This is a genomic window from Kocuria atrinae (assembly GCF_039531425.1).
Classification (GTDB): Bacteria; Actinomycetota; Actinomycetes; order Actinomycetales; family Micrococcaceae; genus Kocuria; species Kocuria atrinae.
In genome coordinates, this window is record NZ_BAAAQA010000015.1 from 343885 (window position 1) to 401285 (window position 57401).

At 65.0% G+C, this 57401-nt stretch carries 51 protein-coding genes, 4 tRNA genes, 3 pseudogenes and 2 riboswitches; of the genes and pseudogenes, 10 read left to right on the forward strand and 48 right to left on the reverse strand.

Features of this window, described 5'->3' with window-relative positions:
• Positions 1–41 precede the first annotated feature (41 nt).
• The 25 genes and pseudogenes from pyk to ABD283_RS08185 form a co-directional block, all read right to left on the reverse strand.
• On the reverse strand, positions 42–1547 hold the full coding sequence (gene pyk, locus ABD283_RS08065; protein ID WP_344224461.1) for a pyruvate kinase: 1506 nt from the start codon (positions 1545–1547) through the stop codon (positions 42–44).
• Between the two features lie 167 nt (positions 1548–1714).
• On the reverse strand, positions 1715–3181 hold the full coding sequence (locus ABD283_RS08070) for a glutamate synthase subunit beta (RefSeq protein WP_344224462.1): 1467 nt from the start codon (positions 3179–3181) through the stop codon (positions 1715–1717).
• A complete protein-coding gene (gene gltB, locus ABD283_RS08075) occupies positions 3174–7889 on the reverse strand; it encodes a glutamate synthase large subunit (RefSeq protein ID WP_344224463.1) in 4716 nt (1571 codons plus the stop codon). Before gltB ends, ABD283_RS08070 begins: the two co-directional genes overlap by 8 nt.
• A gap of 298 nt (positions 7890–8187) precedes the next feature.
• Positions 8188–9054, reverse strand: coding sequence for a prolipoprotein diacylglyceryl transferase (gene lgt / locus ABD283_RS08080; protein WP_344224464.1), 867 nt, complete (start codon positions 9052–9054; stop codon positions 8188–8190).
• The gene (gene trpA, locus ABD283_RS08085; RefSeq protein ID WP_425552821.1) at positions 9054–9860 is read right to left on the reverse strand and encodes a tryptophan synthase subunit alpha; all 807 of its coding nucleotides are present in this window, start codon (positions 9858–9860) and stop codon (positions 9054–9056) included. The genes lgt and trpA overlap by 1 nt, the downstream gene beginning before the upstream one ends.
• Positions 9861–9907: 47 nt before the next feature.
• The gene (trpB, locus tag ABD283_RS08090; RefSeq protein ID WP_425552822.1) at positions 9908–11257 is read right to left on the reverse strand and encodes a tryptophan synthase subunit beta; all 1350 of its coding nucleotides are present in this window, start codon (positions 11255–11257) and stop codon (positions 9908–9910) included.
• 21 nt (positions 11258–11278) lie between these two features.
• Positions 11279–12082 (reverse strand): annotated as a pseudogene (gene trpC, locus ABD283_RS08095) (indole-3-glycerol phosphate synthase TrpC); the annotation flags it as partial.
• Positions 12083–12227: 145 nt separating this feature from the next.
• Complete coding sequence (locus tag ABD283_RS08100; protein WP_344224466.1) at positions 12228–12470, reverse strand: HGxxPAAW family protein; 243 nt, start codon at positions 12468–12470, stop codon at positions 12228–12230.
• A 146-nt stretch (positions 12471–12616) separates the two neighbouring features.
• Positions 12617–13216, reverse strand: a complete 600-nt coding sequence (locus tag ABD283_RS08105) for a Trp biosynthesis-associated membrane protein (protein WP_344224468.1) — start codon at positions 13214–13216, stop codon at positions 12617–12619.
• Positions 13217–13250: 34 nt separating this feature from the next.
• Positions 13251–14810: an anthranilate synthase component I gene (locus ABD283_RS08110; protein ID WP_344224469.1), complete on the reverse strand. Its 1560-nt coding sequence runs from the start codon at positions 14808–14810 to the stop codon at positions 13251–13253.
• Entirely contained in the window at positions 14811–15215 is a 405-nt protein-coding gene (hisI, locus tag ABD283_RS08115; RefSeq protein ID WP_344224471.1) for a phosphoribosyl-AMP cyclohydrolase, read from the reverse strand.
• A complete protein-coding gene (hisF, locus tag ABD283_RS08120) occupies positions 15215–15979 on the reverse strand; it encodes an imidazole glycerol phosphate synthase subunit HisF (protein WP_344224472.1) in 765 nt (254 codons plus the stop codon). The genes hisI and hisF overlap by 1 nt, the downstream gene beginning before the upstream one ends.
• Before the next feature lie 44 nt (positions 15980–16023).
• Positions 16024–16869, reverse strand: coding sequence for an ATP phosphoribosyltransferase (gene hisG / locus ABD283_RS08125; protein ID WP_344224473.1), 846 nt, complete (start codon positions 16867–16869; stop codon positions 16024–16026).
• Positions 16870–16924: 55 nt separating this feature from the next.
• Positions 16925–17188, reverse strand: coding sequence for a phosphoribosyl-ATP diphosphatase (locus tag ABD283_RS08130; RefSeq protein ID WP_344224474.1), 264 nt, complete (start codon positions 17186–17188; stop codon positions 16925–16927).
• A 56-nt stretch (positions 17189–17244) separates the two neighbouring features.
• Positions 17245–17724: a 6,7-dimethyl-8-ribityllumazine synthase gene (gene ribH, locus ABD283_RS08135; protein WP_344224475.1), complete on the reverse strand. Its 480-nt coding sequence runs from the start codon at positions 17722–17724 to the stop codon at positions 17245–17247.
• Positions 17721–18434, reverse strand: coding sequence for a GTP cyclohydrolase II (gene ribA, locus ABD283_RS08140; RefSeq protein ID WP_344224476.1), 714 nt, complete (start codon positions 18432–18434; stop codon positions 17721–17723). Before ribA (ABD283_RS08140) ends, ribH begins: the two co-directional genes overlap by 4 nt.
• The gene (gene ribB, locus ABD283_RS08145) at positions 18431–19738 is read right to left on the reverse strand and encodes a 3,4-dihydroxy-2-butanone-4-phosphate synthase (protein WP_344224477.1); all 1308 of its coding nucleotides are present in this window, start codon (positions 19736–19738) and stop codon (positions 18431–18433) included. The genes ribA (ABD283_RS08140) and ribB overlap by 4 nt, the downstream gene beginning before the upstream one ends.
• A gap of 21 nt (positions 19739–19759) precedes the next feature.
• Positions 19760–20875, reverse strand: coding sequence for a bifunctional diaminohydroxyphosphoribosylaminopyrimidine deaminase/5-amino-6-(5-phosphoribosylamino)uracil reductase RibD (gene ribD, locus ABD283_RS08150; protein ID WP_344224478.1), 1116 nt, complete (start codon positions 20873–20875; stop codon positions 19760–19762).
• Complete coding sequence (gene pnuC, locus ABD283_RS08155; RefSeq protein ID WP_344224479.1) at positions 20872–21579, reverse strand: nicotinamide riboside transporter PnuC; 708 nt, start codon at positions 21577–21579, stop codon at positions 20872–20874. The genes ribD and pnuC overlap by 4 nt, the downstream gene beginning before the upstream one ends.
• A gap of 113 nt (positions 21580–21692) precedes the next feature.
• A riboswitch (FMN riboswitch) is annotated at positions 21693–21844 on the reverse strand.
• 107 nt (positions 21845–21951) lie between these two features.
• Complete coding sequence (gene rpe, locus ABD283_RS08160) at positions 21952–22620, reverse strand: ribulose-phosphate 3-epimerase (RefSeq protein ID WP_344224480.1); 669 nt, start codon at positions 22618–22620, stop codon at positions 21952–21954.
• Between the two features lie 22 nt (positions 22621–22642).
• Positions 22643–24145, reverse strand: a complete 1503-nt coding sequence (locus ABD283_RS08165) for an RsmB/NOP family class I SAM-dependent RNA methyltransferase (protein ID WP_344224481.1) — start codon at positions 24143–24145, stop codon at positions 22643–22645.
• A complete protein-coding gene (gene fmt / locus ABD283_RS08170; protein ID WP_344224531.1) occupies positions 24142–25065 on the reverse strand; it encodes a methionyl-tRNA formyltransferase in 924 nt (307 codons plus the stop codon). Before fmt ends, ABD283_RS08165 begins: the two co-directional genes overlap by 4 nt.
• Positions 25066–25079: 14 nt before the next feature.
• Positions 25080–25709 (reverse strand): peptide deformylase, encoded by a 630-nt coding sequence (gene def / locus ABD283_RS08175; RefSeq protein ID WP_344224482.1) that lies wholly within the window; start codon positions 25707–25709, stop codon positions 25080–25082.
• Entirely contained in the window at positions 25706–26638 is a 933-nt protein-coding gene (locus ABD283_RS08180) for a cytochrome (RefSeq protein WP_344224483.1), read from the reverse strand. The genes def and ABD283_RS08180 overlap by 4 nt, the downstream gene beginning before the upstream one ends.
• 106 nt (positions 26639–26744) lie before the next feature.
• A tRNA-Val gene (locus tag ABD283_RS08185) sits at positions 26745–26816 on the reverse strand.
• 288 nt (positions 26817–27104) lie between these two features.
• On the opposite strand from ABD283_RS08185, the gene ABD283_RS08190 reads away from it, so the two are divergent.
• From ABD283_RS08190 to ABD283_RS08200, 3 genes are all read left to right on the forward strand, one after another.
• Positions 27105–27177 (forward strand) — tRNA-Gly (locus tag ABD283_RS08190).
• A 58-nt stretch (positions 27178–27235) separates the two neighbouring features.
• Positions 27236–27306 (forward strand) — tRNA-Cys (locus tag ABD283_RS08195).
• A 36-nt stretch (positions 27307–27342) separates the two neighbouring features.
• Positions 27343–27417 (forward strand) — tRNA-Val (locus tag ABD283_RS08200).
• Between the two features lie 257 nt (positions 27418–27674).
• Here ABD283_RS08200 and ABD283_RS08205 read toward each other — a convergent pair.
• The 14 genes and pseudogenes from ABD283_RS08205 to mtnC all read right to left on the reverse strand — a co-directional run bounded on the left by ABD283_RS08205 (position 27675) and on the right by mtnC (position 43100).
• Positions 27675–28643 (reverse strand): ornithine cyclodeaminase family protein, encoded by a 969-nt coding sequence (locus ABD283_RS08205; RefSeq protein WP_344224484.1) that lies wholly within the window; start codon positions 28641–28643, stop codon positions 27675–27677.
• The gene (locus ABD283_RS08210; protein WP_344224485.1) at positions 28640–29263 is read right to left on the reverse strand and encodes an MFS transporter; all 624 of its coding nucleotides are present in this window, start codon (positions 29261–29263) and stop codon (positions 28640–28642) included. The genes ABD283_RS08205 and ABD283_RS08210 overlap by 4 nt, the downstream gene beginning before the upstream one ends.
• 121 nt (positions 29264–29384) lie before the next feature.
• Positions 29385–29993 (reverse strand): annotated as a pseudogene (locus ABD283_RS08215) (MFS transporter); the annotation flags it as partial.
• Between the two features lie 116 nt (positions 29994–30109).
• Positions 30110–30823: a GntR family transcriptional regulator gene (locus tag ABD283_RS08220; protein WP_344224486.1), complete on the reverse strand. Its 714-nt coding sequence runs from the start codon at positions 30821–30823 to the stop codon at positions 30110–30112.
• A 177-nt stretch (positions 30824–31000) separates the two neighbouring features.
• On the reverse strand, positions 31001–33160 hold the full coding sequence (gene nrdE / locus ABD283_RS08225; protein ID WP_344224532.1) for a class 1b ribonucleoside-diphosphate reductase subunit alpha: 2160 nt from the start codon (positions 33158–33160) through the stop codon (positions 31001–31003).
• Positions 33157–33651, reverse strand: coding sequence for a class Ib ribonucleoside-diphosphate reductase assembly flavoprotein NrdI (nrdI, locus tag ABD283_RS08230; protein ID WP_344224487.1), 495 nt, complete (start codon positions 33649–33651; stop codon positions 33157–33159). The genes nrdE and nrdI overlap by 4 nt, the downstream gene beginning before the upstream one ends.
• A 121-nt stretch (positions 33652–33772) precedes the next feature.
• Positions 33773–34009: a glutaredoxin-like protein NrdH gene (gene nrdH / locus ABD283_RS08235; RefSeq protein ID WP_344224488.1), complete on the reverse strand. Its 237-nt coding sequence runs from the start codon at positions 34007–34009 to the stop codon at positions 33773–33775.
• Between the two features lie 347 nt (positions 34010–34356).
• Positions 34357–35427, reverse strand: coding sequence for an App1 family protein phosphatidate phosphatase (locus tag ABD283_RS08240; RefSeq protein ID WP_344224489.1), 1071 nt, complete (start codon positions 35425–35427; stop codon positions 34357–34359).
• Between the two features lie 130 nt (positions 35428–35557).
• Positions 35558–36775 (reverse strand): metallophosphoesterase family protein, encoded by a 1218-nt coding sequence (locus ABD283_RS08245; protein WP_344224490.1) that lies wholly within the window; start codon positions 36773–36775, stop codon positions 35558–35560.
• Positions 36776–36846: 71 nt separating this feature from the next.
• Positions 36847–40389, reverse strand: coding sequence for a DNA polymerase III subunit alpha (gene dnaE / locus ABD283_RS08250; RefSeq protein ID WP_344224491.1), 3543 nt, complete (start codon positions 40387–40389; stop codon positions 36847–36849).
• A gap of 31 nt (positions 40390–40420) precedes the next feature.
• Positions 40421–40786 carry a hypothetical protein gene (locus ABD283_RS08255; protein ID WP_344224492.1) on the reverse strand — a complete coding sequence of 122 codons (366 nt, stop codon included), beginning with the start codon at positions 40784–40786 and terminating at the stop codon, positions 40421–40423.
• 232 nt (positions 40787–41018) lie between these two features.
• Complete coding sequence (locus tag ABD283_RS08260) at positions 41019–41603, reverse strand: MFS transporter (protein ID WP_344224533.1); 585 nt, start codon at positions 41601–41603, stop codon at positions 41019–41021.
• A gap of 91 nt (positions 41604–41694) precedes the next feature.
• Positions 41695–42282: pseudogene (locus ABD283_RS08265) on the reverse strand (MFS transporter); the annotation flags it as partial.
• A gap of 53 nt (positions 42283–42335) precedes the next feature.
• Positions 42336–43100: an acireductone synthase gene (mtnC, locus tag ABD283_RS08270; RefSeq protein ID WP_344224494.1), complete on the reverse strand. Its 765-nt coding sequence runs from the start codon at positions 43098–43100 to the stop codon at positions 42336–42338.
• 201 nt (positions 43101–43301) lie between these two features.
• Positions 43302–43420: riboswitch (SAM riboswitch) on the forward strand.
• A 47-nt stretch (positions 43421–43467) separates the two neighbouring features.
• Here mtnC and ABD283_RS08275 point away from each other — a divergent pair.
• Together ABD283_RS08275 and ABD283_RS08280 are read left to right on the forward strand one after the other, a co-directional pair.
• Positions 43468–44847 carry an MFS transporter gene (locus ABD283_RS08275; RefSeq protein WP_344224495.1) on the forward strand — a complete coding sequence of 460 codons (1380 nt, stop codon included), beginning with the start codon at positions 43468–43470 and terminating at the stop codon, positions 44845–44847.
• A gap of 50 nt (positions 44848–44897) precedes the next feature.
• Entirely contained in the window at positions 44898–46271 is a 1374-nt protein-coding gene (locus ABD283_RS08280; protein ID WP_344224496.1) for an NtaA/DmoA family FMN-dependent monooxygenase, read from the forward strand.
• A gap of 72 nt (positions 46272–46343) precedes the next feature.
• Here the strand turns inward: ABD283_RS08280 and ABD283_RS08285 are convergent, their stop codons facing one another.
• From ABD283_RS08285 to ABD283_RS08305, 5 genes are all read right to left on the reverse strand, one after another.
• A complete protein-coding gene (locus ABD283_RS08285) occupies positions 46344–46694 on the reverse strand; it encodes a GNAT family N-acetyltransferase (RefSeq protein WP_344224497.1) in 351 nt (116 codons plus the stop codon).
• The gene (locus ABD283_RS08290) at positions 46669–46848 is read right to left on the reverse strand and encodes a hypothetical protein (protein WP_344224498.1); all 180 of its coding nucleotides are present in this window, start codon (positions 46846–46848) and stop codon (positions 46669–46671) included. Before ABD283_RS08290 ends, ABD283_RS08285 begins: the two co-directional genes overlap by 26 nt.
• A 29-nt stretch (positions 46849–46877) precedes the next feature.
• The gene (locus ABD283_RS08295) at positions 46878–47657 is read right to left on the reverse strand and encodes an SDR family NAD(P)-dependent oxidoreductase (protein ID WP_344224499.1); all 780 of its coding nucleotides are present in this window, start codon (positions 47655–47657) and stop codon (positions 46878–46880) included.
• A 62-nt stretch (positions 47658–47719) separates the two neighbouring features.
• The gene (locus tag ABD283_RS08300) at positions 47720–48697 is read right to left on the reverse strand and encodes an arsenic resistance protein (RefSeq protein ID WP_344224500.1); all 978 of its coding nucleotides are present in this window, start codon (positions 48695–48697) and stop codon (positions 47720–47722) included.
• Positions 48698–48801: 104 nt separating this feature from the next.
• Positions 48802–49350: a YceI family protein gene (locus tag ABD283_RS08305; protein ID WP_344224501.1), complete on the reverse strand. Its 549-nt coding sequence runs from the start codon at positions 49348–49350 to the stop codon at positions 48802–48804.
• 350 nt (positions 49351–49700) lie between these two features.
• Here ABD283_RS08305 and ABD283_RS08310 point away from each other — a divergent pair, with 350 nt between their 5' ends.
• From ABD283_RS08310 to ABD283_RS08330, 5 genes are read left to right on the forward strand one after another with little or no spacing between them, the layout of a single operon-like run.
• Entirely contained in the window at positions 49701–50678 is a 978-nt protein-coding gene (locus tag ABD283_RS08310) for a zinc-dependent alcohol dehydrogenase (RefSeq protein WP_344224502.1), read from the forward strand.
• A 58-nt stretch (positions 50679–50736) separates the two neighbouring features.
• A complete protein-coding gene (locus ABD283_RS08315; protein ID WP_344224503.1) occupies positions 50737–51120 on the forward strand; it encodes a 6-pyruvoyl trahydropterin synthase family protein in 384 nt (127 codons plus the stop codon).
• Entirely contained in the window at positions 51117–52136 is a 1020-nt protein-coding gene (locus ABD283_RS08320; protein WP_344224504.1) for a glycosyltransferase family 4 protein, read from the forward strand. The genes ABD283_RS08315 and ABD283_RS08320 overlap by 4 nt, the downstream gene beginning before the upstream one ends.
• On the forward strand, positions 52133–52975 hold the full coding sequence (locus ABD283_RS08325; protein ID WP_344224505.1) for a class I SAM-dependent methyltransferase: 843 nt from the start codon (positions 52133–52135) through the stop codon (positions 52973–52975). The genes ABD283_RS08320 and ABD283_RS08325 overlap by 4 nt, the downstream gene beginning before the upstream one ends.
• A complete protein-coding gene (locus tag ABD283_RS08330) occupies positions 52956–53900 on the forward strand; it encodes a lysylphosphatidylglycerol synthase transmembrane domain-containing protein (protein ID WP_344224506.1) in 945 nt (314 codons plus the stop codon). Before ABD283_RS08325 ends, ABD283_RS08330 begins: the two co-directional genes overlap by 20 nt.
• Positions 53901–53905: 5 nt before the next feature.
• Here the strand turns inward: ABD283_RS08330 and ribA (ABD283_RS08335) are convergent, their stop codons facing one another.
• The 4 genes from ribA (ABD283_RS08335) to ABD283_RS08350 form a co-directional block, all read right to left on the reverse strand.
• Complete coding sequence (gene ribA / locus ABD283_RS08335) at positions 53906–55339, reverse strand: GTP cyclohydrolase II (RefSeq protein ID WP_344224507.1); 1434 nt, start codon at positions 55337–55339, stop codon at positions 53906–53908.
• A gap of 77 nt (positions 55340–55416) precedes the next feature.
• Complete coding sequence (locus ABD283_RS08340; RefSeq protein ID WP_344224508.1) at positions 55417–56136, reverse strand: CDP-alcohol phosphatidyltransferase family protein; 720 nt, start codon at positions 56134–56136, stop codon at positions 55417–55419.
• 245 nt (positions 56137–56381) lie between these two features.
• Positions 56382–56744 (reverse strand): DsrE family protein, encoded by a 363-nt coding sequence (locus ABD283_RS08345; protein WP_193554284.1) that lies wholly within the window; start codon positions 56742–56744, stop codon positions 56382–56384.
• A gap of 72 nt (positions 56745–56816) precedes the next feature.
• Positions 56817–57365, reverse strand: a complete 549-nt coding sequence (locus tag ABD283_RS08350) for a CDP-alcohol phosphatidyltransferase family protein (protein ID WP_344224509.1) — start codon at positions 57363–57365, stop codon at positions 56817–56819.
• Positions 57366–57401: the final 36 nt, after the last annotated feature.

Consider the following 57401-nt stretch of genomic DNA (forward strand, 5'->3'; position numbering starts at 1 on the left):
GCGCGGGTCGCCGTCGTATCTCAACGCGAGGAACTAACCGATCACGGCTCGCGCCAAGCGGCGGAACCGGGAAGGCTCTCGCGCCACGGGCCCACACGCTCGTGCTGTTCGCGGGCAGGAGCCTCGCCGGCGTCGTCGAGGTCGCCCACGCGGTGGACCTTGACCAAGTTGGTGGAACCGGCCACGCCCGGGGGCGAACCGGCGCAGATGATCACCAGATCATCGGGACCGGCCAGGCCCTTCTCGAGCATGTAGTGGTCCACCTGCTTAGTCATCTCATCCGTGTGGTGCACCTGCTTGACCATGATGGGATGCACGCCCCACAGCAGCGACAACAGTGCCATCACGTTCTGCACGGGGGTGAACGCCAGGATGGGGCGGCTAGGGCGCAAGCGGGACAAACGTCGTGCCGAATCGCCGGACTGAGTGAACGTACAGATGTAGTTCACGTCCAGCTGACGGGACATGGTCACGGCCGCCCGCGTCACGGCGCCGCCGCGGGTGCGGGGTTCGGTGCCCAGCGGGGGCATACGATCCATGCCCTGGGTCTCGGTGGCCTCGATGATCTTGGCCATCGTCTCGATGGTCTGGACCGGGTACTTACCCACGGAGGTCTCACCGGACAACATGACGGCATCCGCACCATCGAGCACGGCGTTGGCGCAGTCGGAGGCCTCGGCGCGAGTGGGGCGCGGGTTGTCGATCATGGACTCGAGCACCTGGGTGGCCACGATCACGGGCTTGGCCCAGCGGCGGGCCAGCTCGATAGCGCGCTTCTGCACGATCGGCACGGCCTCGAGCGGAAGCTCCACGCCCAGGTCACCACGGGCCACCATGATGCCGTCGAAGGCGTCGATGATTTCGTGGAGGCTGTCCACGGCCTGCGGCTTCTCGATCTTGGCGATGACCGGGATCTTCCGGCCTTCTTCCTTCATGATTTCGTGCACGCGGGTGATGTCCTTGGCGTCACGCACGAAGGACAGGGCGATGATGTCCACGCCGCGCTGCAATGCCCAGCGCAGGTCCGCCTCGTCCTTATCGCTGAGCGCGGGAACGTTGACGGCCACGCCGGGGAGGTTGATGCCCTTGTGGTTGGACACGGGTCCGCCCACCACGACCTCGGTCTCCACGGTGGTGTCGGTGACCTTGGTGGCCTTGAGCGCCACCTTGCCGTCGTCGATCAGCAGCGGGTCGCCCACGTTGACATCGCCGGGCAGACCCTTGTGCGTGGTGGAGCAGAGCTCCTGGGAACCTTCAACGTCCTCGGTGGTGATGGAGAACGTGTCCCCCACCTCCAGGTTGTACGGACCGTTCGCGAAATTGCCCAGACGGATCTTGGGGCCCTGCAGATCGGCGAGGATGGCCACCGTGGTGTCGAGTTCTTCGCTGGCCCGTCGCAGGTTCTCGTAGGAGGCGTTGTGAACGTTGTGATCACCGTGGCTCATGTTCAGGCGAGCCACATTCATCCCGGCCTTGATGGCCTGGGCGAGGTGCTCGTACGAGGAAATAGCCGGGCCAATGGTGGCCACGATCTTCGCTCGACGCATGGGTGAATCCCTTTCGGTCGGAGACTACAGGGGGAAAACAGCAAAATGGCCGCGTTGAAACAGCATGTAGCTGCTCCAGCACGGCCACTTTGCCGGAATTCAATTTCCAGCTTAGCAACGGGGACTAAGGATTGATACGGCCTGGTAGCCGGTTTCCTCGGCTTTAGCTAAAGGCTCAAATCAATCGCACGTTCCGACGGCGCCACGGGTTGCGGCAGACGTGTCTGGCCGGTCAGGTGACGCTCCACCTCGGCCGCGCACGCACGGCCTTCGGCAATCGCCCAGACGACCAGGGACTGGCCGCGGCCGGCGTCGCCGCACGAGAACACGCCGTCCACGGCGGTCATGTACTGCTCGTCGCGCGCCACGTTGGTGCGGCGGTCGAGTTCCACGGACAACTGTGAGGTCAATTCATCCGACTCATTGCCGGTGAAACCGAGCGCCAAGAACACGAGGTCCGCGGGAATGATCTTCTCGGTGCCCTTCTTGGGAGCCCGGCCACCATCGTCGAGGTACTCGGTTTCGGCAACCTTGAGGCCGGTCAGCTGGCCGTTCTCATCTCCCACGAACTCCACGGTGGACGCGAGGTAGGTGCGCTCACCACCTTCTTCGTGGGACGAAGAAACCTCGAAGACCTTGGGCATCATGGGCCACGGTTCCTCGTCCGCCCGGTCCACGGGTGGCTTGCGCCCAATGGCCAGCGACGTCACAGACGCTGCTCCCTGCCGGTGGGCGGTTCCAATGCAGTCGGATCCCGTGTCGCCACCGCCGAGCACGATCACGTTCTTGCCCTTCGCGTCGATCAGATCGGGCACCTCGTCACCCGCCACCAGGCGGTTGGAGCGCACGAGATAGTCCATCGCGTGATGGATGCCCTTCAGATCGCGGCCGGGGATGTCCAGCTCGCGGGCGCGAGTGGCGCCGGTGGCCACGATCACGGCGTCGTAGCGGCGCCGCAGGACGTCCCACGTGATGTCCTTGCCGATTTCGACGCCGGTGCGGAAGCGCGTGCCCTCCGCCGCCATCACGTCCAGGCGGCGGTCCACCACGGATTTCTCGAGCTTGAAATCGGGGATGCCGTAGCGCAGCAAACCGCCGATGCGGTCATCGCGCTCGTAGACGGCCACCGTGAAACCGGCCTGGGTCAGTTGTTGGGCGGCAGCGAGACCCGCGGGGCCCGAACCGACCACGGCAACCGTCTTACCCACCAGGCGAGCGGGGAGGAACGGCTTGACGTAGCCCTCGTCGAAGGCCATTTCACCGATCTCGTACTCGATCTGCTTGATGGTCACGGCCGGCTGGTTGATGCTCAGCACGCAGGAGGACTCACACGGCGCCGGGCACACACGACCCGTGAACTCCGGGAAGTTGTTGGTCGCGTGCATCCGCTCCGCAGCGTCACGCGTCTGATCGCGCCACACCAGGTCATTCCATTCGGGAATCAAGTTCCCCAGCGGGCAGCCCTGGTGGCAGAACGGCACACCGCAGTCCATGCAGCGACCGGCCTGCTCGTGCAGTGTCTGCGAATTCTGCCGTTCCTGGACCTCTTTCCAGTCCATGATGCGGACGGGAACCGGCCGCTTGGGTCGGTCTTCGCGGTGTCGAACTTTCAGAAAACCACGGGGATCAGCCACGCGTGGTCACCTCCAAAATCTTGAGCCAGGTGCCGTCGCCGTCCGGATCGTCTCCGGCGGCCTCGGCCTGATGGCGCAGGGCCAGAACCGCGGAGTAGTCCCGCGGCAACAGTTTGGTCATGCGCGCAATGGTGTCATCGGCGTTCTCGAGCAACGTGGCTGCCCATTCCGATTCGGTTTCTTCGCCGTGGCGTTTGATCAGACCCAGGACCAGTTCACGGTCTTGATCGTCCAACGTGGCCACGAGCAATTCACCGGATTCGCGGGCCTGCTTGTTGATATCCGACTCGTCCAGGTCCAGCACGTAGGCCACGCCTCCGGACATGCCCGCGCCGAAGTTCCGGCCCGTCTCCCCCAGGATCAGGGCGACGCCGCCGGTCATGTACTCGCAACCGTGGTCACCAATGCCCTCGACCACCGCGGTGGCGCCCGAGTTACGCACCAAGAACCGCTCGCCCACCGTGCCGCTGAAGAACATCTCGCCACTCGTGGCGCCGTAGCCGATCACGTTGCCGGCAATGACGTTCTCGTGGGTCGGGAAACTCACGTCGCGCGGGGGTCGGACCACGATGCGGCCACCGGACAATCCCTTGCCCGTGTAGTCGTTGGCGTCGCCTTCGAGTCGCAGCGTGATTCCGCGCGGGATGAAGGCACCCATGGACTGGCCCGCTTCACCCGTCAACGTGACGTCGATGGTGTCATCGGCGAGCTCTTCCAGGCCCAGTGCACTCGTGACCGTGTACCCCAGCATGGTGCCCACGGCGCGATCGGTGTTGATCACCTTTTCCATCACGCGCACGGGCTCGCCCTTCTCGATTGCGGGAGCGGCCAGCGGAATCAGCTTGTTGTCGAAGTGATCCTCCAGCTCGTGGTCCTGGGTGCGCGTGTTCCGCAGTCCGTCCTTGAGACCCGGGGACTGGAACGAGTCCAGGATGGGGCTCAGGTCCAAGCCCTTGGCCTTCCAGTGGTCGATCGCCTCGCGGGTGCGCAGCACTTCGGCGTGGCCCACGGCCTCCTCGATACTGCGGAAACCCAGCTGGGCCAGGTATTCGCGGACCTCTTCCGCAATGAACTCGAAGAAGTTCACCACGTGTTCGGCCTTGCCCGTGAAGCGGTTGCGCAGCTCCGGATTCTGAGTGGCCACGCCCACGGGGCAGGTGTCCAGGTGGCACTTGCGCATCATGATGCAGCCCTCGACCACGAGCGGTGCCGTGGCGAAACCGAATTCCTCGGCTCCCAACAGTGCCGCAATCACCACGTCACGGCCGGTCTTCAACTGACCGTCCGCCTGCACGACCACCCGTTCGCGCAGTCCGTTCAATCGAAGGGTCTGCTGCGCCTCAGCCAAGCCCAGCTCCCAGGGCATACCCGCGTGCTTGAGCGAGTTCAGCGGGGCCGCTCCGGTACCGCCGTCGTGTCCGGAAATCAGGACGACGTCCGCCTTGGCCTTGGTCACACCCGCTGCCACGGTGCCGATCCCCCGCTCGGAGACCAGCTTCACGTGCACGCGGGACCTGGGGTTGGAGCGCTTGAGATCATAGATCAGCTGCGCAAGGTCCTCGATCGAGTAGATGTCGTGGTGCGGCGGGGGCGAAATCAGGGACACGCCGGGGGTCGAATGACGCGTGCGCGCAACCCACGGGTAAACCTTCTGTGCCATCAACTGGCCACCCTCGCCGGGCTTGGCACCCTGGGCCATCTTGATCTGCAGGTCGTCCGCGGTGGCCAGGTACAGGCTGGTCACACCGAAGCGACCGGATGCAATTTGTTTGACCGCCGACCGGCGCTCCGGATCCATCAGGCGCTCCGGATCTTCACCGCCCTCACCCGTGTTGGACTTACCGCCCAGCCGGTTCATGGCGATCGCGAGCGTCTCGTGGGCTTCCATGGAAATGGAGCCGTAACTCATGGCACCGGTCGAGAACCGCTTGACGATCTCGCTCACGGGCTCCACCTCATCGATGGAGATGGGTTCCCGATCGGATGTGAAGCTCATCAACCCGCGCAGCGTGGCGATCTCCCTGGCCTGATCGTCCACGCGAGCGGTGTAGGACTTGAAGATGTCGTAGCGGCCGGTCTGAGTGGCGTGCTGCAACCGGAACACCGTGTGCGGATCGAATAAGTGGCGCGGGCCTTCGCGACGCCAGTCGTACTCGCCGCCGATCGCCAGATCCCGGTGGGGCTCAGTGACGCCGTCCTCCGGGTAGGCCAAGCGGTGGCGGGAGGCGGTTTCCTCCGCAATGACATCCAGCCCCACGCCCTGGATCTGAGTGCGTGTGCCGTAGAAGTACGCGTTGATGAGTTCGCTCGACAGGCCCAGCGCCTCGAAGGTCTGGGCACCGCAGTAGGACTGCACGGTGGAGATGCCCATTTTGGACATGATCTTCTGGACGCCCTTACCGAGCGCCTTGATCAGGTTGTAGACGGCTTCTTCTTCGGTCACACCGGTGATCTCACCGCGGCGCACCAGCTCTTCCGCCGATTCCATGGCCAGGTACGGGTTCACGGCGGAGGCACCGTAGCCCAGCAGCAGTGCCACGTGGTGGACCTCGCGCACGTCGCCGGATTCCACGATCAACGCGATCTTGGTGCGGGTGGCCGAGCGCAACAGGTGGTGGTGCACGGCCGAGGTCAACAGCAGCGAAGGAATGGGTGCCCAGCCACCGTTGGAGTCACGGTCCGAAATGATCACGAACTGAACGCCACGGTTGACCGCGGTGGAGACCTTCTCGCAGATTTCCGCGATCCGGGTCCGAAGGGATTCCTCACCGCCGTCGGGTCGGTACAGGCCACGCACCTTCAACGTGAGTGCCGCGCCGTCCTCGTCATCCAGGTGCAGGAACTGATCCAGCTGATCATTGTTGATCACCGGGAAGTCAACCTTGATCAGGCGCGTTTTGGCCTGCTGTGTGGCCAACAGGTTGGCCATGGGTCCTACAGCGCCCGTCAACGACGTCACCAGCTCTTCGCGGATCGCGTCCAGCGGCGGGTTGGTCACTTGTGCGAACGACTGCACGAAGTAGTCGTAGAGCAACCGGGAGCGGTCCGAGAGTACGGCCACGGGGGTGTCGGTACCCATCGCATAAATGGGCTCCGCTCCGGCCACGGCCATGGGCCCGATGATCTTCTTGAGCTCTTCTTCGGTGTAGCCGAAGGTCTTCTGGCGCAATCGCACCGAGGACGCCGGGTGGGTCATGTGCTCGCGTTCGGGCAGTTCACCGATCGGGACAATCGAGTCCTGGACCCAGTCGCGCCACGGCTTGGCAGCTGCGAGTTCGGCCTTGATCTCGTCATTCTCGACAATGCGGCCTTCCTCGGTGTCCACCAGGAACATGGTTCCCGGGGACACGCGGCCCTTGCGGACCACCTTGCGATCACCAATGTCGATCACGCCTACCTCGGAGGCGAAGATGACCAGGCCGTCCTCGGTCTCCCAGAAACGGCCCGGCCGCAACCCGTTGCGGTCCAGCACGGACCCCACGCGCTTACCGTCCGTGAAGGAGACACATGCGGGACCGTCCCACGGCTCCATGAGCGTCGAGTGGTACTGGTAGAAAGCCCGCAGGTCCGGGTCCATGGACTCATGATTCTCCCACGCCTCCGGGATGAGCATGAGCATGGTCTCGGTCACCGGCCGGCCCGCTAACTGCAGCAGCTCGGCTACCTCGTCCAGGGACTGCGAATCGGAGGCGCCCTCCGAGCAGATCGGGAACAGCTCCTCGGGGTTACGCCCCAGCACCGCACCCGACATCGAGGACTGGCGGGCCCGCATCCAGTTGCGGTTACCCATCACGGTGTTGATCTCGCCATTGTGAGCCAGCGTGCGCATGGGCTGGGCCAGCGGCCACGAGGGGAACGTATTGGTCGAGAAGCGTGAGTGCACCACCGCCAGCTTGGTCATGAACCGCTCGTCGGACAGATCCGGGTAGAACGGCTGCAATTGCGCGGTGGTCAGCATGCCCTTGTAGACCAGCGTGCGCGAGGAGAAGCTCGGGAAGTACACGCCAAACTTGTTCTGCGCGCGCTTGCGCACGCGGAAAGTCTTCTGGTCCAGTTCCAGCTGCAAATGCGTCGGGTCGAACGACGACGCCGCGCCGGGTTCAAAGAGGCTCGCGCCCCGTGCGTTGTGGCGTTCGTCCGCGACGAAGAACTGCACGAACGTGGGCATGACGGCCCGCGCAGAGGCGCCCACGGCGTCGTCGACGATCGGAACGTCACGCCAACCGAGCACGCGCAGGCCCTCCATAGCCGCGAGTTCTTCGAGGGCGGTCTTGAGTGGTTCCAAGTGCTGGCCACCCGTGGGCATGAACGCGGTACCGACCGCGTAGGCACCCGCCGGTGGCAACTGGAACTTGACGGTGTCCCGGAAGAAGGCGTCGGGAATCTGCGTGAGGATGCCGGCGCCGTCCCCGGTGCCCTCATCGCCGCCCACCGCACCGCGGTGCTCGAGGTTGCGCAGGGCGGTGAGTGCTGCCTCCACGATGTCGTGGGTCGAGTTGCCGTCAAGAGTGGCCACGACGGCCAGACCGCACGCGTCCTTCTCATCCTCACCGCGATACAAACCCTGATCCTCGGGCTGAGCGGAGAAGGTCCGGAACGGGGATTCCGCGGGAGGCAGCTCCGAACGTGAGTCAGGGTGGCCCGTGTCGCGGTTGACCGCGTCGGTGACGATTTCGGTCACGGGGGCTACTTGATTGACTTGGCTCATAGGGAGCTCCTCACCGGGTTGGTGGGCAGGTCTGAAGTGTCAACGATGCCCGAGCAACAGGGGTGAAGTGCGTACGGACATCATCCGATCCAGATGACAAAAGTGTCCGCGGCGCTGCGAACCAATGAGTCGAGCCTCGAGAGACCGACGGATCAAAACCGAACGGGGAACTCGCATGATGACGAATCCCCGGTGCGGCGCACGGGTAATTTACCACGATCCGAAATCGCGTTGTGATGGGCGACACCCCACCGAAAAACCCCCGGCGGTAGCCGGGGGTTCACCGTGTTCGCCGCACTCAGCGAAGCGCTGAGTGTGCGGAGCCATTCGTAAGTAATTCAGGATTTCTGCGGACTCTGGTAGTTATTGCGGCAAATAGTGCAATGCCGAACAAGATGAGCGCCAATGACGTCCACACATGGACTCTTTGGCCGGCGATCATCATGGCAGGATCGATGCGCAGGAACAGCTCGATCATGAGCCGCCCCAGGCCGTAATAGACCAAATACAGTGCGAACACACGACCGTGTGTGAGCTGCAATCGCTTTCCGAGTGTGATCAGAATCACCACGCCGGTCAGATTCCAGAGGCTCTCGTACAGGAAGGTCGGGTGGAACAGCGTGTCCGCGGGAAGACCATCCGGGAAGTTCGCGGACGTCGGATCGATCTGTAGTCCCCACGGGAGATCGGTGGGTTTACCGAACAGTTCCTGGTTGAACCAGTTACCCCAGCGACCAATGCCCTGCGCCAAGAGGAGCGACGGTGCAACGGAGTCCGCGAAGTACCACAGGGGTACACCGTTCTTCCGGGACACGAGCCACGCCGCGCCGGCTCCAAAGAGCACGCCGCCCATGATGCCCAGGCCGCCCTCCCAGATCTTGAACGCGTCGATCGGATCCGCGCCGGGTCCGAAGTACCCGGCCGGGTCCGTGATGAGCACGTGGTAGGCACGGGATCCGACGATCCCCGCGAGCACGGCCCAGAACACGATGTCCCACAGCACGTCCGGGTCCTGGCCCCGGTCCTTCCATCGGCGCATGGTGAGCCACACGGCCGCTGCCATTCCCAGCAGGATGCACAGAGCGTAGAAGTGAATGGTCAGAGGTCCCAGAGGGATGCCACTGATGCCAGGGGACGGAATGGCTGCGGCAATCACCGGAGGCATCAGCCGCGACCGGAGAGTTCGGCGGCCAACTGACCCACGGCCTCGGGACCGCCCTCGCCCAACGCGCGCACGAGTGCGGTTCCCACGATCACGCCGTCCGCGTAGGCGCCGATCTCCTCGACGTGACTGCGATTGGACACGCCCAGACCCACGCACACGTTGTCGGCGCCGGCTTCTCGGGCGCGTGCGACGACGTCCTCGGCGGCCGAGGACACCTGGTCGCGGGCGCCGGTGACGCCCATAATGGACACCGCGTACACGAAGCCGGAGGAGGCCTTGACGGTCATGTCCATGCGCTCCCGCGTGCTGGACGGTGCGACCAGGAAGATCCGATCCAGCCCGTATTTCTGCGAGGCCTCGAACCAGTCGCCGGCCTCATCGGGGATGAGGTCCGGGGTGATGATGCCCGCTCCCCCGGCCTCGCACAGCCGACGGGAGAATTCGTCCACGCCGGTCTGCAGCACCGGGTTCCAATAGGTCATCACCACGGGCACGGCGTCAGTGCGCTCGGCCACCGCTTGAACGACCGTGAACGCATCGGCCACGCGCACACCGTTGGCCAGGGCCTGCGTGGTCGCGTTCTGGATCACTGTGCCGTCCATGACGGGATCCGAATACGGGATACCGATCTCAATGATGTCCGCGCCGTTCTGGCCCAGGGCCACGGCGGCTTCCACTGACTCGTCCACGGTGGGGTATCCGGCCGGCAAGTAGCCAACGAGTGCGGGGCGGCCTTCCGCCTTGCATTCGGCGATGCGTGCGGAGAGCTTCGAGTCTGGATTACGGGTGAGATCCTTGGGGAGGATGCGTTCTGCCAAGCCGCCTACTCCGGGACTGACGGTTTCGGGAGCGCTCACAGTTGTTCACCTTTCTGACCGACCTGCTCTTCGTGGCTGTCCTCGGGGAGCATGTCGAACCATTCCGCGGCCGTGGCCACATCCTTGTCGCCGCGTCCGGACAGGGACACCACGATGATCTTCTCCGCCGCGGCCTCCGGGCCGAGGTCCTTGACCCAGCGAGCCGCGAGCTCGCGGGCGCCGGCCAGAGCGTGGGAGGACTCAATCGCGGGGATGATGCCCTCGGTGCGGGACAACAATTTGAAGGCCTCCATGGCCTGACTGTCCGTAATGGCCTCGTATTTCACACGACCGATCGCGTGCAAGTGAGAATGCTCAGGGCCCACGGCCGGGTAGTCCAGACCCGCAGAAATCGAGTGCGACTCAATGGTTTGCCCGTCCGTGTCCTGCATGAGGAACGTCTTGGCACCGTGCAGCACTCCGGGGCGGCCCAGAGTGATGGTTGCCGCGTGACGGCCGGTGTCCACGCCGTCGCCGCCGGCTTCGTTTCCGTACAGCTCAACCTCGGTGTCGTCCAGGAAGCCGTGGAAAATACCGATGGCATTGGAGCCACCGCCCACGCACGCCGTGACGGCGTCCGGCAGACGCCCGGCCTGCTCCAGGATCTGCTCGCGAGCTTCTTCACCGATCTGCTCGTGGAAGTAGCGCACCATCGAGGGGAACGGGTGAGGACCGGCGGCGGTACCCAGCAAGTAGTGGGTGGTTTCCACGGAAGCCACCCAGTCGCGCAGGGCTTCGTTGATGGCGTCCTTCAGTGTGGCGGAACCGTGGGATACCGGTACCACCTCGGCGCCGAGCAGTCGCATGCGCGCCACGTTCAGGGCCTGGCGTCGGGTGTCTTCCTCGCCCATGTAAACGCAGCACTCCATGCCGAACAGCGCGGCCGCGGTGGCGGTTGCCACGCCGTGCTGACCGGCGCCGGTCTCCGCGATCAAGCGGTTCTTACCCATGCGCTTGGCGAGGAGTGCCTGGCCCAACACGTTGTTGATCTTGTGCGAACCGGTGTGGTTGAGGTCCTCGCGCTTGAGGAACACTCGCGCCCCGATTTCCTTACCGAAGCGCTCGGCCTCGGTCAGCAGGGAGGGTCGTCCGGAGTAGTCGCGGGACAGCCGCTTGAACTCTTGCTGGAACTCGTCGTCGACTCGTGCCTTGTCGAAGACCTCGGTCAGCTCGTCCAAGGCGGCCACCAGCGATTCCGGCATCCAGCGGCCACCGAAGTCACCGAAATACGGACCGGGAGCGTGTTTGAGGGACTCGTCACCGGCGCCGGGCGAAGCGGCGCCGTCGGCGGCAAGCTGCTGGGCGGCGAACTCGGCCTGGGCTGCGGGGGGCTTCTTGCCCGCCAGGAAATCCGCGCGGGCGGCGGCGCCCACGTCGCGGAATCGGGAAATCGTTTGGGCGGGGTCGTCAGACTTGACCAATACTTCGCCGGTCAGCACCGCATTGGCACCGTGGCCCGCGTAGAGCTTGATCTGGTCCTCGCCGGCCACGCCGGACTCGGCAATGATCACGGCATCCGTGGGGATCTGGTCCGCAAGACGGCCGAACGTGTTGACGTCCACCTCGAGCGTCTTCAGGTTTCGAGTGTTCACCCCGATGATTCGTGAACCGACCGCAACGGCCCGCTCGATTTCCTCGGGGGTGTGGGTTTCGACCAGTGCGTGCATACCGAGCTCGTGAGTCAGCTTCAGGAACGCGCGGAGGGTCTCATCGTCCAGGGCAGCCACGATAAGGAGCACCATGTCAGCACCGTGGGCGCGGGCTTCCCAGATCTGGTACTCGTCCACGGTGAAGTCCTTGCGCAGGACCGGAATGTTCACGGCCTGGCGCACGGCGTCCAGGTCAGTGAGAGACCCGCCAAAGCGGCGCTTCTCGGTCAGCACGGAAATCGCGGAGGCGCCGCCTCGTTCGTAGGACGCCGCCAGTGACGCTGGATCGGTGATCTCCGCCAGCGCCCCCTTGGACGGGCTGGAGCGCTTGACTTCTGAAAGCACCTGGACCGACCCGGAGTCGCTGCCGCGCAGGGCACTTTCCGCATCCAACGCGGGAGCCTGAGTCCTGGCGGTGCGCTGCAATTGCTGCAGACTCACCACCGCGCGGCGCGCTTCAAGATCTTCGCGCACTCCCTCGATGATCTGGTCCAGCACCGTATCGGTGCGTTGCTGACTCATGAAAATCCTCACTTATGTCTGTCCCGTCATTGGCCCGACAACATGCGGCCCGTATGACGATGACCAGTTCCACAGGTCTTGGAACTGGTCATGGTCTTGAACCGGTGGCGCGTGGGAACGGCCACCGGCGCTGAGATCACGCGGCTCAGTGGTTGAGTTTCTCGCTGCCCTTGCCGTGGCCCATGGCCTTGAGGACTGCACCCACGATGAGGCCCACCACGATCAAGCCGATGCCCACCACGGTGACGGGGGTCGAGGCGATGGTGAAGCCCACGCAACCCACGATCACGCCAACCGCCATGATGGCGATGCAAGCCCAGGCGGCAACGGTGTTGCCGTGGCCGACAGCGGCCGTGTGGTCCAGGATGACTTGGTTGGTGTTCGACATGTGTGTCCACTCTCCCGTGCCGGTTGAGCCGTGCGGCTCATACAGTGATCGGCGCGCGTTGGAGCGCACCGGAAATTCTTTTGGTCCCATTGTGCCATTACCCCGGTACTTGATGGTTCAGCACCACGCACACATTACTCATGAGGTCACGGCCCGCGGGTGGGGTCCTCACCCCGGGTGAAAGCATCCCACGCATCGATGTCATCGGAGTGCTCGGTGGTGACCTTCTCCCCCGCCGAGGTCGCTTTGTTACCGGCCAGCGCGTCACGGTCGTAGCGCTGTCCAGACTTCTTACGCGCGTTCCGTGCGACCAGGACCAGCCACAGTCCGCACACGATCAGCGCGGCAGCGGCCGCCACCGCGAGCCAAGGGAAAACGGTCAGCGCGAATTCGCCACCGGTGCCCACGGCGCCGGTCTGCGTGCCCACGGTGCCGCGGGCGGCGTTCTCCGGGTCGGCCGTCACCGCGAGAATCGCGAAGATGGCGCCAATTCCTGCCAGGGACACCACCGCACCCACGATGGTCCGCAGCACCCGGCCCGCGAGGGTGGAGGCCACCGCGGCGGCACCCGCAACGAGACCCAGGGCTGTGACGGCCGGAGCGGCGTCGGAACCCGCGACGTCCACCGTGATCGGCTGCAAAGTGGTCTCCACGGTCGCGTGGATCCAGGTGGCCGCGGAGGCAGCGAACAGTCCGATCGCGCACACCAGCGTGGCCAGAACTGCGGGTGCCGTACGACGCAACACGGTGGTCCTTTCTACTGCAGAAGGTGGTAGCGGGTCAGCGCGAGAGGTCGCGCAAGGACTCGGCCACCAGGGCTGCCCGCAACGGTGCGGTTGCCTTATTGAGGGACTCGAGGGCTTCCGTCTCCGGGTCCGAGTCAGCCACGATACCGCCGCCCGCCTGGACGTAGGCCGTGTCATTGACCAGCAGAGCGGTGCGGATGGCGATGGCCATGTCCATGTTCCCCGCAAAGTCCATGTAACCGACCACGCCCCCGTACACGGCACGGCGCAGCGGTTCGTATTCATCGAGTAGCTGCAGGGCGCGGGGTTTGGGTGCGCCGGAAAGCGTGCCCGCCGGGAAAGTCGCGGCCAGAACGTCGTACGCGGACACGCCCTCACGCATCTTGGCGACCACCGTGGAGCACAAGTGCATGATGTGGCTGAAGCGCTCGATCTCCATGAACTCGCTGACATCCACGGACCCGGGCACAGCCACCTTGGACAGGTCATTGCGGGCGAGGTCCACGAGCATGAGGTGCTCGGCACGCTCTTTCTCGTCCGCGAGCAGATCGTGGCCGAGGGCCACGTCCTCGTCCACGGTGGCGCCACGTGGCCGGGAACCCGCAATCGGGTGCGTCATGGCCTGGCGTCCCGTCACGGTGACCAGCGCCTCCGGTGAGGACCCCACGATCGAGTAGGGGCGACCGTGCGCGTCTTCGAACGAGTAGAGGTACATGTAGGGGCTGGGATTGATCCGGCGCAAAGTGCGATAGACGTCCAGGGCGTCCGCGTGGCATTCGGCCTCGAAGCGCCGCGAGACGACCACCTGGAAAATATCCCCGTCGACAATGGCCTTCTTGCCGCGGTTGATCGCGTCGATGAACAACTCACGGTCCCACGACTGTCGGGCTGCGCCCTCGATGTCCGTGATGTCCTGGGCATTCGGGTCCATGACGGAAACCGTGGAGCGTTCGAGCGGGGTGGCCAGGCGGCTGACCATCTCACGCAACCGAGAGACCGCGTCATGGTAGGCGGCATCCACGTTGTCGTCGGTGCCATTGACGTTCACGGCATTGGCCACCAGCATCACGGTGCCCTCGGTGCTGTCGTGCACGGCCATGTCCGCGACCAGGTTCATGGCCAGCTCGGGCATGTTCAGGTCGTCCTCGGGCGGATTGGGCAGCTTCTCCCAGCGGCGCACGGCCTCCCATCCCACGAACCCGACCATTCCGGAAGTCAGCGGGGGCACGCCCTCGAACGGCTCGGTATGCAGTAGGTCCATGGTCGCCCGTAGAGCATCCAAGGGGTCTCCGGTCACAGGCGCACCGGCCGGCGCCTCCCCCAACCAATGCGCCTGCCCGTCCTTCGCCGTCAGTGTGGCGAACGAGCGAGCGCCCACGAACGAGTACCGCGACCACACGCCGCCTTCGGCCGCAGATTCCAAGAGGAACGTGCCCGGAGCGGGTTTGCCGCCGCGCACCACGAGGGAGCGGTAGAGGCCGATGGGCGTCATGGAATCCGCGAGCACCGTGGTGCGTACGGGAATCACACGCCGCGTGGCGGCGTACTCACGAAATTCCTGCAGGGTGGGGGTGATGGTGCCGAGCTGTTGCATTTAAACCGCCTGTTGAGCGTTCAGGTCACGATCGTCGAAACACGTGCGCGCGCCCGTGTGGCACGCGGCACCGGTTTGATCGACCTTGACGAGCAGGGCATCGCCGTCGCAGTCGAGGCTGACGGAATGCACCTTTTGAATGTGGCCGGAGGTGTCTCCCTTGCGCCAATACTCCTGGCGCGACCGCGACCAGAAAGTAACGCGGCCTTCCGTGAGGGTGCGGTGCAGGGCTTCGTCGTTCATCCAGCCGAGCATGAGCACGTCACCGGTGTCGTACTGCTGGATCACGGCCGCCACGAGCCCCGCCGAGTCCCGCTTGAGACGGTGTGCGATCTGCGGATCAAGGTGACTGTCGAAAAATTCTCGGGGGGTGTTCTCCACGGTGTTCAACTCTTCCGTGCGCATCAGCGCACCTCATACCCTGCTGCGCGCAGAGCGTCCTTGACCTCGGCGATCGCACCCACGGGCCCGAAGTGGAAGACCGAGGCGGCCAGAACGGCGTCGGCCCCGGCCGCAACCGCGGGCGGGAAGTGCTCGGGGGCGCCCGCACCGCCGGAGGCGATCAGCGGGACGGACACGCGTTCGCGCACCGCGCGGATCATCTCCAGGTCGAAGCCTTCACGGGTGCCGTCGGCGTCCATGGAATTGAGTAGGATCTCCCCCACCCCGCGTTCCTCGGCCTCCTGGCACCAATCCAGTGCGTCGATGCCGGTGAGCTTGCGGCCACCGTGCGTGGTGACTTCGAAGCCCGACGGCGTGTTGCCCGTGCGTTTCGCATCGCACGAGAGCACGAGCACCTGGTTGCCGAAGCGATTGGTGATCTCGTTGATGACCTCGGGCCGGGCGATGGCAGCGGTGTTGATGGACGCCTTGTCCGCACCGGTGCGCAGCAGCCGGTCGACATCCTCCGGGGTGCGCACGCCGCCGCCCACGGTGAGCGGAATGAAGACCTGTTCGGCGGTGCGGGAGACCACGTCGAACATGGTGACCCGATCACTCGAGGACGCGGTGACGTCCAAGAACGTGAGCTCATCAGCGCCCGCTAGGTTGTATCGGGCGGCAAGTTCAACCGGATCACCGGCGTCGCGCAGATTCTCGAAGTTCACGCCCTTGACCACGCGACCCGCGTCCACATCGAGACACGGAATCACTCGTACGGCCACACCCATAGTGCTGTTCCTAACTACTTGCTGAAACGTGGAGCGCTTGCGCGTTAGATCCGGGCAGCCTGAATGGGCGAGACCAGGATCGCGCGGGCTCCGGCGTCGTAGAGGGCGTCCATGATGTTGTTGGTGTCGCTCTTACGCACCATGGCGCGTACGGCCACCGAGCCGTCGCGACCCAGCGGGGCGATGGTGGGGCTCTGCATGCCCGGAGTGATCTTGGTCGCGGCTTCCAAGTGGTCCTCGGAGATGTCGTAGTCCATCATCACGTACTGCCTGGCAACGAGGACGCCGCGCAGGCGGCGCCGCAGCACCTCGAGACCCTCCAGCTCCCCTTCCTGCTGACGGCGGATCAACAGCGCTTCGGAGCGCATGATGGGCTGGTCGAAGATTTCCAGGCCGGCCGCGCGCAGCGTGTTACCGGTCTCCACAACGTCCGCAATGGCATCAGCCACACCCAACCGGATCGAGGATTCCACGGCACCGTCCAGGCGGACGACCTCAGCGTTGACACCCTGCTTCTCCACGTACTTCTTCAACAACAGGTCGTAGCTCGTGGCCACGCGCTTGCCCTCGAGTTCCTTGACGGAGGAGAACTGGCCGATCGGCCCGGCCAGGTGGAACGTCGATCGGGCGAAGTCCAGCCCGAGGTCCTCCGCGGCATCCGCACCGGAGTCCAACAGCAGATCACGGCCGGTGATCCCCAGATCCAGGGTGCCACCGCCCACGTAGATCGCAATGTCCCGGGGACGCAGGTAAAAGAATTCGACGTGATTGTCGTTGTCGACCAGCACCAGCTCGCGGCTGCTGCGCCGCTGCCGGTAACCGGCCTCGGTGAGCATGGTGATGGCGGCTTCGGACAGCGCGCCCTTATTGGGCACGGCTACTCGCAGCATGGGGTTCCTTTCCAAAGGGCTGGAATGGGGAGGGCCGGCCGTGACCGGCCGAGGATCACAGGTACTTGTAGACGTCTTCGAGACGAAGGCCCTTGGCCACCATCATGACCTGCAGGTGGTACAGCAGCTGCGAGATTTCCTCGGCCGCTTGATCATCGGTTTCGTACTCGCACGCCATCCAGACTTCGGCGGCTTCTTCCACGACCTTCTTCCCGATGCCATGGATTCCCGAATCCAATTCTTTGACGGTTCCGGAACCCTCCGGACGGTCAGCGGCTTTGTGGGTGATTTCGGCAAACAGGTCTTCGAAGGTCTTCACCCCTTTAGGGTAATGGTTTCCTCCGCTATGAGTTGAACCGTGGCGCGGGCCGGGCCTCATACCCCGAGTTCACGCAGGGTGAGGGCGGTGCGTACGGCGGCCTCCGCGGCTTCGTAACCCTTGTCCTCGCTCGAGCCTTCCAACCCGGCGCGATCCAGGCCCTGTTCCTCGGTGTCGCACGTGAGCACCCCGAAACCCACGGGCTTACCCGTGACCACGGAGACCTCCGTCAGACCGGTGGTCGCCGCGGAACACACGTAGTCGAAGTGCGGTGTGCCACCGCGGATGACCACGCCGAGGGCCACCACGGCATCCGCCGTCTCAGCGAGTCTGCGGGCCGCCACGGGGAGTTCGAAGCTACCCGGTACACGCGCCTCGATCACATTGCCCACTCGCGCATCCTGGAGGGCTCGGCGTGTGCCGTCCAACAGGCCGTCCATGATCCGGTCATGCCAGCTGGCCGCGACGACCGCCACGGTGAGTTCTTCGCCGTCGAGTTCGCCGGCGTTGGTAACGGGGGCTCCGTGTCCACTCATGAGTGTTCTCCTGTGTTCTGTTTCAGTGTGCTTAAGTTCGTGACGGTGTCGTGGTGTTCGATGCTTCCAGGCGCGATCGAGGCAAGTTCCGTCAGATGGTGGTGCATCCGGTCACGCTTGGTGAGCAGGTACCTGAGGTTCTCTTCGCGCGGCGGGACCTCGTGGGACACCACGGATTCCACTGTGATCCCCAAGGCTTCCAACTTGCTGACCTTGTCGGGGTTGTTGGTGAGTAACCGGATGTGGGTCAATCCCATTTCCTTGAGGATCCGTGCGGCCGCTGTGTAGTCGCGGGCCTCGGCGGGCAGACCGAGCATCGTGTTGGCCTCCACCGTGTCCGCGCCGCCGTCCTGCAGTTTGTAGGCCCGCAACTTGTTGATCAGGCCAATCCCGCGTCCCTCGTGATTGCGCAGGTACAACACGGTGCCACCGTGCTGCGCGATCCGTTCCAGCGCCAGATGCAATTGGGGTCCGCAATCGCAGCGCCACGAACCGAACACGTCTCCCGTGATGCATTCGGAATGCAAACGGACCAGTGTCGGTTTGCTTGCTTCTTCCGCACTGGTGGGTGTGGCGCTCAACGAAACATGTTCGGCGGCCGCCCTGCCATCGGGCTCGGGCACCAACCAGCCCATCACGGAGAACGTGCCGAATTCGGTGGGGATGGACACCGGTTCCGAGTGGTCCAGGGATTCGGGTCCCGCGCTCATGCGGACAGGTCCCGGTTGTGCGCGGGGGCTTCTGCCGACCGCGCCGCTGCCTCACCCGCCGCGCGTTGTGCCAGGTAGTCGACGAGGTCCTCAATACTGATCATGAACAGCCCGTGCCGGTCGGCGAACTCGCGCAGCGCCGGCGCGCGGAGCAGTTCCCCCTGATCATCCACGATTTCCGCAATGGCGCCCACGGGTTCACAACCGGCCAGGCGCGCCAGCTCCACGGACGCCTCGGTGTGGCCGCGACGTACCCGTACCCCACCGTCCACGGCGCGCAGCGGCAGGATGTGTCCGGGGCGGGTGAGCTCTGCCGGACCGGTTCCGGAATCGGCCAGCAAGCGCGAGGTGAGGGCGCGGTCAGCAGCGCTGATGCCGGTGCTCACGCCCACGCGGGCATCACAGGTCACGGTGTAAGCGGTCCCCTTGGAGTCCTCGTTGTGCTCGGTCATGGCGGGAAGGGCCAGGGCATCGGCCCGGTCGTTCGACATGGGGACACAGACCACACCGGAGCTGTGACGGATGGTGAACCCCATGAGCTGTTGTGTGGCGTGCTGGGCTGCAAACACCAGGTCGCCTTCGTTCTCGCGGTCCTCGTCGTCCACGACCACTACGGCCTGGCCCGCGGCAATGGCCGAGACGGCGGCGGGCACGGGGTCCAGGCGCACTCGCGCCGACGCCGCCGGGGACGCGTACGCGGCCAGCCGCTCCGCGTACTTGGCGAGCACGTCCACCTCGAGGTTCACCACGGCTCCCTCGGTCCGGAGCCCCAGGGTGGTGGCGCGCAGGGTCTCGGGAATGAGCCCCACCTCGAACCAAGCGGGGTCCTCGGACGCCGGATTCACTGCGGTCACGGTCAGGGACACGCCGTCGACAGCGATAGAGCCCTTGACCGCGATGTACTTGGCCAGGTCGGTGGGAACCTGGATGCGCACGGTGTGCCAACCGGTGTGTTCCGTGCGGGAGACAACCGTGCCCACGCCGTCGACGTGGCCCTGTACCACGTGACCGTCCAAACGGTCACCGGCAGCGGTGCAGCGCTCGAGATTCACGCTCTCGCCCTCGGACAACTGCCCCAAGGTGGTCAGCCGAAGCGTCTCCCCCATGACGTCAGCGGTGAATCGGCCGGCCCCGGACTCGGGTGCGGGCACGGCGGTGAGGCACACGCCGTTGACCGCCAGAGACCCTCCGTGGGGAAGATCGGAAATGATGTGCCCCGCGTCCACGTGCAGCCGTGCGGCGTCTTGTGCGAGTCGCTCAATGCGCTCCACCGTGGCCTGTGCCGCCACAATTCCGGTAAACATGTACTGCTCCTTAGTGCTGAACTACTTCGAGGCCGAGACCGCGGCGGGTCGTAAATGCCATGCGACGTCTGATCCCAGGGTGCGAACCGGGGGTCCGGCCACGGGATCGGAACGCCAGCGAGCGGCGTCGGCGAGGGTCTGTGTGTGCTGGGACGCGAGAGAGGGTTTTCCGTCTCCCAGGATCAGCGGTGCTTGGTAGAACCACAGTTCGTCCACGAGGTCTGCGGCGAGAAAGGCTGCGCTGAGTGTCGGACCGCCCTCGACCAGCACGTGGGCGGCGCCCAGCGCGCGCAGCCGGGACAGGGCCTCGACGGGATCGTGGGTGTTGAGCCACACGAAACGGCCATCGGTGGTCTCTGCCCCGTCTCCGGAAGCGATCACCCCGCGGCGGACCCGGGCGTCGTGGGCCACCGGGGTGCGGGACATGACCGCCCGTAAGGGCTGGTGGCTGAGGGGGTTGCCCTGGGCATCGCGGGCCGTCAGCGTGGGATCATCCGTTCGGGCCGTCCCGCCGCCCACCAGAATGGCATCCACGCGAGCTCGAATCTCATGACCGGCCTCCCGTGCCGGCGGGCCTGTGATCCACTGACTGGTTCCGTCCGGGGCAGCCACCCGGCCGTCCAGGGACTGAGCGATCTTGAGCGTCACGAACGGGCGGTTCTGGGCCTGAGCGGTGAACCAGCGATCGTTGAGGTCCGCGGCCTGCGCCGCCATGAGCCCGTGTCGCACCGAGACCCCGCGGTCCGCCAGGAACTGGCCTCCCCCGCGGGCTGCCTCCGTACCGTCATGTAGTGCGAAGATGACCCGTTTGATCCCCGCGTCCAAGATCGCTCGCGTGCACGGGCCAGTTCGACCAGTGTGGTTACACGGTTCCAGCGTGATCACCATGGTCGCGTCCGTTAGATCGGTGCCGGTCTCACGGGCCTTCCGGAGCACGTCCGTCTCCGCGTGGAGCGTGCCGGCGCCACTGTGATGGCCGGTGTGCAGGATCCGTCCGTTCGCGTCCAGCAACGCCGCGCCCACCACGGGGTTTGCGCCTCGCACACCCAGTGCAGCGGCCTCGAGCGAGGCCCGCATGGCCGTGTGTTCAGCGGGGCTGAAGAGGTGGTCGGTTCGGTGCTGCGCGGGAGACGTCACTTGGAGTCATCCCCCATTTTCAGGTGCAGATCCGGGAACCCCGTCTCGATCGTGGCGCGCTTGCGTTGATTGGAGTTCACCCGCCACCACACGAAGAAGCCCACCAGAGTGAACGCGCCGTAGAACACGTACATCAGACCCGAGGCGTAGTAGCCGGCGGAGAACAGTAACGGCACACCCACCAGATCCACGGCCACCCAGATCAGCCAGAACTCCACCCAGCCCTTGGCCATGCCGTAGGTCGCCAGCAGTGAACCCATGAAGATCCAGGCGTCCGCCCACACCGGCTCGTAGGATCCCAGCGCACGGAAGATGGGGGTGAGTAGTGCGGTACCGAAAACGAGTGCGGCAATCAAGAACAAGCGTTGTTTACCGGTGGCCCAGCGGGGTGTCACGGCTTCTTGGTTGTTACCCCTCGAACGGCGCCACTGCACCCACCCGTACACCGAGACGGCAATAAACATGACTTGGCGACCTGCTTGGCCCAGCAGATTGACCGGATTGGGGGTGTCGAACACTGCGCCCAGGAACACGGTCAGCAAGATGAGATTGCCGAGGATACCGATCGGCCACGCCCAGATCTTGCGGCGCATTCCGCCGAGTGCGGACAGCAGACCGAATACATTACCCAGGACTTCACGCCACAGAATGAATCCGTCACCGACCTGCAGTTGCGCATCGAACAACCAGCGCAGAACGTCCACGGTATTTCCTCTCGCCCTCAAACCTTGTGGCTCCGGGGCGGAGATAACGGGTCACGCTCATGGGTCTGAGCATCGCAACGGCACCCCTTTGTAGAGGGTGGCGAGCCGAAATCCACGTGTGCCTACCATCCAGACTGTGACTGTCGGTACCGGAATTTCACCGGTTCGGCCGTTCCCGCTTCATCGCGTGACTCTTTGCAATGAGCGTTCACGGTTCGCGGACTGTAACCGCCGGTTCGGACTTTCACCGACCCCGGAACACGTTGTGATCTGCATTATGCCACGCTGTGCGCGATTCGCACGAAAGTTCACGCGCGGTGCGGCGCCCTCGGCGGCCCACTAGGGCTTGGCAAGCCGGGGCTTTCCGCCCCGTCAGGCCGACTGGTGCGCCCTGGCTGTTTCGCGCAGAGCGTCGATGGCCGCCGCTGGATCCTCCTTGCCGTAAACAGCCGACCCGGCCACGAACGTGTCCGCGCCGGCCTCCGCGGCTCGCACGATGGTCTCCTCGGTAACGCCCCCGTCCACCTGCAGCGCTACCGTGCCACCGTGGGCCTTGACCGCCTGCGCTGCGCGGCGCAGCTTGGGCAGCGTCACATCCAGGAACTTCTGACCGCCGAAGCCGGGCTCCACGGTCATGATGAGCAGCATGTCCAGCTCGGGCAGCAGATCAATGTATGGCTCGATAGGGGTCGCCGGACGCACAGCCAATCCCGCTCTGGCCCCTGCCACCCGCAATTCACGCGCCAACTTGATGGGCGCCGTGGCGGCCTCCGCGTGGAAAGTCACCGATGCGCAACCGGCTTCGGCGTAGGCAGGAGCCCAACGGTCCGGATCCTCGATCATCAGGTGCATGTCCAGCGGAACGGGGCTGACCTTCTGCAGACTTTCCACCACGGGAAGTCCCAGCGTCAGATTCGGAACGAAGTGATTGTCCATCACGTCCACGTGAGCGGCATCAGCGTTGGAAATGCGCTGCAGTTCCTCGGCCAGGTGAGAGAAGTCTGCGGACAGGATGGACGGGTGGATGGCACAACGGCTCATGGTGTCTCCAGGGGTGTGAGGGTCAGGCTGATTTCCGAACGGCGATCATGAACATGGCGTCCGTACCGTGCACGTGGGGCCACAGTTGCACGCTGCTTCCGCCGTGCGGCCAGTCGAGCTCGGCGGACCGTTCGCCTTCCAGCGCACCGGGAAGGGCTGCACTGCGGGCGTACTTGGCGGTGTCCAGGATCTCGGCATCCTCGCGAGACCCCACGATGTCCGAGACCACGTCCAAAGTTTCCGCGGTGTGCGGTGAGCAGGTCGCGTAGAGCACCACACCGCCCGGCCGGGTGGAGTCCAGCGCTGCGGTCAGCAGTTCGCGCTGAAGCGATCCCAGCTCGGCGACGTCCGCGGGGCTGCGGCGCCACCGCGCCTCCGGACGGCGCCGCAACGCGCCCAGCCCGGTGCACGGCACGTCCACGAGAACACGGTCGAATCCGGCGGGCATTTCGTCGGGAATGTCGCGGCCATCGCCCACCCGCAGGGTCCAAGCCCGTTCCGGTACTGCGGCCAAGGCCTGTTCCACGAGGTCCGCACGGTGATCGCTGACCTCGTTGGCGTAGAGCCGGGCGTCCTGCTGATCCGCCAACGCGGCCAGGAGGGATGCCTTGCCACCGGGGCCCGCACAGAAGTCGGCCCACATACCGTGGTCGTCATCAACCGGCACTTCTGCCATGACACGGGCCACCAGTTGGGAGCCGGCATCCTGCACGCGCACGGTGCCCTCCCGGGTCCCCGGAATCCGGTGCACGTCTCCTCCGGCGCTCTCGGCACTGTCCGCCACGAGCGTTCCGGGTGTCGCGCCCTCGCGCACGGCCGCGTCCAAACTGCCCAGGTCCGGAAGTGCCACCAGGTGCACGCGGGGCGGTGCATTATTGGCCTCCAGAAGATCTTCGATCTCTTCCGGGGCTCGTCCGCTCATACGCAACGCTCGACGCAGCGCACGAACCTCCCACGCGGGGTGGGAGTAGCGCACGCCCAGTTTGCGCAGGTCATCCGACTGCTCCGATTCGAGCTGATCGAGCCACTCCTCGGTGCTCTGGCGCGTAACCTTTCGCAGTACCGCATTGACCAGACCCGCCGGCCCCTGACCGATCTCGCCCCGGACCAGGCCCACGGTGGCGTCCAGGGCCGCGTGGTCCGGAACGCGCATGGCCAGCAGTTGATGCACACCCAGTCGCAGGGCGTCCAAGACCTGGGGATCGAGCTCCTTGAGTGGGCGGTCCACACAGTGTTCGAGGACTGCGTCCCAGGTGCCCTGACGGCGCATTGCGCCGTAGGCCAATTCGGTCGCGAAGGCGGCATCTCGCTTGTCCAACCGGTTCTTACGCACCAATTGGGGCAGCACCAGGTTGCCGTAGGCATCCTCACCGTTGACGGCGCGCAAGGCCTGGTAAGCCGTCAGCCGCGCAGGGTCCGACGAGCGACGTCGTTGCCCCGGGGCCTGCGCCGAGAACGGGCGATCCTTCTGAGCGCGCCGGTTGCGCTCGTGCCCCTTGGCATTGCGGTAACCGCGCTCGCTCATACGAAGACCACCTGTTCACTGCGTTGCTGGCCGCGCGCCCAATCGAGAGCGGCCATGGGTTTCTTGCCGGACGGCTGCACCCGTGTCAATTCCACGCCGTAGGAACCGGTGCCGACATAGACCGCACCGTCCCTGAGCTCCACGTGACCGGGAGCCAAGCCAGTGATGTCCGGGGCCGGGATGACGCGCTCAAGTTTCATCCGCTGACCGTTGTATTCGGTCCAGGCTCCCGGTTCCGGTGTCACGCCGCGCACGTGGTGAGAAATGGCCACGGCGGGATGGCTCCAGTCCACCCGCGCCTGGGCGCCGGTGAGTTTGGGGGCGGAACTGGCCTCGCCTTCCTGGGGAACTGGCTTTGCCTGACCGGTCGCGACCGCCACGAGAGAATCCGCCAACAGGGACGAACCGCTGTGGGACAACCGTTCCAGAACGGCACCGGCGGTGTCCTCCGAGCGAACGGGATCCGTGAGAGTTCCCACGATGTCTCCCGTGTCCATGCCCTCGTCCAGGACGAAGGTGGTGGCACCCATCATGGAGTCACCGGCCATCAGGGCCCGCTGTACCGGGGCGGCACCGCGCCACTGCGGCAACAGGGAGAAGTGCAGATTGATCCACCCGTGCTCGAAGGCCTCCAGTACCGGGCGGGGCAACAGGGCTCCGTACGCGACTACGGCCGCAATCTCCGCGCCGGTTGCGCGCAATTGGTCAACCAGCTCCTCGGTGGCCCGGTTGGCCTTGAGCGTGGGAATGCCCAGTTCTTCGGCGCGCTGAGCAACCGGTGACGGGGTCAGAACTTTCTTCCGTCCCACCGGCGCATCTTCACGGGTCAAGACGGCAACAACGTCCAGCTCGTCACGTTCAACCAGAGCGTTGAGAGGGATCACCGCTGTGGCGGGAGTTCCGGCGTAGAGAACCTTCAGGGGTTGGGCCACGATCAGGAGTCCTTTCCGCGGGTGAAAGCCGAGCCCGTAAAAGAGGAGCCGGTAAAGGATGATCCGGTGGAAGTTCTCGGGGCCGTCTCGGCAGAGGCACCCAGTCGCTGAGCTTCGCGTTCCCGAGTCACTGTGTCCACGATGTCCTGGTACTCGGGAGCCCTCATGGCGCGCATCGCCTCCTTGCGAACCTCACCTTCCAGCCGATCGACGAACAATCTCCCGTGCAGGTGGTCCGTCTCGTGTTGGAAGCAGCGCGCGAGTAGCCCTGTGCCTTCGCGACGCACTGGGTCGCCGTTCATGTCCACGCCCGTGATGGTCGCGTGATTGCGCCGTGGTGTGTCGTAGCCGGGCCCGGGAACCGACAGGCAGCCCTCGCCACCCTCCTGGGGCTCGTCCCCCACGTCAAGAACGGGGTTGATCACGTGGCCGGAGTCGTCACCGATGTCCCACGTGAAGATCCGAAGCCCCACGCCAATTTGCGGTGCCGCCAGCCCCACGCCTTTGACCGCGTACATGGTCTCGAACATGTCACTGATCAGAGTGCGAAGGGATTCGTCGAAGTCCGTGACGGTGAGTGCCGGTGTTCTGAGGACGGGATCGCCCTGGGTTCGAATGCGCAGAATTGTCACTGCGAAGCGCTCTCCTCGGTTGCCTGGTTCTGGGGTTCCTTCAAGTCTACGGTCACGGCCATGGCGCCCCTGCCCACCGGGTTGTGTTCGAGCGGCGGCGGAACGATGGCGCGCAGTTGCTGACCCGCGGCTTCGATCTCTGCCGAGCGCGCCCACACCTTGGCCAGGGCACAGAACTTGAACCAGTGTGCGGGCAGCTGGTCCGGGACCGCTTGGACCGACAAGGCTTCTGTGTCACCAATGGCGACCGCCATCAGGACTTCTGCGTTGGAGTATTCCCAGGGCTGCCAATCACCGGTCGCAGCATCCACCAAGGACTCTTCGGCCTTCAGACCGGCCACGAGCTGGGTGACCACCTTGGCATCCGGCGCCTTGACCCGGCCATTGCGGTCCGTGCCGCGCGTCTTGTAGTCGATCAGACATACCTTGCCACCGATCCGCGCCACCAGGTCCAGGGTGCCCGCGTACCCCACGGTGGAATTCCACACGGTGATCTCAGCCGCCAGCGGCTCGGGCCGGTACAGCTCCCACCATTGGTCGGCACTGTCTGCGAAACGGGATTCCTGGTTCTCCGCCAAGGTCTCCCGTGCCTGCTCCACACGGTGCCCCTGCCCCATGGCCCTCAATGCCAGTTGTTCACAGTAGTCATGGACGCGATCGCCTCGCTCGGCGGCGCGGTCCCTGTGACGCTCAGCCGCTTTGGCCGCGTGATTGACCAGGGCGCGGCGGCGTCGTGAATCGCGCAGAGCGTCGGGAAGTTGTGGATCCGCGGCCAAGGCCTGCGCGGCGCTATAGCCGTACCAGCCGCCCAGATCATTGGATTCACAGCCGATCACCGTGGTGATGGACGGAACCTGCGGATCCTGCCCCTCGGCACGCGCGTACATGCGTCCGTAGGGAGTTTGTTGGGCCAAGCGTGGTTGCGTCATGGGCATCAGACTACGACCCGGTTCCGACAGGCACACGAACGCTCATCTCGCGCTCTTCCCGGAATGCACAAGGCCCCGATTCCTCCTGGAATCGGGGCCTTCATTGTGCGCGATACTGGGATCGAACCAGTGACCTCTTCGGTGTGAACGAAGCGCGCTACCGCTGCGCCAATCGCGCTTGCAACGTTGAAAACCATAGAACACTTTTTGGTCACATGCCAATCGACTGCGGTTCACCCCCGCCTCATCCGCATCGATTAACCGGAGGGACCCGCTGGCGTCACCGTCGATTTGCTCGATCGAAATTGTGTGGGTAATGTTCTAGCTCGTTGGCACAGCCGAGAACGGCGAAGCGATCAATCCCCACCGGTTGAAAACTTCACGGAACAGGCGCTGACGGACTGTGATAGAGTTTCCGCTCGGAAGAGCGGCAAACCGGTTCACGGAAAGTCATTCATCCAACAATGCGGACGTAGCTCAGCTGGTAGAGCATCACCTTGCCATGGTGAGGGTCGCGGGTTCGACTCCCGTCGTCCGCTCGCAGTAATCGACAACCATGTCGAGACCTGAGACCCTGTCCTACAAGGATCTGGTCCCGGTGGGGTGGCCGAGTGGTTAGGCAGCGGCCTGCAAAGCCGTCTACGCGGGTTCGAATCCCGTCTCCACCTCGGTGCTAACCACCCTCGCTCGACGAGATTGTTTGAGCGCGATTGGCGCAGCGGTAGCGCGCTTCCCTGACACGGAAGAGGTCACTGGTTCGATCCCAGTATCGCGCACCACGGAAAAACCCCGGTACGAAAGTGCCGGGGTTTTCGCATGCCCGGGCTCCCCCGCCCCACGCGCATCTGAGCTCCCCACATCCGAGGCTCCGTGAGAACCACACCATGCACCTCATGCGCCGTAAGAGCCTTTTCTCGGCGCCGAAGAGGTCCTGGCACAACATCATGCGCGTCACAGGGTTCTCACGGCGCGCGGCATGCGTGAGGCCCGGGCGAACCCGGGCCTCACGCGTTTCCATGTCGATAGGGCGAGCGATTTACTCCGGCTCGACCACACCGATCGCCACGGCCAGGTCCTGCCAGCTCATGCCCACACACTTGAACACGCGTGGGCGATCGAGGTCAGGTTTGGTGGCACCGGTGACGATGTCCACCAGATCCACCAGGGCGTCCTCGGCCAGGGAGCCGTCGTTGACCGCTTGAATCACGTCGCCGGCCTCACGCATCGCGGTGGTCCGGTCCTCCACGACCACCTGGGCGCGTCCCATGAGCGTGGAATCCAGCTCGCGGAATTCGGGTTCGTGCGAGCCCATGGCAACCACACACGCGTTGTCCGGCACGAGCGCGCCGTCGAAGAGTGGTTCGGCCGCCGACGTCGTGCAGACCACCACGTCCGCGTCACTTACCTCGGTCGCCTCTCCCGATCGTGCCGTGAGTCCCAGCGAACGCGCATGCTCGACGGCCGCGTCCACCTTCTCGGGAGTACGACCACACACGACCACGTCCGTGAAAGAACGGATCTTGGAGAATGCCTCGATATGGGACAGTGCCTGCGGCCCGGTTCCGAACATCACGAGCTTCGAGGCGTCCGGCGCGGCCAGGTAATCGGCAGCCACCGCTGAGATCGCGGGGGTGCGCAGCGTGGTGAGCACGTTGCCCTCCATGAGCGCCTGAACGGTCAGGGTCTCGGAATCCATCAGTACATACGTGGCCTGGATGCGCGGTAGACCCTGCTCGGGGTTCTTGGGCGACACCGAGGCCACCTTGATGCCGGCCCAATCGCCGAGTACCGAGGGCATGAGCAACAGGTGACCCGTGCCGGCCGGGATATTGCTCCGCGCCGGATCGTCTTCCGGACGGAACCCGGAGGCGAGCGTGTTTTCCAGGAGTGTGCGGGCCCGGTCCACGGACACGCCGGCCAGGATCTGGTCGGAGGTGTACCACGCAGGCGATCCCGGACCTCCCACATTCTGTTGGTTCTGGTTCGACGTCGTATCGGCGGTCATGAAGCGGTTCCTCCTACGGATGCGGGTGCGTCAGAAATCATGGGCTCCTTGGCGGCCTCACGCTTGGCGATGGCCGGGGCGAAGAGCACCGCGGTCAGCGAGATGATTGCGGTCAGCACGAGGTAGAGCGCAATGGGCAGCCAGGCGCCGTCGAACTCGTGGAGCAACCAGGTGGCGATCAGCGGTGCGGTACCACCGGCCAGTGCGGCGCCGATCTGGTAGCCGAGCGTGACGCCGGTGTAGCGGACGCGGGCGGAAAAGATCTCGGAACACAGGGTGCCCAGGGTGCCGGTGACCGGAGGCCACACAATGCCTAGACCAATAACCACAGCGGCGAACAGCGCCCAGTTCTGCTCCAGGTCCAAGAGCATGAAGAACGGGAAGGCGAATATGGCAATGGCCACCGCACCCGCGAAGTAGACCTTGAAACGGCCAACGCGGTCCGAGAAGGCACCCATCACAGGAATCAACAGCGTGGACAACGCTGCGCCCAGGCTTACCGCGTTCAGCGCAGAGGACTGTTCGTAGTTGAGTGTGCCCGTGGCGTACGAGACGACGAACGTGGCAAAGATGTAGAACGGAGCGGTCTCCACGACCTTCACGCCCACGGCGACCAACACGGCCCGCCAGTGGTACTTGAGGGTTTCGGCCCGGGGGCAGCTTGGGGATGCTTCCGGATTCCTTGGCGGCCTTGAAGTGCGGGGTCTCCCCCAGCCCTCCGCGGATCCACAGGCCCACGGCCACCAACACGATGGAGGCAATGAACGGAATGCGCCAGCCCCACGTGGTCAGGAACTCGGTGCCGAACGCGGCCATCGCGGCAAAGGCTGCGGAAGCCAGCAACATGCCGATAGTGATGCCCATCTGGGGAACGGAACCGAACAGGCCGCGTTTCTTGGGCGGGGCGTACTCGTAGGCGAGCAGCAAGGCGCCGCCCCATTCACCACCGATAGCCAGACCCTGGATGATGCGGCACACGATCAACAGGATGGGGGCCAGAACACCCACCTGGTCGTAGGTGGGCAACAAGCCGATGGCTACGGTGGCGACACCCATCATGGTCAGCGTGGCCACGAGCGTGACCTTACGGCCCACCCGGTCACCGAAGTGCGAGAACACAATGCCACCCAGCGGGCGGATGAAGAACGTGAGGGCGAGCGTGAGATACGCCAGCATTTGCGAGATGTACGGATCGTCCGTGGGGAAGAACTGTTCGTTGAAAATCAGCGCGGATGCTGTGGCGTACAGAAAGAAGTCGTACCACTCGATGGTGCTGCCGGACAGGGAGCCGGCCATCACACGGAAATTGGTTTTCCGGGTTTCCGCGGCTTGTGGGTGTGCGTTACTCATAGGACCTCCAGGTGGGTGACCCGTAACATAGTAAAATGTTACATATTAGGTGGCCAGTCACTGGGTCTCTGCCGCCGCCTTATTGCCCACGCCAGAAGATTCCCCCGCTGCCGGTTTCAGTCCTCGCCGGAACCCGCCCAAACGCCCGCAATGTGACCGAGGTGCCTGGTCATGACGGCGTTCATCGCCTCCGAATCACGATCCCGAAGAGCATCCACGATCTGCAGGTGCTCCCGGGCGGTATGCGTCAGCTGGCCCGTGGCCACCAGGTCCTTGAGACCCGTCAGACGAGACATGTAGCGCAATGAACGCACATGCCGGACGGCAATGTCGTTACCCGTGGTCTCCAACAGACCCAGGTGCAATTCCATGTCCAAGCGGATGAACTCCACGAGTTCCCCGTACTGAGCCACATCGATGCTGCGCTGGGCCACGTGGGCCGTGTGCTCGAGCACCTCGGGTGCCACTCCGTCCCGGGCCACCTGGGCCATCAACGGGATTTCAATGAGAGAACGCAACTGCAAAATATTGGCGCGGGTTTCCGGGGAAATCTCGACCACGCGGTACCCCTTGTACCGGATCGGTGACACGTGCCCCTCGGTAGCCAGATCCAACATGGCCTCGCGCACCGGAGTTGCGGAGACCCCGAACTCGGTGGCCAGCACCGGCGCGGTCAGAACTTGGCCGGGTTCCAGATCACCGGCAACCAGCGCGTGGCGCAGGCTGTTGGCCACTTGCTCCCGCAACGGAATCGAGTGACCCTTTTCCAGCCGAAGGGAGCCCCGTGCGCCCTTGTCATCCGGGGATTGACCGTTGAGAGAGACTGCCATGTTTTTATGATGCCCGTTTCAGCTGGGTTTTTGGGAGAGATGACGTGGACTCAGGCGTTTCCTCTTGTTTTGCCCGGTTGCCGCCGTGTTAAGGAACCGCCCCGCCCGGACAAGTGGTCCGGGCGGGGCGGCAACGCTGCGTGAGCGATCAACCGTTGAAGATCGACCGATCACGTATTAGAGCATGCAGGAGACGCAGCCTTCGATCTCGGTGCCCTCCAGCGCGAGCTGGCGGATCCGCGAGTAGTACATGGTCTTGATGCCCTTACGCCACGCGTAGATCTGGGCGCGGTTGATGTCGCGGGTCGTGGCGGTGTCCTTGAAGAACAGCGTGAGCGACAGGCCCTGGTCCACGTGCTGGGTAGCAGCGGCGTAGGTGTCGATGATCTTCTCGTAACCGACCTCGTACGCGTCCTGGAAGTACTCCAGGTTCTCGTTGTTCATGAACGGCGCTGGGTAGTACACGCGACCCAACTTGCCTTCCTTGCGGATCTCGATGCGCGAGGCGATCGGGTGAATGGAAGACGTGGAGTTGTTGATGTACGAGATGGAACCGGTGGGCGGGACGGCCTGCAGATTCTGGTTGTACATACCGTCCGCCATGACCTTGGCCTTGAGCTCACGCCAGTCGTCCTGGGTGGGCAGGGCAACGCCGGCCTGCTCGAACAGCTCACGCACGCGCGCCGTGGCGGGCTCCCATGCCTGGTCCGTGTACTTGTCGAAGTACTCGCCCGAGGCGTACTTGGAGTTCTCGAAGCCCTGGAAGGACTCACCGCGTTCCTTGGCGATCAGGTTGGACGCCCGAATGGCGTGGTAGGTGACCGTGTAGAAGTAAATATTGGTGAAATCGATGCCCTCTTCGGAGCCGTAGTAGATGTGCTCCTTGGCCAGATAGCCGTGGAGGTTCATCTGCCCCAGGCCAACCGCGTGCGACATGTTGTTACCGCGACGGATGGAGGGAACGGAGTCGATGTTGGACATGTCCGAGACCGCCGTCAGACCGCGGATGGCGGTCTCGATGGTTGAGCCGAAGTTCTCCGATTCCATGGCCATGGCGATGTTCATGGAGCCCAGGTTGCAGGAGATGTCCTTGCCGACCTCGGCGTAGGTCAGGTCCTCGTTGTACACCGAGGGCTCGGAGACCTGCAGGATCTCGGAGCACAAGTTGGACATGATGATCTTGCCGGCCACGGGGTTGGCCTTGTTGACGGTGTCCTCGAACATCACGTACGGGTAGCCGGACTCGAACTGCACCTCGGCCAGCGTCTGGAAGAACTCGCGAGCGTTGATCTTCTGCTTGTGGATCCGGGAGTCCGCAACCATCTCGTGGTACTTCTCGGAGACGTTCACGTCCGAGAAGGGCACGCCGTAAATGCGCTCCACGTCGTACGGGGAGAACAGGTACATGTCCTGGTTCTTCCTGGCCAGTTCGAACGTGATGTCCGGGATGACCACACCCAGGGACAGGGTCTTGATGCGGATCTTCTCGTCAGCGTTCTCACGCTTGGTGTCCAAGAAGTTGTAGATGTCCGGGTGGTGGGCGTGCAGGTACACGGCACCGGCGCCCTGGCGGGCACCCAGCTGGTTGGCGTAGGAGAAGGAGTCTTCCAGCAGCTTCATCACGGGGATCACACCCGAGGACTGGTTCTCGATCTTCTTGATGGGCGCACCGGATTCACGCAGGTTGGTCAGCGCGAATGCCACACCGCCGCCGCGCTTGGACAGCTGCAGCGCGGAGTTGATGTTGCGCCCGATCGACTCCATGTTGTCTTCGAAGCGCAGCAGGAAGCACGAGACGAGCTCGCCGCGCTGCTTCTTACCGGCGTTGAGGAACGTGGGGGTGGCGGGCTGGAAGCGGCCGGTGATGATTTCTTCCACGAGCTGCTCGGCCAGGGCCTCGTCACCGTCCGCCAGGTACAGCGACACCATGACCACACGGTCCTCGAAACGCTCCAGGTACCGCTGACCGTCGAAGGTCTTGAGGGTGTAGGAGGTGTAGAACTTGAACGCACCCAGGAAGGTCTGGAAACGGAACTTGTGCGCGTAGGCCTGCTTGGAGAGCTTCTTGACGAACTCGAAGCTGTACTTGTCCAACACCTCGGCCTCGTAGTACTGGTGGTCCACCAGGTACTTGAGCTTCTCTTCCAGGTCGTGGAAGAACACGGTGTTGTTGTTGACGTGCTGCAAGAAGTACTGACGCGCGGCCTGCTGATCAGCTTCGAACTGGATCTGGCCATTGGCGTCGTACAAGTTCAGCAGAGCATTGAGCTCGTGGTAGCCCAAGCCGCGGTAGCGCTCGGGGCAGGTGGGATCTTCGTGTCCCGGTTCAACGCTCAGTCCCGGGGCTGCATGGATGCTTGCCAAAACTTGTCCAATCCTAGAGTGACTTTTTCTACGTCTTCATCAGTGCCCATGAGTTCGAACTTGTAGAGCAGGGGCACCTGACACTTCACGGCCACTTTTTCCGCCGCTACGCAGAACAGTGATCCGAAGTTAGTATTTCCCGCGCCTATGACACCCATAAGGTGCTGGCGGTTGACGGGCTGGTTGAGGAATTTCACAACCTGAGGGGGGACCGATCCGGCGCCGCCTGGTCTGCCGTAGCTGGGTACGGCCAACACGAACGGCTCAGTGAGCTCGGGCGCTGGTTCGGAAGTTTTCAAGGGTAACCGCAGCGACCTGACCGGAAGTTTCTGAATGAACCGATCAGTGTTGCGGGTGACCGAGGAGAAGTACACCACCAGAGGGGAGTCCTCCCTCGCGGTGACGTCGAGTCGATGGTTTTCGCGTTCTTGAGCCGCGGCCAACACGGTGGCCAAAGTGCTCATGGCGTGTCACTTCGATTCTGACTTGCAGGTTACGGTGCCGGTTGAAAAATTCCGACGCCGCCGCGGTAATTCGCGAGCGGGCGTCGGCTTTTCGACGGCTACGGGTTTAACGCTACCGCCCTCAGGCGGAGAGCAGAACAGCCAGGGAGCTGATTTTGTCCGGACGGTAACCGGACCAGTGCTCCTGGCTGGTTTCCACCACGGGGACCTGCTGGTAGCCCAGGCTCACCACGTGCTGGTAGGCATCCTGGTCCTCGGTCACGTCGACCACGGTGTAGTCGATGCCCTTCTTGGTGAGGGCTCGGTAGGTGGCGTTGCACTGGACGCATGACGGCTTGGAGTAGACGGTGACGGACATATCCCAATCCCCTCGAAAACTAGTGGCGGGAGTACTGCGCTTCCGCGGCGATCGGATCACTTCCGGTGTGTTGCCGCTGGTTGCGTCAAGTGCTCTGTATGACTGCGTCAATACTACATCTAGTGTCAGGCAAAGGAAGCGGCCCCAAGATGATGTGGTGACCACAATCCACAGGTGTCTCTCGGTTATCCCCTCACTGTCCACAGGGCGGTGCTGAATCAGGCGCGAGATCTCGCGGAAGTCGGCCCTCCTGTGGACAACGGTAGAGGCGTTGACCACACCCGAAAATTAAAAAACCGGCGTGTCGAGAACCCTCTCGGCACGCCGGTTTCGGTGTCAGATGACCCTTACAGCAGCCCCGCTTCTCGCAGCTGGGCGGAGATGGATGCGCCGTCGTTACCTTCGATCCACAAGGTGCCCTCGGGGATCGACACGGTGCGGTCCTCGGTGGCGCGGGCACCGGCCGCCAACACCGCTTCGGTGGGTGACAGGTTGCGGATCACGATGGCCGCCACGGACTCCGGGTGGCGCTGCGCAAAACCGGAGTAGATCTGCGGATCGTGCTGACCGTCGTCGCCAATGAGGATCCAGCGCACGTGCGGGAAGTTCCTGGCCAGTCGCTGCAGATTCTGAACCTTGTGCTGGGCCCCGGAGCGGAACCAGCGGTCCGTGGTGGGCCCCCAGTCGGTCAGCAAGAGCGTGCCGGCGGGGTACGCGTTGCGGGTCAGGAAACGCCGCAGGGTGGGTGCCACGTTCCAGGCACCGGTCGACAGGTACAGGAACGGTGCCTTGGGGTGATGGTTGCGCAAGCGTTCCATCAGTACAGCCATGCCCGGGGTGGGGGTGCGCGCGTGCTCATTGAGGACGAACGAGTTCCATGCCGCCAGCATGGGACGCGGCAGGGCCGTGACCATCACGGTGTCGTCCACATCCGACACCACGCCGATGGCCTGATCCTCCGAAACGACGGTGACCGTGGCCTCGGTGACCTCGGAACCGTCGGTCTGCATATAGACGGTGTAAATACCCGGTTCCATGCTGACTTGGAGGTCCACGTCGATCACGCCGCCCTTGTCGGCCATGAGGTGGAACTCGTGGTCCCCCAGCCACACGTTCACGTGGGCGAAAGCCAACGGGATCGAAGTAAAGGAACGCCAGCCGCGAATGAACTCGTCGGATTCATCGGTATCCGCAATCAGCTGCCGCGTCTTGAGCAGCACACGCCCCAGGACGCGGACGTGCCTCGTGCTGCCGTACCCGTCGAACGCGAGCATGGTGGGGATGTCACCACGCTGTTCCGCGCGCGCCTGTCGCCACCGGTGCAGCCGTTGCTCCCACCGGTAGCCGATGTTGATGGCCTCTTCCGTGACCTGATCTACGGTCTGGAAAAGGTCCCCGCTACCGGTGTGTTTTGCCATGCCTCACAGTCTTCCACAGCTGTTCCCTTCCACGACGCCGCCGCGTCCCGTGCCGCAGGGCGGTCCCGGTCCGTGGCGGCCTCAAGGTTCCCGACGGCGCCCGAGGTTCGCGAGCGCCGTCGGCGGGGGCCTAGCCGCGAACGTAGCGCGGGAAGCGCTCAGGGCGGGCGATCGGCTGGGTTTCGGGGGCCATGTCGATGCCGAGATCCTTGGCGAAGACCAGGCGGGTGCCCGTGTAGACGCGCTCGGTGCGTTCGTTGAGTTCGAACACGCGAGCCCCGCGCAGGGTGTGTTGGTCACGGGTGCCGTCGTTGAGGCCGTACGTGCCGAAGCCGGTGCCCGGCCCGTAGCCGAGTTCGATACCGAAGTAGTTGCCCATGTAGGTGTTGATGTGGTCGTGGCCGCAGTACATGCCCAGGATGTCGCCGCGTTCTTTGGCTGCGGCGTAAATACCGGAGTTGATCATGGCGGTGTAGACCCCCTCGTGCTTCTCCCCCACGATGCCGTGGCGCTTCACGGCGGCGGCATGACCGTCGTCATCGGAGCTGAACTGCTGGCCGTACCACATGTGGTGGTGTTCCCACGTGGGGATATGGAAGTACATGAGGCCGGGGACCTTCTTCCCGTAGCGGCGCTCGGTCTCCGCGGAGAGGTCGTTGTACCAGCGGATCTGTTGGGGCCGGATCCAGTCGTAGCCCATGAGTCCCTCGCGGTCCTGACCGCCGGGCTTGTCCTCCGCGTAGCGGCCGGAATCCAGCAACCACACGGCGAAGGCCGGGGCGTTGCCGCGGGAGGCGCGGATCAGCAACTGGGCGTTGGACGAACCGAAGACCTTCTGGTCATCGCCGGGATTGAGGTTGTGCTTGTACTGGCGCACGAACTCGACCAACTGCGGTTCGTACATGTTGGTTCCGTTGTCCTCGGTGGAGTCCTCGTCGTGGTTACCGAAGGTCACGGCCCACTTGATACCCCGAGACTCCATGGGCATGACCACATTGTTGATGGCCTGCTTGACCTCGCGGTCGGTGCGCGGGGACCCGTTGATCACGTCCCCGTTGATCAGCGCGAACTGGGGCTTCTCCCGGTCCAGGACCTTGCCCATGAACTCGAGGGTGCGGCGGTCGGTGCGCGGGCCGTCCTGGGTGTCGTTGAACTGGACGATCTTGAACTTCCCGTTCTTGCCGAAGGACAGCGGCATCTGGCCGTGTCCTCGGCCGCGACGCTGGGGCGCGGTTGCCGGGGCAGCCTGGGCAACGGCGGGTGCGGCGCTCAGGACGCCGGCGGCGGCGAGCGCGCTGCCTCCGGTGATCAGGTTCCGGCGGCTGGGGCGTGGGGTGTTCTCGGACATGTCGTGCTCCTGGTGTGATGGAATCCGGGCGGCCGTGGGCGGCTGCTGGCTCACACCGTAGGGAGGTTGCGTTAAGAGCCCGTGACCTGTGGTTTTCGTGCAGGTGCACGGCTGGGTTTGGGTTGGGAACCCAGCACGGTGGTGGGATCGGGCAGGGTCTCCGGATGGGCCATGTCCCACGCTTGTACTGCCTGCACGCCGATGCCCCGGGGACCCGTGCGGCGGGTGTGGCCGTGGACCAGGAGCATGGTGGGGGCGAAGAGTACGGGGCCGGACAGAGCCTGGGCTTCGTCGAAGAAGGTACAGTCCACCGCGCCCGAGCCATCGTCCACGGAGATGAACACCACGCGCTTACCACTGCGCATGGGCGGGGTCATGGTGGACACCCGCACCCCGGCCACCACCACCTCGGTGCCGTTGCGTAGCCCCAGTAGGTTTTCGGCGCGGGTGACCCCGTAGGAGTTCAAGAGGGCCGCGTGGCCGTCCATGAGGTGGGCGGAGACCTCGATGTTCATGGTGTCCAGTTCCGCACGGACCTTTTCCTCGGTGCTTGGTTCGGGCTGTTCCGGCGGCAGCCCGGTCAGTTCCAGGTCCCCCAGGGGGAGGGCCAACTGTCCCGGACCGGGTTGGCCCTTGGCCGAGGTGCCGCGGGAGGTGGCCGGTTGATCGGCCCGTCGGGTCAGGTGACTCACCAGGTCGGTGCGGGACGCGCGAGCGCCGGAGGTGTTCAGGAGACTGTCCAGGGCCCCGGCCGAGGCCAGCCGCTGCAAGCTCCGTCGGGAGGGTCTGGCACGGGTGCGCACATCCGTGAGAGTGGAATAGGGCTGACCGGCCACGATCCGTTCGATTTCCGTGGTGCTGATTCCGGTGATGCTGGTGAGGGACATCCGGATCCCCCAGGAACCGCCTCGGGTGTAGGGGATGCCTTCGTCCAGGTCTCCGGGTTCCACGGTGCCGGGGCGCGCGGTCACGGGTTCAATGCGGTGGTGGTCCACGCTGCGGTTGATGTCCGGGCCCAGCACGGGGATACCCATCCGCCGGGCCTCCCCCACCAGCAACCGAGCCGGGTACATGCCCGGATCGTGTTCCCAGACCCCGGCCATGAAGGCCTCCGGGTGGTGGGTCTTCAACCACGCGGACTGGTAGGTGGGTACGGCGAAGGCCACGCCGTGGGCCTTGCAGAAACCGAAGCTACCGAACGCGTGGAGGATGTCCCACACCTTGTCCACGGTCCCCGCGTCGTACCCCCGGGCCAGCGCGCCGCTGCGGAAGGCATCCTCCACACGCTGTTCGGTCTCCGACCCGAGCCTGCGCCGCCATTCGTCCGCGGTGGCCAGCCCGCAACCGGTCATCCGGTCCATCATGCGCATGATCTGCTCGTGGTAGACGGCCACCCCGCGGGTTTCCTTGAGGATGTCGACCAGGTCCGGGTGCGGGTATTCGGGTGTGCTCCAACCGTGGCGGGAGTTGAGGTAGGGGCGCACCATGGACGCTTGCATGGGACCGGGGCGGAACAGGGAGATGTCCACGATCAGGTCGTTGAACTCCTCCGGGCCCATGGTTCCGATGAGTTCACGCTGGCCCGGGGATTCGATCTGGAAGCACCCCAGGGTGTGGGTGGAGCTGATGAGCCGGAAAGTATCCGGATCATCGCGGGACATCGCATCCAGGTCCAGCGCGGGGCGATCCGGTTCCATGCGTGCCACCTCTTTGACGGCGTAGGCCAGGGTGGACTGCATGCGCACGCCCAGGATGTCGAGCTTGATCAGGCCCATGGGATCCATGTCGTGCTTGTCGAACTGGGACATGGGCAACCCGATGCCGCTGGCCTGCACCGGCGTACGGTTCAGCAGGGTCGCGTCCGAGAGGATCACCCCGCACGGGTGCATGGAGATGTGGCGGGGCAGCCGGTCCAGGCGTTCGGTCAGGTCCACCAGCAGGTCCAGTTGTCGATTGGCCTTGAGCTCGTCCGCCAGCCGGGTCAGTTCCGGGCGGTGCGCGATTTCCTCGCGCAGGGTGGCCCCCGGAACTCGCCACAACTGGGCTGCCACGTGGTCCACGAGCTCCTGCCCCAATCCCAGTGCCAGACCGGCGTCCCGCACCGCACCCCTGGAACGGTAGGCGTTCTGCATGCTCATGAGCGTGACGCGGCTGCTGCCGAAACGCTGGAAGATCTCGTGATAGATCCGGTGCCGCTCCGCGCTCTCCATATCGATGTCGATGTCGGGCAAGGTGCTGCGCCGTGGCGAGAGGAAGCGTTCGAACACCAGGTCGTACTCGAGCGGGTCCACCGGGGAAATTCCTAATAGGTGCACCACCAGGGAGGAGACAGCCGACCCGCGGGCCGCGTGCCGAACCTTCAAATGCGTCATCAGTTCGGAGACTTCGGAGACGGTCAGGAAGTATCCGGCGAAGCCCAATTGCGCGATCACGTCCAGCTCACGCTCCATCCGCGAGCGCAGTGATTCCCCGCTCAGACCGGGGACGGTGCGGTCCCAGTCCTGGTGGGGGTGGAACCGGTCCAGGCCGGTGTAGCAGCGGGTCCTGAGCTGGGCGTTGGGGTCTCCGGTGAGGCCGATGACGGAGGCTTCCGGGATCACGGGCTGCCCCACCCGCAGATCCGTGACGGGGTCCTGGCTGCATTGTTCGGCCAACCGGTAGGTGTCCGCGAGCAGTTGCGCGGCCCCGGTGGCACCGAGGTCCGCGGCCGAGGAGATTTCGTGGGCGAGCCGGGTCATTTCCGCGGTGTTCTTGAGCCAGCCCTGCCCGGTGGGTTGCAGCACCCCGGGGTCCGAGCCGGCCAGTTCTTCCAGGGACATGAGGGTGCGGGCGGCATCCAGCACGTCCGCGGTGACGGCTTGCCCGGGGTGGGCGTAGCGCACGGCGTTGGTGAGGATCACCGGCAGCCCGGCCTCGCGCCCCACGGTGAGCATCCGCACGGCGTGGCCGGTGCTGAGGGTGCTGCCCTGGGGCGCTAGGTGGGTTGCGGTCTCCACTGTGAGACACCCGGCCGGTAGTGCGCGTTTCCACGCGCGCAGGGCCGTGCGCGCAGCCCGGTAGCGGCGCCGAGCCAATAACGACCCCACGTCCGAATCCGGCCCCGTGAGCACCACCAGACCCGGCCTGCCCCCGGACGCCGCGCGGTACACGTGGCGGGCGATCTGATCCCGGGTCAGCCCGATGGGCCGGGCGGCATGATGGTCGTGGCTCCGGTGGGCCGCGGAGACCAATCGGCACAGAGCCGCGTACCCGGCTCCCCCGTTGCCGCCGGTGGCCAGTACGAGCACGCGTCCGATCACTCGGGCCGGGGGTGCACTGCCCTGCCCGGACCGGCCGGGCTGACCGAATTGACCGGATTGACCGACGGTCGCTGAACGGGCCCGCCGCGCCGAGGCCACCGGACCCAATAACGCCAGGTCCACTCCCAACACGGGTGCCACACCGTGCTGCTGGCAGGCCAGCACGTGTTTGACCGCCCCGTACAGCCCATCCCTGTCGGTGCACGCCAGAACCTGCGCCCCGTAGGAGGCCGCTACCTGGGCGAGCTCTTGGGGGCGAGCCACACCGTAGTGCGCGCTGTAGGCGGAGGCCACGCGCAAATGAGGGAATTGCATACCTCATATTCGAAACTTTGTTCTATTAATGTCAAACCGCCTGGTCAGCCAGCAGCCACCATTGGCCGGTGATCTCATGGCGCACCAATTCCAGAGTGCGCGGCTCCACGGCTCCCCGCTGTGCGGCCTGGACACGCCAGTGCTGCCGATCCACCACGGACTCCCCACTCTCCCGAGGAACCCGCTCTTCCAGCTCCCACCAGCGGCGACGTTCGTACCAGCGCTGCGGCGGCGCCGTGACGCGATGAAGCCGACCGCGGAAGACCAACTCGCACGGGGCCCCAAACTCATCACAGTGCACCTCACAGGGCTGCCCCCATCCCTCGTGGACCCGCACCGTGCCGCGCGTTTCCTCCCGCGTGGAGCACGTATTTTCCGCCGCAGTCAGTACCGTCATGACTCGTTCACCCTCCCGGTGTATTCGAAACTTTATTCGAGTACTGTGAGAGTGCCAAGGGTCGCTGACACGCATAAGCGGCCCGTCCCCAGGCGGCTCCGAAAGGTCCCTGAAGACCCAGCAGAACCCGGAAGAGCCCGGAAACGGCAACGCCGCCCGGCCAAGGAGACCGAGCGACGTCGTCGTGAGTATGAAGTTGTGACAGACCGGTCGCGACTACGAAGGAGCGCGGTTATGAGGTGTATCGGCCCGGCTTGCCCAGCAGCACGCCCACCACCGAGATCGCGCAGCACGCGGCGAGGAAGAGTGCCGCCGCCCAGGTCTGTCCGCCGGTGGCGGTGATCAGAGCCGCGGCGATGAGCGGGGTGAATCCTGCCACGATGGCCCCGTTGGCCTCGCGCGCCAGGGCAATGCCGCTGAACCGTTCGGCGGCGGGGAACAGACCCGCCAAGTAGGCGCCCTGGGAACCCGAGGTGCAGGCGATCACCACGCCGTAACCCACGGCGATGGCCACCGTCGCGGCCACGGTGCTGCCCGAAGACAGCGCCGCGAACAGCGGGAACGCGCCCGCCGCGCCCAACAGCGAGCCGAAGGCCAGGACGTTGCGCGCACCGAAGCGGTCCGCGGCCAAACCACCCAGCGGAGTGGCCACCACACCGCACACGGAGCCGATGATCACAGCGGTCAACGCCGATCCCCGCTCCATGCCCACGGCCGGTGAGGTCATGAAGGACAAGGAGAACACGGCCAGGATGTAGTTGAGTGCGTTGTGCCCGGTGATCGAGAAGAACCCCACGACCACCGCGCGCCAGGGCAACCACGGGCACCTTGCGCCGTTCCCCGCGCTCCTTGGCAGCCTGGAGCGCGGCCAAGTACTCGGGGCTTTCCTCGAGCTTGACGCGGATGAAGATCGCCAGCGCGAACAGCACCGCCGAGGCCAGGAACGGCAGCCGCCACGCCCAGTCCAACAGCATCTGATCCCCCAGCGACGCCGCCCACAGGAACGCACCGGTGGCCAACACGATGCCGGCCGGCGGCGCGGCGAGCACGAGCGACGTCATGAGTCCACGGCGCCGCGGCGGGGCGAACTCCGCGACCAGGGTCATGGCCCCGGCCAACTCGGCACCCGCGCCCATGCCCTGCAGCAGGCGCAACAGCACCAGGAACACCGGGGCGGCCACGCCGATCGCGGCATAGGTGGGCAGCAGGCCGATGCCCACGGTGGCCACACCCATCAGGACCACGGTGAGCAGCATGGCCGGTCGGCGGCCGTAGCGGTCACCGAGGTGACCGACCAGCACCCCGCCCAGCGGGCGCGCCACGAAGCCCACCGCGAAGGTCGCGAACGCAGCAAGCGAGGCGCCGGAGTCCATTCCGGCGAAGAAGAGCGGGCCGATGATCAGCCCGGCGGCCGTGCCGTACAGCGCGTAGTCGTACCACTCGATGAGGGTTCCGGCCACGGCAGCAAAAAGTGCGCGCCCGGCCCCCGGGCGCATGGTGGTGGTGTTGTTCACGGTGAAGCTATCCCGTCTGAAATCTCCCGATCGCGCTAGCGGGACGGATAGCGACGGATGAACCGTACCTGATCCAGTCGCTGGATCTCGGGATGATCCCCCACGCCGGCGTCGTAGAACTGATCACCGGGGCGGCGCACTCCCACGGTGGCCCAACCGGTTTCCCGGGCTGCATCCAGGGCTTCGACCTGGTCGGAGAAGAACAGGAACTTCTCACGCGGTTTACCCAGGGCCTCGGCCACGTCGTGGGTGATGTTGCGGAAGGAGCTCACTTCATGTTTGGCCCCTGCCGATTCCAGGGAGAAGTGCCCCTTGATGAGCGGAATCAGGTTGCCCTCGGGCGAATGCGTGAACCACGCGCGCTGGGCGGGCAACGTGCCGTTGGAGAAGATGAACACCGGAATCGACTGCTCGGCCCAGGTCCGCAACGCGGGAATCGCGTCGTCGAAGAACGGCGAGACGAACTCCCCGGCAGCAAAGCCTTCCTGCCAGATCAACGCGTGCATCGTGCGTAGCGGCGCCGGCATCTGGCCCTCGTCCATCCACGCTTCCAGAACACCCGTGAGGTCCTCGGCCGTGGCCGAACTGTCCAGGCCGGCCATCTCGATGATCTGCCGGCGAGCGCGGGCGACCTCGGGTTTGTGGGAGTACTCCACGAAATAGCTGGCGAAGCGTTTGCGGGAATAGGGGTAGAGCTCGTCCCGGACATACCAGGTGGAGGAGAGGCTCCCCTCGATGTCGACCACGATCACATCGGGTCGGTCGAGCACCACGGCATTGGCGGCGTTGGGCTCAGGCATGGTCGGCTCCCTGCGTATTCGTTCGACAACGGTGTCTGCCCCGGTGGCCCGGGGGGTTAGCCCATTCTAGGCACCGGAAACCGAGGGAAAAAGGAGGACGCCCCCGTCGCGAGTCGAACCGCGGGAGCATGAGAACAAGCGGTCATAAATCTTCATGACTTGTGGCCCTCGATGATCGTGTGGTTAGGTTCACGCGACAAGAATCACGAGTTCCGGTGCGAAGCCCTGGCTGGCCGGACGGCAACCCTCAGACGCTGTCGTGGGGTGCCCCAGGTGATGATTCGGCCCGCGATCAGTACCGGCGCGGGCAAGGACGGCGTCCGGCTCACCCAGCATTCTTCCGTGGCGCCCCGTCATGAGGAGTGTCATGGCCCCCGCCACCGCCCCGGTGCCCACGGTCACCGATTCATCGTCTGCCCAGCAGGCCCAACCCGCTACCGATCACGCGCTGTCGAGCGTGGGAGCCGCAGTGCGCGACAAGAAGCGCGTGCTCGCCGCATCCTTCGTGGGAACGACCATCGAGTGGTACGACTTCTACCTCTACGGTGCCGCCGCGGCCCTGGTCTTCAGCCACTACTTCTTCCCGCAGGGTTCGGGCGTGGGCTCGATCATCGCCTCGTTCGCGACCTTCGCCATTGCGTTCTTCTTCCGGCCCCTGGGCGGCATCATTGCCGGGCATCTGGGTGACCGGATCGGCCGCAAGGCCCTGCTGGTCGCGTCACTGCTGATCATGGGTGTGGCCACCACGGTGATCGGTTTGCTGCCGGGTTTCTCGCAGATCGGCTGGTTCGCCGTGGCCCTGCTGGTCGCCTGCCGCATTGCGCAGGGACTGTCCGCCGGCATGGAATGGGGCGGTTCCGCGGTGCTCTCCGTGGAACACGCCCCCAAGGGCCTGCGCGGCCTGTTCGGTTCCTTCACTCAGGTGGGCTCCGCGGCAGGCATGCTGTTGGCCACCGCCTTCTTCGCCATCATGCAGGGCATCACCACCGCCGAGCAGTTCCAGGCGTGGGGCTGGCGCGTACCCTTCCTGTTCTCCGCGGTACTCGTGATCATCGGCCTGATCATCCGCGCCGGCATCGAGGATGCCGAGGAGTTCCAGGAGGTCAAGCGAGAAAAGACTGCCGCGACGTCCCCGGTGCGTGAAGTGCTCACCAACCACACCCGCGGGGTGATTGTGTGCATCGGTCAGCGCATGGTCCAGCCGGCCATCTTCTCCATCCTCACCGTCTACACGCTCACCTATGTCACCGAACAACGCGGTGCGAGCCAGTGGGTCATGATTTCCATCCTGATCGCCGCGGGCGTGGGTCTGGTGGGTGGCCCGTTCTGGGGTTGGCTTTCGGACCGCGTGGGTCGACGCCGCATTTCCGTGATCGCCGCCGCAGCCATCGGTGTGTTCGTGTGGCCCTACTTCTACTACCTGGATCACGGTCCGCTCGCACTGCTGCCGCTGGTCTACCTGATCGGCATGGCCGTGCTGCACGACAGCATTTACGGCCCCCAGGCGGCACTGTTCGCCGAACAGTTCCCCACGCACCTGCGTTACTCCGGCGTGTCCCTGGGATACCAGGTGGGCACCATCCTCTCCGGCGGCCTGACCCCCATGATCGCCGCGTGGCTCGTGGCCACCGGCGGTTCCCCCTGGCTGCTGTGCGGCTATCTGTCCCTGCTGGCCGTGATCTCCGTGGTCACCGGTCGCATGGCCAAGGACACCGTGACCGATGCACCCGAGAAATCCCAGTTCTGATCCGGAATCAACCCCGGCCCCGTCCCAGCACCGACCCGAAAGGACTCCTCTTGCCCCGCCCCTTGCTGCTCAACGCCTTCGAAATGCCCGTGCCCGTCCACCAGTCCCCCGGAATGTGGCGCCACCCCGAGGACCAGTCGCGTAACTACGCGCAGCTGTCCCATTGGGAGCGGGAGGCCCAGATCATCGAGAACGCGGGCTTCCACGGCCTGTTCCTGGCCGACGTCCTGGGACTGTACGACGTGTACGGCGGTTCCGCGGACGCCGCCCTGCGCGGTGGCGTACAGGTGCCCCAATTGGATCCGTTGATCCTTGCCCCACTGTTGGCCAAGGCCACCAGCACCCTCAATATCGGTGTCACGGCGTCCGTGACCTACGCGGCTCCCTACGACCTGGCGCGCCGTTTCGCCACCCTGGATGCCCTCACCGATGGGCGGATCGCGTGGAACGTGGTGACCTCCTATCAGGAGTCGGCTGCGCGCAATCTGGGGCTGGGACAGCAGCTGCCCCACGACCAGCGTTACGACCGCGCCGATGAATACATGGACGTGGTCTATTCGCTGTGGGAGGGCTCCTACGCGGACGATGCCTACGTCGCGGACGCCGCGAGCGGTGTGGTCGTGGACCCCGACAAGGTCAAGGGCGCGGGGCATTCCGGCGAGTACTTCGACGTCCAGGCGCCCGCGCTGGTCGCGCCCACCCCACAGCGCACCCCGTTCCTGTTCCAGGCCGGTGCCTCCCCGCGCGGGCTGAAATTCGCGGCCAAACACGCGGAGGCCGTGTTCTTCTCCGGCCCCACCCCCGAGCAGGTCGCCAAGTGGACGGCAGGTCTGCGCGAGGCCGCCGCCGAGTACGGCCGCGACCCCCGCTCGATCAAGGTCTTCACCAACGCTGCGGTGGTCGTGGCCGAGACCTCCGAGGCCGCCCGCGAGCGCCTCGAGTCTTATAAGCAGTACGTGGACGTCGACGCCGCACTCGCCCTGTTCGCCGGCTGGACCGGCGTGGACCTGTCCAGCGCGGACCCGGACGCCCCGCTCGAGCACGTGGAGACTGACGCCAATCGTTCGGCGCTGGCCTCGTTCACCAAGATGGATTCCGAGGGCGCATGGACCCCGCGCCGAGTCGCCGAGTTCGTGGCTATCGGCGGCCGCGGTCCCGTGATCGTCGGCTCCCCCGAAGAAGTCGCCGACGAGCTCCAGCGCTGGGTCGAGGTCGCGGACCTGGACGGCTTCAACATCAACGCGTGCGTGCGCCCGGCCGACTTCGAGCGCTTCGGCCAGTTCGTCACGCCCGTTCTGCGCGAACGCGGTGTACTGACCGCCGACGACGCCGCTTCCGCCACCTCCCGCACGGCCCGCGAGGTCTTCGGCGGCGCCGGTCCGCGCTTGCGCAAGGATCACACGGGGGCGAAGTTCCGAGCCTGATCCGCACGGCCGATGCCCGTTCCGGCGGCTGACCGAAATGGGTCGCCGGAACGGGCATTCGTCACGGATCTTTCAGGAGGGCAACCCGATCGACGCCCGAAAAGCAGCGGCTCCGGTGACCACCACGGGGTACGGGGCGCGCACCAGGTCCCCCGGGGCCAACAGGTACATTTCCACGTCACGCCACCCCACGCCGTCGGCGTGCACGTGGCGCCGGTATCCGTTGGGGACGTAACCGAGTTTCCGGGACACGGCCAGGGACGCCTGATTGCCCACCATGCCGCCGGACTCCATCACCTCGGCGCCCAACTCGTCGACGGCGAAGGCGAGAACCGCTTGGCGCATCAGCGTTCCGATGCCCTTGCCCTGCTCGTGCCGAAGCAACCACGAGCCGGTCTCAGCCCAGCGCCGCATGAAGGGCATGGGCTCGTCCGGGGGAATAGATGCCGTGTTCGTGGATGGCTGCCGCGATGGCGGGCACATCGACGTCCCGGACGAACCGCATGCTGAGCGGCCCACAGGAAATGCGCAGCGCGAATGGCGCAAAGACGTCTTCCAGGGGATCCTCGTGACTCATGATGGGCAGCTTAGCCGTATCAGCACTGGTCACATGGTCAATCCGCCGCTGACAGAGAGTGCCTGTCCCGTGATGTAGGCGGAGCCTTCACTGAGCAGGAAAGCCACGGTTGCCGCGATTTCTTCGGGCTGGCCCAGCCGGCGGGCCGGAATGCCCTTGGCCATCCCGGAGAACACCTTGCCGGTCATCCCCTCGGACTCGGCTGCTTGGCGATACATTTCGGTGTTGGTGGGGCCCGGGCACACCGCGTTGACGGTCAGCGGCACGGACGCATTCTCTCGGGCCACCGATTTCACCATACCCAGCACTCCGGAACGAGCCGCCGACGACGCCGCATCCCCCGTTGATCCCGCCTTGGCGCTGTCCGAGGCGACCACCACGATGCCCGCCCGCCGTCCCTTGTTCCCCGCATTGCGAAGGAAGGGCAGGGCGTGGCGGACCAGGGACATCACACCGATCAGCTCGGTCTCGATGATTTCCCGGGCCCACCCGGACTGGGTCTCGTGTAAGGGTGCGAGCTCGTGACGGTGACCGGCCGTAACCACCAGGGCGTCCAAGCCGCCGAGGATTTCCGCGGCACGCGTCACGCCCCATTCCACGGCACCTTCGTCGGTGATATCGAGGGTGAGGTGGCCCAGCACAATGCCCAGTTCATCCTTGGGGTCATCGAAGGGTCCGTCCATGCGCACGTTCCTACCCGCGACGACCACACGCGCGTCCTCGGTGACCAGGTGCTCGACCGTGGCGGTACCAATACCGCCGGCTCCGACCACCAGAATCTTCTGACCCACGTGCTGACCCAAGCTCATGTCCGTGCCCCCCGTCGTGTGGGGTTATGCCTCTGCATATGTCCCAACAAGATCGATCTTAGCTAGGCAACCGTGGCGGAGCCATTGGCCGTAGTTCCGCGAACAAGCCCGGGCACCAGTCGAACCATGGCCACCATGACCAGCAGTTCCACCAGCGTTTGAGTCACCACGACCAACGGCGCCAGGTCCATGGCCGCTGGCAGTGCAAGGGCCAGCGGGAGGATCACCAGGGAATTGCGCGTGACACCGGAGAAGACGAGGGCGCGTCTCGCGGCGACGTCGTACCCACTGCGCCGCCCCACCCACTGGCCCAGGCCGAACATAATGACCGCGAAAACGAAAAATATCGGGATCACCGCGAGCAACGCTGACAATTGGGCATTGACGTTTGCGATTTGGGAGGTGACCACCACGGCCAGGGTGAGCATCATGAGCGGGACCATTGCGGCCACGGCACTGCCCTCCAGAACGTGACCAACGCGAGTGCGGGCTGCCAGCTGAGTCAGAATGGCCGCCCCGAGTGGCAGCACGATCAACAGCGCGAACGCCTCAACGAACGGGCCAAAGTCCACAACCGTGACCATGTCCGCACCGGCCATAAGCCACAAGTAGCCCGGCAACAGCAGCATTTGCACCAGCATGAGAACCGGTGAGACCGCGAGGAGGCGGTCATTCGCTCCGCCGGCCAGGCCCGTGAAGACCATGACGTAGTCCACACACGGACACAGCAGCACCAAGAGAACCCCGGCGAGCAAAGCCTGGTCATAGGTGACGAACCGCGACAGCCCGAACACCACGATCGGCACCAGGACAAAGTTCAGCCACAGCGTGGATCGCAAGAATTTCCAGTCACGCACAACCGCATTCAAGCGGGTGAACGGGATCCCCAGGAATGTCGCGTAGAGCAACAGAGCCAGCACGGGATTAATCAGACTCTCCGCCGGGGCCGCGATCTCGGGAGACGTCAGGCCCACGATCACGGCGAGCCCGATGGAGGCGAGGTACAGCACCACTTGATGCCGCTCGAACCACTGAATCACTTGACCAAGGTTAGTTCACGCGTCGAGGGTCCGGTCATGGCCCGACATGTAGGGAGCTCCCCGTCCGTTCGGACGGGGAGCTCCTTTTAAAAGGTACTGCGGACTTACTGATCCTTGATCAGCGACAGCTCGAATTCCAGGCTGATCTTGTCACTGACCAGGACTCCACCGGAGTCCAAGGGGGTGTTCCAGGAAACGCCCCAGTCCTTGCGGTCGATGCGCCGACCGCCTTCGAGGCCAGCACGCAGCCCACCGGTGGGATCGGTGTCGATACCCAGGAGTTCCATGGGGATGGTGATAGGACGGGTGATCCCGCGAATGGTCAGGTCACCGGAGATGATGAACTGCGACTCGTCCACTTCGTCCAGCCCGGTGGACTTGAAAATGATCTCGGGGTGGTTCTCCGCGTCGAAGAAGTCAGCACTACGCAGGTGCTGATCACGCTGGCTGTTGCGGGTATCAACGCTCTGGACCTTGAGCCTGACCTCCACCGTGGAGTTATCCCAATTCTCCGTGTCCAAGTGCGCATGCCCTTCAACGTCGTTGAAGGCCCCGCGCACTCGAGTCACCATCGCGTGACGGGTGGAGAACCCGAAGCGACAGTGCGACGGGTCGATGGACCAGTCGCCGTTCAATGTCGAATCAATTGCCAAAAAAGACACCCCCATGTCAGGACCGGCTGAACTGGTGTACTCGAACGGCATTGTCCGTTCAACTTTCAACCCATGTAGTTATGCGCCATGTCACTGAGACTGCTCAGATCTTCAACCCAAAGTATTCAAAAGCAATCATTCCGGACTGGACCCTGGTCACGCTACCCCATTGTTGGTGACGCTTGAGGGAGGGCCTCCGTGTGCCTGGGCAAACTCTTCAACTTACTTGTGAGTAACGAACTTCAGTATTTTTCCACGTCACACGGCGCTGGTATAGGTCGGCCTCGCCGCGGCCCAACGCACCTTCACACGGGATGGGAGTCCGCCCTCCTAAAGATAGGGTGGAATCCATGGGCTGGCAGTACTGGACGGAATCGGCAGGCACGAGCGCGTGGCGGGAGGTGCCCGAACCCCACGCTGACATCGCCGCGGGTGAGCTGCGAGTTCGCACAGTAGCAACCGCCGTTTCTCGTGGTACCGAAACATTGGTTCACACGGGCAGGGTTCCGCAGGCCATCGCGCATCTGATGCGAGCGCCACAGCAGCTGGGAGATTTCCCGTTCCCCGTGTCCTACGGATATCTGGGTGTGGGCGTGGTCGATGAGGGGCCCGACGAATGGCGCGGTGCTCGAGTATTCGGCCTGCTGCCTCACCACACCCACCACGTGGTCACGGCGGAGGACGTCCAGCGCATTCCCGACGACGTCCCCGACCACCGCGCGCTGCTCGCCGGCGCGGCCGAGACCGGGCTGAACATTCTCTGGCAGGAGCCCCCGCGCATTGCGGACCGGGTCGCCATCATCGGAGCCGGCATGATCGGCACGGCCACCGCGCTGCTCGCCTCCGGAATGACATTGGACCGCCTCGAAGTTCTGGAAACCAACCCGGAGCGCCGCAGGCTGCTGATGTCCCTTGGCCTCACCGCCGTGGATCCGGACGAGGCGTCCCCGGACAACGACATCGTTATTCATACCTCCGGCACCGAACCCGGTTTGGCCCGTGCACTGGAGATCACCGGTGACGACGGCACGGTCGTGGAGGCCTCGTGGTTCGGTTCCCGCGCGCCCGCCGTTCCGTTGGGTGCAGATTTCCATGCCCGTCGGCTGTCGATCGTGGCCAGCCAGGTGGGCCAGGTAGCGGAGGGACGTCGGGCCCGGCGCACCCGCTCAGAGAGACTACAAACCGCGCTGCGCACGCTGCGCGATGAACGTTTCGACGCGCTACTGACTGGCGAATCACCCCGCCAAGACCTGCCCGAGGTGATGAACGCAATCACCGGGGACACCGACCTGGCTCGCTCCACCCTCTGCCACGTCCTGACCTACTGACCGGCCCGTTCCAGAGCCCCATCCACAAACCATCGCCACCCACCCGAGCAGGAGAACCATGTACAGCCTCACCGTCAACGATCACGTGATGATCGCCCACAGCCTGCCCGACGAGTTCTTCGGCCCGGCACAGGGTATGCACGGCGCCACCCTCACCGTTGAGGCCACGTTCAGCCGCGCTGAATTGGACGAGCACGCGGTGGTCCTGGACATCGGTCAGGCCATGGACATGCTCGATGACGCTCTCTCCCCGCTGCGCTACGCCAACCTGGACGAACACCCCGATTTCAAGGGCAAGCTCTCCACCACCGAGGCGACCGCGCACTACATCGGTCAGCGGCTCGCGGACTCCCTGAGCGATCAACCGGATGTCGGAATCACCGTGACCCTCACCGAGAATCCCCGCGCCAAGGTCGCCTACACAGTCCCCGGACGCCCGTGACCATACTGATCGAGCCGGATCTCGGACGCGTCAGCGGGGGGCTGCGCTACAACCGGTTCGTGGCCGACGCCGTGGGCGGTGCCATCACGCGCCAGTCCCTTCCCGGGGCGTGGCCGGATCCGTCCGCCCAGGATGACGCCGCTCTGCGTCACCTCGCTGCGCAGTTCGATGAGCCGGTCATCGTGGACGGTCTGATCGGTTGCTCCCTGAGTGATCCGCTCGACCTGACCGTGCCGGTCATTCAGCTCGTGCACGCGCCCCTGGCCTTGGCCAACCCGGCTGCGCAGGAACGCGAGCGGGCGAATCTGATGGCCGCGAGCGGCGTCGTCACCACCAGCCGGCATGCCGCTGATCAGGTGCGTAGCTTGTACGGTCTGGACGCGATCGTGGCCGCGCCGGGCGTGAAGAAGCGACAGCCTGCAGCGGGCACCGAGACCGGCGCCCACCTGGTGTGCGTGGGTGCCATTGAAGAGAACAAGAATCAGCTGTTCCTCGTGCGCGTGCTGGCCGCGCTCGCGGAGACGGGTGTGGACGGGTGGCACTGCACGTTTGCCGGTCCCCCGACCGATCCGGAGTACGGCGCCAGGTTGCACCGCGCGTGTCGCACATTGCCGCTGCAGAGCGTGACGTTGGCCGGCGAACTCGACCCGCAGGACGTTGACGATCTTTTGGCCGCGTCGGATCTCCTGCTGTTGCCCTCCCATCGCGAGGCCTATGGGATGGTCGTCACGGAAGCCGCCTCTGCCGCAATCCCTGCCTTGGTCAGCGCCAGCACGGGAGCCGAAGAGGCGCTCGGAGCTGGCCAGGCCCTGCCGTTGGTGGAAGAGCAGTGGGTGTCGGCACTCACGCGTTGGCTGACAGATACTGAGTATCGGGTCCGCCTTCGCGACGACGCCGCAAGGCTCCGGCCCGGCCTGCGCAGCTGGGAGGACACCGCGAGCGCGCTCCTGGACGCTGTGTCTTCGTGCGGCGCTTTCCCTCACCCCAAAACATCGAGCGAGAGGAACCCGGAATGATCGGCGCCGCCCAGGATTGGCTCGAGGCTCGCGTTCCTTTGGACGACGCCGCTCGACGACAGTCCCTGCCCCTTTTGGACCATGCCGCGCAGGCTCTGCTGGATGCTGACCCCACGGGGCAGGCGCCTCTGACCGTTGTGGATCTGGGCGCCGGCACCGGTAAATCAGCGGCGTGGTTCCGGCACCATCTGACCCCGCGGTTGCCCGATCGGCACATCCAGTGGCTGCTCGTGGACGCCCACGAGCCGTCGCTGGAGATCGCGAGCCAACACGTGGCGGACGCGGACACCATGGTCACGCATCTGTCGGACCTGCCCACGGCCCTGGGCGACTACCTCCCCGTCCATCCTGCCCCGGGCACGCTGTTGTTGACCTGCAGTGCGGTGGTGGACGTACTCACCCAGGACGATGTAGAAGCCATTCTCAAGACCCTGACCACATACCAGGGGCTGGGGCTGTTCCTGCTGAGCATCACTGCGGACTGGCACCTGGAACCGGCGGATCCCAGGGACAACGGACTCGCCCAAGCATTTGCCGAGCACCAGCGACAGGACGGCAAACTTGGCGCGGAAGGGGGCCAGACGATGCTGCGGGCCGCTCGAGACCACGGAGTCCGAGCCACGCACGGCAACAGTCCGTGGCACCTGATCTCACCCCGTGATGCGGAGTTCACACGGAGGTTCCTGACCGAACGGGTAGCCGCCGCCATCGAGGCCTCTCCCGAACTGGAAGATGACGCCCTTGACTGGCTCAAGACCCGCAACCAGCAGGCCGCCGAGCACCTGACCGTCACCGTGGACCACTGCGATGTTCTGGTGGATGCCCGCCACGACTGCTGACCCCGTGAAGAAACTCTGGCTCCGACGCACCGCCATGGTGGCGGCCACCCTCGTCCTGCTCTGGTTGACGGCCCGCGTGGTCGGTCTTCAGGCCCTGGTGGCAGGGGGCCAGGTGTTGACTCCGCTGACCGTATTCGCTGCACTGCTGGCGGGTCTGATCGTGGCGCTGACACAGGCGATTCGCTGGAAGATACTGGCCGCCGAGCAGCGGATTGATCTCAGCTTCCGCCGGGCATGGGGCGACTGCTATGCCTCCGCTTTCGGCAACATGATTCTGCCGGGAGGTCTGGGCGGGGACGCCGCACGAGTGGCCGTCTACCGCCACCGGGGGCGGCAGCACTGGTGGTCTCCGCTGCTGGCCGTCGGTGCTGAACGGCTCAGCGCCACCGCATGTCTGTTCATCGCTACCGCACTCGTGCTGGGAGTGAGTGCGGAACGGGGTGAAGCGCAGTGGCCGGTGGTGATCGTCGCGGCGGTAGCCGCCGTGGTGTTCCTGGCGGCGGCAATCGTTTGCTTGCGCGAACTGCCCGCACCTCGCCAGGTCATTGTGTGGGGCACCTCCGCGCTGAGCGTACTCACTCTCATTGCCCTGTTCCTCCTGGCGATGGCCCAGTTGAGCGGGCCCCTTCATGCGCCGGTCGCGACCGTGGGGTTGGCGTCCATGAGCCTGCCGGTGGGAGTGGGAGGCTGGGGCGTTCGAGAATTCTCGGTCGGCGCGCTGGCTCCGGCCATGGGCGTTCCCGCAGAGCAGGCCGTCACCGCGGCCACCGGCTATGGGTTACTCGCGGTAGTGTCCACCCTCCCCGGCGCCGCGGTTCTGACCTGGGGCGCCCGGCGCCGTGCGGTACAACAGGGCTCGACGAAGGCCGAGGCAGAACGAGACCAGAACGCGCAGACCCCGGTAGACGAGGAGCGACAGGCCTAATCCGGTTACCGGGCATCGAATTCCTGGCCCGTGTTCTGCACCGTTGCGTGCCCGACAGCCTGCGCGGCGGATTGCCCGGCAATCTGAGCGGCGTCGTGATCCCTGGCCGCTTGGCTGAGCACGAACTCGGTACAGACATCCTCCTCGAACGTGTACCGGCGGAACGGCGCACGCAGCGCCTCACCCATGACCTTCGACCCTTCGAAGCGCACTCCGGGGACCCCGTCCCCGATCAACACGGGTGCCACGGTGAGGAACAGCCGATCCAGCAGACCCGCGGAGAGGAACGCGGAGACCGACTTGCCGCCGCCCTCGACCAGGATGGAACCACTAATGTGCTCCCGAACCACGCGCAGAACCGCAGCCGGCTCTATGGAGGTGCCCGCGGCGCCGTCGGCCCCGGCCGAACTACCGGCCGCGCTCGCGGGAAGGCGCACGATCTCAACATGCTCACCACATCCGGAGGGGACCTCGGTGTCCTGGCCGACCAACCACAGCGTGCGCGCATCTGCGGACTGCAGGACCCGGCTCGCCACGGGAATCCGTGCGCGCGGATCCAGCAGAACACGCACCGGGTTCTCCCCCTGCACCGCCCTGACCGTGAGCTGCGGGTCGTCTCGGGTGACCGTGGTGGCCCCCACCAGCACCGCGTCCACCGCTGCGCGTAAATGATGTAGGTGGGTGCGGTCGGCCTCGCCGGAGACGAACTCCGCGTCCCCGCCGCGAGCTGCAATAAAACCGTCAGCGCTCTGGGCCAACTGCGCCACGACCTCCGAATTGGAGGCCAGCGTTCGATACACGGGGAAGGTGTCTTCCTCCACGGACACCCGGCCGGCCAGCGGATCGTGACGCATACGCTGGCGCTTGGTCTGCAAGTAATGAGAGTTCTCGGGTCGGTCCACGACCGGGAGTACCACCCGATCCGCCACCGTGATCCCCAGGCTGGTCAACGCCTCCGCCTTGGCCGGGTTGGAGGACAACAGCCGAACGGTCGAACACCCCAGATCTCGGAGCATTTCCGCGGCCGCGGTGTAATCCCGAGCGTCATCCGGGAGCCCCAGTGCACGGTTGGCGTCCACGGTGTCCATCCCCTGGTCCTGCAGTGCGTAGGCGCGCAGCTTGGCGGCGAGTCCGATCCCGCGGCCCTCATGACCGCGCAGGTACAACAGGATGCCGGTGCCCTCTGCGGCGATGGCTTGCAACGCGGCCTCCAACTGATCACCGCAGTCGCAACGGTGAGAACCAAGGGTGTCCCCGGTGAGGCATTCGCTGTGCATGCGCACGATCGGAGCCTCCGCCTGAGCCGGTTCGCCCATCAGCATGGCCACGTGCGTGACGTCACCAAATGTGTAGGCGCACGTGGCGAAGACGCCGTGATCGGTCGGCAACACGGTCCGGGACTCGAGGAGAAGTGCGTGATCCTGTTCTGGCTGATGCATGCGTTCCAGTCTATGGTCAGCACGCTGCTGGACCGGCCACGGGATATGTCCCGGGCGCGGTTGTGTCGTAGTTCGACTCAGTCACCGGAGCCGGCGCCTCGGCGTTCCAGCCACAGAACATCCCGACCGAAGGAATACAGCACCGACACCACTGCGGCGGCCACGCACAGCACCCCGAACGGCGGAAAAGCCACCCCAATCGGCGTGCCCGCAGCGAGCAGGAGAATGCCCTGGGCTGCGGCGATCACTCTGCGGCTCAATGACCTTGGGAGATGCTGCCGCCACGCCGGGCGGAAGGCTGCCACCAGGTGGAACGCGTAATACATCAGTCCTGGGATCAGGCACCACAGCCCCCACAGGGGAACGACACCAATGGACAGAAGGAGGATGAACAGCGCGTCCACAGTCTCGTCATACAGTGCACCTGCCCGCGTTCCGCCAGTGGTGCGGGCAATTTTTCCGTCCAGACCGTCCATGGCCAGCGCTGCTCCGCCCAGCACCACTGCGGTCCAGGTGAATCCCCGGCCGTCATCGGCCAGGAACAACGCCGTGACGATCACGATGAATCCGAGCCGCATCGTGGTCAGGTCGTCCGCGCGGGTCCATGAATCGCGACGCAACAGGCTCCGCGCAGCTCCGATCACGGTCACGAGGACACAGATCAGACCATCCATGAAGCGGGGAGACAGCAGCCAGGCGATGACCAGCGCCGAGGTGAGGATCGGTAGCGCCAGGAGTAGGCGTCGATCAAGACCATTCATCCGCTGTGCACCGACCTCGCGGCATCCCTGAGCCATCGCTTCTGAGCGCGAGTCTCCACGGCACGCGGGTGATAGTGCGCGCGGGCCCATGCCACGGCGGCGTCGGTGGCCACCCCCGGTCGACGACGCCGCGCTCCAGTCCCGCGCACAACTCGCCCGTCCGGCAGCTTCACTACACCCGTTTCGGTTTCCCACGCGCCCATGCATCAAGCGTAGGTGCCCCTCAACGGACGAGTCCCGCACCGCAGATCGCGGGGCGGGACTCCACAGGAACAGTCCGCTCAGAAGCTGAACGTGGCAGTGCAATCATCTCCGATCCATTCCCACAGTTGGACGGTTCCGGCGACTTCTGCATTGTCGACGAGTGAATCCGGATCAACGCCCTTGGCTTTCACGCAGATCCCGCACGCGATGTAGTGTCCGCCGGCGTGGGCGAAACGATCCATGAGGTCGGGCAGTGGTGGGCACCCTTCGCAGGCAGTGCCCTTGGTGAAACCGGTGACGGCCAAGCGGACCGATTCTTTGGTCAGGAACATAAGTGTGTCTCGGCCGGATTCTGCGGCACCGACGGCGACCAGGAAAGCCACCGTCACCTTCTCCGCGTCCTCGAGGCCGGTCGTGAGTGTGATGGCTGCCTTGGTCATGATGCCCTCCAGAGGGCTGCCGGGACCCGAGATGAATCCCTATTTACAAGTATGACCCCTTGTGATAATGAGTCAATGGCGACGGTGCGAGCGATTGCCCAGATGTGCCGCACGGATGTAACTGACACCGGCCACCATGTGCAGCACCGCTCCGAGATCGGCCAGCGCATGCGGAAACCGCCCCAACCTGCCCCGTCGCCGGGGACCAGCGGCGGCCGACACCATGGCAACGAACAAAATTGCGCTCCGGACCTTTCCCAGGTAGGAGACCTTGAGGCGCCCACGGTAGGCGGCTTTGGACGTCAGCACGCCGGTGGCGAGGTCCATGATCAACACCGTGATGGGAACGCGCCGAGGCAACTCCCCCACCTTCGCGAGGCTCCATGCAATGGCCGAGATCCCCGCACGGTCCGCAAGGGGATCCAGTGCCTTGCCGATCGTGGATTCCCAGTGCATACGCCGAGCCAAGGTGCCGTCGATCCAGTCTGTAGCGGCCCAGACCCCAACGCCCACCGCGGTTCCCGGCCCGGTCCGCCCACCACGGATGCGACGCACCAGCGGAACGGTCGCTACGAGTCGAGCGGCCGTGAACAGATTGGGCAGCTGGTGGATGATGCTCATCGACGTGTACCGATCCTTCCGGTGGACAGTGCACAC

Excerpts from the sequence above, each read along its gene's own strand:
- ABD283_RS08345 (WP_193554284.1), bottom strand. The coding sequence starts at position 56,744 with ATGACCAAGGCAGCCATCACACTCACGACCGGCCTCGAGGACGCGGAG.
- dnaE (WP_344224491.1), bottom strand. The coding sequence starts at position 40,389 with ATGCAATTCCCTCATTTGCGCGTGGCCTCCGCCTACAGCGCGCACTAC.
- mtnC (WP_344224494.1), bottom strand. The coding sequence starts at position 43,100 with ATGCCTGAGCCCAACGCCGCCAATGCCGTGGTGCTCGACCGACCCGAT.
- nrdI (WP_344224487.1), bottom strand. The coding sequence starts at position 33,651 with ATGAGCACTTTGGCCACCGTGTTGGCCGCGGCTCAAGAACGCGAAAAC.
- ABD283_RS08330 (WP_344224506.1), top strand. The coding sequence starts at position 52,956 with ATGCCCGCCACGACTGCTGACCCCGTGAAGAAACTCTGGCTCCGACGC.
- ABD283_RS08290 (WP_344224498.1), bottom strand. The coding sequence starts at position 46,848 with ATGAGTCACGAGGATCCCCTGGAAGACGTCTTTGCGCCATTCGCGCTG.
- nrdH (WP_344224488.1), bottom strand. The coding sequence starts at position 34,009 with ATGTCCGTCACCGTCTACTCCAAGCCGTCATGCGTCCAGTGCAACGCC.
- ABD283_RS08285 (WP_344224497.1), bottom strand. The coding sequence starts at position 46,694 with ATGCCCTTCATGCGGCGCTGGGCTGAGACCGGCTCGTGGTTGCTTCGG.
- ABD283_RS08205 (WP_344224484.1), bottom strand. The coding sequence starts at position 28,643 with ATGACCGCCGATACGACGTCGAACCAGAACCAACAGAATGTGGGAGGT.
- hisG (WP_344224473.1), bottom strand. The coding sequence starts at position 16,869 with ATGCTGCGAGTAGCCGTGCCCAATAAGGGCGCGCTGTCCGAAGCCGCC.
- rpe (WP_344224480.1), bottom strand. The coding sequence starts at position 22,620 with ATGAGCCGTTGTGCCATCCACCCGTCCATCCTGTCCGCAGACTTCTCT.
- gltB (WP_344224463.1), bottom strand. The coding sequence starts at position 7,889 with ATGAGCCAAGTCAATCAAGTAGCCCCCGTGACCGAAATCGTCACCGAC.
- ABD283_RS08165 (WP_344224481.1), bottom strand. The coding sequence starts at position 24,145 with ATGAGCGAGCGCGGTTACCGCAATGCCAAGGGGCACGAGCGCAACCGG.
- ABD283_RS08180 (WP_344224483.1), bottom strand. The coding sequence starts at position 26,638 with ATGACGCAACCACGCTTGGCCCAACAAACTCCCTACGGACGCATGTAC.
- ABD283_RS08110 (WP_344224469.1), bottom strand. The coding sequence starts at position 14,810 with ATGCAACAGCTCGGCACCATCACCCCCACCCTGCAGGAATTTCGTGAG.
- pyk (WP_344224461.1), bottom strand. The coding sequence starts at position 1,547 with ATGCGTCGAGCGAAGATCGTGGCCACCATTGGCCCGGCTATTTCCTCG.
- ABD283_RS08310 (WP_344224502.1), top strand. The coding sequence starts at position 49,701 with ATGGGCTGGCAGTACTGGACGGAATCGGCAGGCACGAGCGCGTGGCGG.
- hisI (WP_344224471.1), bottom strand. The coding sequence starts at position 15,215 with ATGCGCACGGAAGAGTTGAACACCGTGGAGAACACCCCCCGAGAATTT.
- ABD283_RS08255 (WP_344224492.1), bottom strand. The coding sequence starts at position 40,786 with ATGACGGTACTGACTGCGGCGGAAAATACGTGCTCCACGCGGGAGGAA.
- ABD283_RS08340 (WP_344224508.1), bottom strand. The coding sequence starts at position 56,136 with ATGGCTCAGGGATGCCGCGAGGTCGGTGCACAGCGGATGAATGGTCTT.
- lgt (WP_344224464.1), bottom strand. The coding sequence starts at position 9,054 with ATGCCTCCGGTGATTGCCGCAGCCATTCCGTCCCCTGGCATCAGTGGC.
- ABD283_RS08275 (WP_344224495.1), top strand. The coding sequence starts at position 43,468 with ATGGCCCCCGCCACCGCCCCGGTGCCCACGGTCACCGATTCATCGTCT.
- ABD283_RS08245 (WP_344224490.1), bottom strand. The coding sequence starts at position 36,775 with ATGTCCGAGAACACCCCACGCCCCAGCCGCCGGAACCTGATCACCGGA.
- ABD283_RS08325 (WP_344224505.1), top strand. The coding sequence starts at position 52,133 with ATGATCGGCGCCGCCCAGGATTGGCTCGAGGCTCGCGTTCCTTTGGAC.
- ABD283_RS08295 (WP_344224499.1), bottom strand. The coding sequence starts at position 47,657 with ATGAGCTTGGGTCAGCACGTGGGTCAGAAGATTCTGGTGGTCGGAGCC.
- hisF (WP_344224472.1), bottom strand. The coding sequence starts at position 15,979 with ATGGGTGTGGCCGTACGAGTGATTCCGTGTCTCGATGTGGACGCGGGT.
- ABD283_RS08315 (WP_344224503.1), top strand. The coding sequence starts at position 50,737 with ATGTACAGCCTCACCGTCAACGATCACGTGATGATCGCCCACAGCCTG.
- ribB (WP_344224477.1), bottom strand. The coding sequence starts at position 19,738 with ATGTTTACCGGAATTGTGGCGGCACAGGCCACGGTGGAGCGCATTGAG.
- ABD283_RS08220 (WP_344224486.1), bottom strand. The coding sequence starts at position 30,823 with ATGGCAGTCTCTCTCAACGGTCAATCCCCGGATGACAAGGGCGCACGG.
- ABD283_RS08100 (WP_344224466.1), bottom strand. The coding sequence starts at position 12,470 with ATGTCGAACACCAACCAAGTCATCCTGGACCACACGGCCGCTGTCGGC.
- ribH (WP_344224475.1), bottom strand. The coding sequence starts at position 17,724 with ATGAGTGGACACGGAGCCCCCGTTACCAACGCCGGCGAACTCGACGGC.
- ribA (WP_344224507.1), bottom strand. The coding sequence starts at position 55,339 with ATGCATCAGCCAGAACAGGATCACGCACTTCTCCTCGAGTCCCGGACC.
- ribA (WP_344224476.1), bottom strand. The coding sequence starts at position 18,434 with ATGAGCGCGGGACCCGAATCCCTGGACCACTCGGAACCGGTGTCCATC.
- ABD283_RS08350 (WP_344224509.1), bottom strand. The coding sequence starts at position 57,365 with ATGAGCATCATCCACCAGCTGCCCAATCTGTTCACGGCCGCTCGACTC.
- ABD283_RS08240 (WP_344224489.1), bottom strand. The coding sequence starts at position 35,427 with ATGGCAAAACACACCGGTAGCGGGGACCTTTTCCAGACCGTAGATCAG.